A 55,023-nucleotide genomic window follows, 5' to 3' on the forward strand; every position below is an offset into this window, starting at 1 on the left:
CACCGGCAGCAGCGCCGGCAGCAGCCCGGTGAGCCGTTCCCGGTCGAGCCGCCCGGACGGGAGGCCCGCCTGCTGCTCCTCCCGGGAGAGCACGGTCACCAGCTGAAGCCGCTCCGGGTAGCGGTCCTTCAGGTCGGCGACCTCCTCCAGGAACATCATCGAGGCGGCCGTACGGTCACTGCGTATCAGGCAGAACCGGGCCTCGGGCTCGCGCGCCAGCAGCGTCGAGACGATGGACAGCACGGGCGTGATGCCGCTGCCGCCGACGATGGCCGCGTACAGACCCGGCGCCGGTTCCAGGGTGAAGCGCCCGGCCGGCGTCATCACGTCCAGCACGTCGCCGAGGTTGATCTCCTTCAGCGCGTAGGTCGAGAACGCGCCCCCCTCCAGCAGGCGTACGCCCACCCGCAGGGTGCTCGGGCCCGCGCCGTCCGGGTCGGGGGCGGGGGAGCAGATCGAGTAGGTCCGCCGGATCTCGGTGTCGTCGACGATGCGGCGCAGGGCGAGGTGCTGGCCGGGTGCGTGCCGGTACTCCGCGCGCAGCTCCGGCGGGACGGCGAGGGTGAGGGCGACGGAGTCGTCGGTGAGCCGGTCGACCGCGGCCACCTGGAGCGGGTGGAAGCGCGCCATCACAACTCCTTGAAGTGGTCGAACGGTTCATGGCAGGCGAGGCAGCGGCGCAGCGCCTTGCACGCGGTGGAGGAGAACCGGCTCAGCAGCTCGGTGTCGGCGGATCCGCAGTGCGGGCAACGGACGGGGTCCGGTTCCGCCGCGAGGGTGCGGGTCGGGCCGAGGGTGAGCGTCACCGGGCCGGTGTCGTGGCCCTCGCGCGGGGGAGCGATGCCGAACTCCCGGAGTTTGCGGCGGCCTTCGGGGCTGATGTCGTCGGTGGACCAGGCGGGCGTGAGCACCGTGCGGACGGTGACCTCGCGCATGCCGTGCGCGCGCAGGACTCGTTCGATGTCCAGGGCCATCGCCTCGATGGCCGGGCAGCCGGTGTAGGTCGGGGTGAGGTCGACCTCGACCCTGTCGGGACCGCTGACGTGGACCGCGCGCAGCACGCCCAGCTCCTGGAGGGTGAGCACGGGCAGCTCGGGGTCGGGCACCGAGCCGGCCAGCTCCAGCAGTTCCGTCTCCAGGGCGGTGGCGGTCACCATGTCGCCCCCGGGTGGCTGCGGTGCAGGTGCTGCATCTCGGCGAGCATCCGCCCGAACGGTTCGGTGTGCAGGCCCTGCCGTCCGGCGCCCGCCGACCAGGCGCCGGTGCGCGGACCCTCGGGCACGGTCAGGGTGGCCCGGCCGAGGACGTCCGTGACGGACTCCAGCCAAGCGGCCTCCATGCGCGCCCAGTCGACGTCCAGGGACTCCACCGGCTGGAACATCTCCCCGGTGAAACGCCACAGCGCCTCGCAGGCGCGCTGCATCCGGTCGTGGCTGAGCTCGGTGCCGTCGCCGAGCCGCAGGGTCCACTGTTCGGCGTGGTCGCGGTGGTAGACGACCTCCTTGACCGCCTTGGCGGCCAGCGGCGCGAACGGGCCGTCTCCGGCCGCGAGTTCGGCGTAGAGCAGCTGCTGGTAGGTGGAGAAGTACAGCTGGCGGGCGATGGTGTGGGCGAAGTCGCCGCCTGGCTGTTCGACCAGCTGGAGGTTGCGGAAGGCGCGCTCCTCGCGCAGGTACGCCAGCTCGTCCTCGTCGCCGGCCATGGACAGCAGGATCCGGGCCTGGCCGAGGAGGTCGAGGGCGATGTTGGCGAGGGCGACCTCTTCTTCGAGGACGGGGGCGTGGCCGGCCCACTCCCCCAGGCGGTGGGAGAGCACCAGGGCGTCGTCGCCGAGGGCGAGTGCGGCGGTCGCGGGGACGGTGGCGGTCACAGGTGCTTCACCCCTTCCGGGATCTCGTAGAAGGTCGGGTGCCGGTAGGGCTTGTCGGCGGAGGGTTCGAAGAAGGGGTCCTTCTCGTCGGGCGAGGACGCGGTGATCATGGTGGCAGGGACCACCCAGATGGAGACGCCTTCGCCGCGCCGGGTGTACAGGTCGCGGGCGTTGCGCAGGGCGAGTTCCGCGTCGGGGGCGTGCAGGCTGCCGGCGTGGGTGTGGGAGAGGCCGCGCCTGGAGCGCACGAAGACCTCCCACAGGGGCCAGTCGGTGGTGCTCATGCTCGGTTCGCTCCCGTCTCCGCGGTGTTCCCGGTGTTTCCGGGGGTGCCGGTGTCGGCGGTGTGTCCGGTGTGCTTGGCCGCGTAGGCGGCGGCTGCGTCACGCACCCACGCGCCCTGGTCGTGTGCGCGCCTGCGCTGGGTGATCCGCTGTTCGTTGCAGGGGCCGTTGCCCTTGAGGACGTCCCAGAACTCCGCCCAGTCGATCGCGCCGAAGTCGTGGTGGCCGCGCTCCTCGTTCCAGGTCAGGTCCGGGTCGGGGAGGGTGAGGCCCAGGGATTCGGCCTGCGGGACGGCGATGTCGACGAAGCGCTGGCGCAGCTCGTCGTTGGAGTGGCGCTTGATCTTCCATTCCATCGACTGCGTGGAGTGCTGGGACTCGTCGTCGGGCGGGCCGAACATCATCAGCGAGGGCCACCACCAGCGGTTCACCGCGTCCTGGGCCATCGCGTGCTGCTCGGGGGTGCCGTTGCTGAGGGCCAGCAGCAGCTCGTAGCCCTGGCGCTGGTGGAAGGACTCCTCCTTGCAGATCCGCACCATGGCGCGCGCGTAGGGGCCGTAGGAGCAGCGGCACAGGGGGACCTGGTTGGTGATGGCGGCGCCGTCCACGAGCCAGCCGATCGCGCCGACGTCGGCCCAGGTCAGCGTGGGGTAGTTGAAGATCGAGGAGTACTTCTGGCGCCCGCTGTGCAGCTTGTCTAGGAGCTCGTCGCGGCTGGTGCCGAGGGTTTCGGCCGCGCTGTACAGGTACAGGCCGTGGCCGGCCTCGTCCTGGACCTTGGCCATCAGGATCGCCTTGCGGCGCAGGCTGGGCGCGCGGGTGATCCAGTTGGCCTCCGGCTGCATGCCGATGATCTCGGAGTGCGCGTGCTGGGCGATCTGCCGGACCAGCGTGGCGCGGTAGGCGTCGGGCATCCAGTCGCGTGGTTCGACGCGCTCGTCGGCGGCCACGGCCGCGTCGAAAGCGTGCTGGTAGGCCGTCGTGTCGACGGTGTCCGGTGCGCCGTCCGCCGGTGTGCCGGCCGTGCGGTGCGCGGCTGCTGTGGCCATGCGGTCCCCCTCACCTCGGGCTCTGCTTGAACGCCTTCCCGACCGATCGTTCGGTCCGTGCGTGTCAATGGTGGGCCGGGCCGCCGTGAGGTGTCAACTGCTGTGGACAACCGCGTCGGCTGCCTGTGGAAAACCTCATGGGTTCCCCGGGGCTGCGCCCGGCGGGCGGGGCTGAGTACCGTTCCGTGCGGGTGTCACCGCGTGACGCCCGTGCATCATGCGGCGCCTGTGGCGGGCGGCCGGACCACGGAAACGGAACGGGGATCGGGACGGAATGGACGCGTACGACGAGGACTCGCATGCCCGGCCGGGGCCGGACGGGTCGGAGGGGGCGCGTCACCCGGACCACACCGGAACCCAGGTGCACGCCGATCCGGAAGGGCGCAGCGAGCCGGAGGGGCATGCCGGGCCGGAGGGTCACAGCGAGCCACAACGGCACCCCGCGCCCCAGGCCCGTACCGGTGTCGCCGCCCTCTCCCCCCGCTACCAGGTCGGCGCGGCCCTCGCGCTCGCGGTGGTCGGGGTGGCCGCCTGTGTGCACCTGGGGATGGTGTTCCTGAGCCTCGCCCCGGCGAACACGGTGTCCAAGCAGCACGGCACGGCGATCGCGGACTGGGTGGACCCGGAGTTCGAGCAGAACTGGAAGCTGTTCGCCCCGAACCCGCTGCAGCAGAACATCGCCGTCCAGGTGCGCGCCGAGGTGCGGACGAAGGACGGCACGCTGCGCACCACCGGCTGGAACGACCTCTCCGCCCTGGACGGGGCGGCCATCGACGGCAACCTGATGCCCAGCCACACCGATCAGAACGAGCTGCGCCGCGCCTGGGACTTCTTCGTGGGCTCGCACACCGCCGACAACCGTCCGTTGGCCCTGCGCGGCGCGCTCTCCGAGCAGTACCTGCGCCGGATCGTGGTGATGCGCCTGTACCGGGACGACGCGACCGCCGAGGAGGGTGTCATCCAGCGTGTGCAGGTGCGCTCCAGCACCACCAATGTGGAGCCGCCCCAGTGGAGCGGTGAGCGCGTCTCCGAGACGCCTGTCTACCGCCAGCTGCCCTGGTGGACCGTCACGGCCGACGAGGCCGCGGGAGGTGTGCGGTGAACCGCATCGCCCTGACTCTCTCGCGCGGCATCGCCCGCGTCACCGGATCGGCCCTCGGTCCGTACCAGAGCGCCGTGATCCGGATCGGCTTCGCCGGGACCTGGCTGCTGTTCCTGCTGCGGGAGTTCCCGCACCGCGAGGAGCTGTACGGCCCCAACGGCCCCTGGGCCTGGGACCTCGCCAAGCGGCTGACCGACGACAACCACGCCTTCTCGGCGCTGCTGTGGTCCAGGGGTCAGCTCTGGTTCGAGTGCGTCTACGTGCTGGCGGTCCTCGCCTCCGCGATGCTGCTGCTCGGCTGGCGCACCCGAACCGCGTCCGTGCTGTTCATGCTCGGTGTGGTGTCGCTGCAGAACCGCAGCGTCTTCATGGGCGACGGCGGCGACAACGTGCTGCACCTGATGTCCCTCTATCTGGTGTTCACGCGCTGCGGCCAGGTGTGGTCGCTGGACGCGCTGCGGGCGTCGCAGGCCGAGGCGGCCCGCGCGCGCGGGGAGCGCGTTCCCGGCGACCGGGTGGGACCGGCGCTGTGGGCGGTGCTCGGCCTGGCGCTCGGCACGGTCACCGTGAACGGCCGGCTGTTCGACAACGGCTGGCTGGTGCCGGCGCTGCTGTGGACGGCCTGGGCGGTCCTCGGTCTGTGGTGGGCCGTGGAGGGCTGGGCGAAGTCACCGGAGCCGCGGCTCCTGCTGGACGTCGTCGCCAACGTCGTCCACAACGGAGCCCTGTTCGTGATCATGGCGGAGGCGTGCCTGATCTACGCCACCGCCGGCTGGTACAAGATCCAGGGCTCGCGCTGGCAGGACGGCACCGCCGTCTACTACCCGCTGCACCTGGACTACTTCTCGCCCTGGCCGGGCCTCGCCGACCTGATGTCCTCCAGCGGCACGATCATGCTGCTGGTGGCCTACGGGACGGTCATGGTGCAGGTCGCCTTCCCGTTCACGCTGTTCAACCGGCGGATCAAGAACGTCCTGCTGGTGCTGATGATGGCCGAGCACGCCGTGATCGCGGTCGTCCTCGGCCTGCCGTTCTTCTCCTTGGCGATGATCACCGCGGACGCGGTCTTCCTGCCGACGTCCTTCCTGCGCAGGCTGGGCGCGCTGGCCACGCGCGCGCGTGACCGGCTGCTGCGGCGCGGGGACGACGGTGCCGTGCCGCCGCCGCGCTCCCCCGAGGACAGCACGCCGGGCCGCGTAGGGTTCACCGCATGAGCGACCCCGTGACCCGCTGGCGGGAGATGACCGCGGAGACCGTACTGCTCGACGGCTTCCATGCCCTGAAGCACGCGCTGCGCTTCGGGGCCGAGGTCCCGGTGGCGGTCACCACCGACCGGCGGGCCGCGCTCGCCCTCGCGCAGGAGCTGGCGGGGGACGTACGGGAGCGGCTGGCGGCGCTGCTGACCGAGGTGCCGCAGGAGACGTACGTCTCCCTCGTCCCCCGGCCGCACCCGACCGGAGTTGCCGCCCTGGCCGTACGGCCCTCCCGCGAGGCCAACCTGCGGGCGCTGGCCCACACCCCCCGCACCGCCCCGGTCGTGGTCCTCGACAACCCGCGCAACCTCGGCAACGCCGGAGCCGTGATCCGGCTGGCCGCCGGGTTCGGGGCGACCGGTGTGGTCACCACGGGCACGCTCGACCCCTGGCATCCGACGGTGGTGCGCGGCGGCGCGGGGCTGCACTTCGCGACCGCCGTGGAGCGGCTCGACGTGGCCGAGCTGCCCGCCGGGCCGCTGTTCGCGCTCGACCCGGAGGGCGAGGACATCCGCGGCACGAAGCTGCCCGACGACGCGGTGCTGGCCTTCGGCTCGGAGCGCAGCGGCCTGTCGGCCGAGCTGCGCGCGCGAGCCGACCACCTGCTGCGGCTGCCGATGCGCCCCCAGGTCTCCAGCTACAACCTCGCCACCAGTGTGGCGATGACGCTGTACCACTGGAGCGCCACCGGGGGCGCACCCGGCGCCGACTGAGGACGGCTCAGGCGTCCCGGCGTACCTCCACCACCCGGAAGCGGTTGGAGACGAACGCGCCGTCCGTCAGGGCGGCGTTCGTCGCCGGGTTGCCGCCCGAGCCGTGGAAGTCGGAGAACGCGGCCGTCTGGTTCACGTACACCCCGCCGGTCAGGTTGAGCGACAGCTGGGCGGCCTCCTCCAGGCACACCTCCTCGACGGCCTGCTCGGCCTCCGGGTCGGTGGTGTACGCGCCGACCGTCATCGCGCCCTTCTCGCGCACCGTGCGGCGCAGCAGCCCGACCGCGTCGGCCAGCGAGTCGACCGCGACGGCGAAGGAGACCGGGCCGAAGCACTCGCTCATGTAGGCGGCCTCGTCGTCCGGCTTGGCGCCGTCCAGCTTGACGATCACCGGGGTGCGGACGACGGCGTCCGGGAACTCCGGGTTGGCGATCTCGCGGGAGGCGAGGGCGACCTCGCCGAGCCCGGCGGCGGCCTCCAGACGGGCCTTGACGTCCGGGTTGACGATCGCGCCGAGCAGGGCGTTCGCGCGCGCGTCGTCGCCGAGCAGGCCGTCGACCGCGCGGGCGAGGTCGGCGGTGACCTCGTCGAAGGTCTTGTGGCCCTCGTCGGTGCTGATGCCGTCGCGCGGGATCAGCAGGTTCTGGGGGGTGGTGCACATCTGGCCGCTGTACAGGGACAGCGAGAACGCCAGGTTGGACAGCATGCCCTTGTACTTGTCCGTCGAGTGCACGACGACCGTGTTGACGCCGGCCTTCTCCGTGTAGACCTGCGCCTGGCGGGCGTTCTCCTCCAGCCAGTCACCGAAGGACGTCGACCCCGTGTAGTCGATGATCTTGATCTCGGGGCGGGTGGCGAGCGTCTTGGCGATGCCCTCGCCGGGGCGCTCGGCGGTCATCGCCACCAGGTTCGCGTCGAAGCCCGCCTCGGCAAGCACGTCCCGGGCGATCCGCACGGTGAGCGCGAGCGGCAGCACCGCGCGCGGGTGCGGCTTGACCAGGACCGCGTTGCCGGTGGCCAGGGAGGCGAACAGGCCCGGGTAGCCGTTCCAGGTCGGGAAGGTGTTGCAGCCGATGACCAGGCCGATGCCGCGCGGGACCGGCGTGAACTGCTTGGTCAGGGTCAGCGGGTCGCGCTTGCCCTGCGGCTTGCTCCACTCCGCGGTGTCGGGCGTGCGGACCTGCTCCGCGTACGCGTACGCCACCGCCTCCAGGCCGCGGTCCTGGGCGTGCGGGCCGCCCGCCTGGAACGCCATCATGAACGCCTGTCCGCTGGTGTGCATGACCGCGTGGGCGAACTGGTGCGTGCGGTCGCTGATCCGCTTCAGGATCTCCAGGCACACCGCGGCACGCAGCTCCGGGCCCGCCTCGCGCCAGGCGCGCTGCCCGGCCGTCATCGCGGGCAGCAGCACGTCGATGTCCGCGTGCGGGTAGGTCACACCCAGCTCGATGCCGTACGGGGAGACCTCGCCGCCCACCCAGTCGTCGGTACCGGGCTGGTCGGTGAGGTCGAGGCGGTTGCCCAGCAGGGCGTCGAAGGCGGCCTTGCCCGCCGCCGCGTCCAGGCTGCCGCTCTCGCCGTAGGCCTTCGGGTGCTCGGGGTGCGGGGACCAGTACGCGCGCGTGCGGATCGCTTCCAGCGCCTGGTCGAGCGTGGGCCGGTGCTTCGCGATCAGCTCGTGCGCGGTCGGTTCGGCGGCCATGCGGGACCAACTCCTCGTCTGGAGAACTCGTCATCGAGTTCATGCCTGGCAGAAACATGGGCAGAGACAGCCGGTGAGAGCTAGAGTAACCGAACGATCGGTCGGGACAAGGGGGCCTGCCGCATCTGTGGAAAACCCCGTGCGGGAGGATCGCGCACATGACAGCACTCGACCTCAGCAGCCCCGTGGCCGTCGTCGGCACCGGCACCATGGGCCAGGGCATCGCCCAGGTCGCGCTGGTCGCCGGACACCCCGTGCGGCTCTACGACACCGTGCCCGGACGCGCCCGGGAAGCGGCCGACGCGATCGGCGCCCGCCTCGACCGGCTCGTGGCCAAGGACCGGCTCTCCGCCGCCGACCGGGACGCGGCCCGCGCCCGCCTGAAGCCCGTCGACGCCCTGAGCGAGCTGGCCGACTGCGGACTGGTCGTCGAGGCGATCCTGGAGCGGCTGGATGTCAAGCAGCAGCTCTTCGCCGAGCTGGAGGAGCTCGTCGCCGAGGACTGCCTGCTCGCCACCAACACCTCGTCCCTGTCGGTGACGGCCATCGGCGGCGCCCTGCGCCACCCCGGCCGCTTCCTGGGCCTGCACTTCTTCAACCCGGCGCCGCTGCTGCCCCTGGTCGAGGTCGTCTCCGGGTTCGCCACCGACGTCACGTCGGCCACGCGCGCGTACGAGACCGCCCGCGCCTGGGGCAAGACCCCCGTGGCCTGCGCGGACACCCCCGGCTTCATCGTCAACCGGATCGCCCGGCCCTTCTACGCCGAGGCGTTCGCGGTCTACGAGGCGCAGGGCGCCGAGCCGGCCACCATCGACGCCGTCCTGCGCGAGTGCGGCGGCTTCAAGATGGGCGCGTTCGAACTGACCGACCTGATCGGGCAGGACGTCAACGAGTCCGTCACGCACTCCGTGTGGCAGTCCTTCTTCCAGGACGTGCGCTTCACGCCGTCCCTGGCCCAGCGCCGCCTGGTCGAGTCCGGCCGGCTCGGCCGCAAGAGCGGGCACGGCTGGTACGACTACGCCGACGGCGCCGAGCCCGCCGAGCCGCACACCGCCGAGAAGGAGCAGCCGCCCGCCTACGTCGTCGCCGAGGGCGGCCTCGGGCCCGCGGCCGAGCTGCTCGCGCTGATCCGCGAGGCCGGCATCCAGGTCCGCGAGGAGGACGAGGACAACGGCACCCGCCTGGTGCTGCCGAGCGGCGGCCAGCTGGTCCTCGCCGACGGCCAGACCTCGGTGGAGTTCCGGGACGTCGTCTACTTCGACCTCGCCCTCGACTACCGCACCGCCACCCGCGTCGCCCTGTCCGCCTCGCAGGACACCTCGCCGCAGACCCTCGCCGAGGCCACCGGCCTCTTCCAGGCGCTCGGCAAGGACGTCAGCGTCATCGGCGACGTCCCCGGCATGATCGTCGCCCGCGCGGTCGCCCGGATCGTCGATCTTGCCTACGACGCCGTCGCCAAGGGCGTGGCCACCGAGGAGGACATCGACACCGCGATGCGGCTCGGCGTCAACTACCCGCTCGGCCCCTTCGAGTGGAACCGCAGGCTCGGCCGCGACTTCGCCTTCGACCTCCTGGACGAGATGCACGAGCGCGACCCCTCCGGACGCTACGCGCCCTCCCTCGCGCTCTACCGCCACGCGTATGCCACCGACAAGCGGGAGGGCACCTCATGACCACCGCCCGGCGCGACACGTACACCCCCGAGACGCTGCTCTCCGTGGCCGTCCAGGTCTTCAACGAGCGCGGCTACGACGGCACCTCCATGGAGCACCTGTCCAAGGCGGCCGGCATCTCCAAGTCGTCCATCTACCACCACGTCAGCGGCAAGGAGGAGCTGCTGCGCCGGGCCGTCAGCCGCGCGCTGAACGGCCTGTTCGCCATCCTGGACGAGGAGCAGGCGCGCGTGGGGCGGCCCGTGGAGCGCCTGGAGCACGTCGTGCGGCGCATGGTCGAGGTGCTCATAACCGAACTGCCGTACGTGACGCTGCTGCTGCGCGTGCGCGGCAACACCGCCACCGAGCGGTGGGCGCTGGAGCGGCGCCGCGACTTCGACCACCGCGTGGCCGACCTGCTGAAGGCCGCGGCGGCCGAGGGCGACATACGCGGTGACATGGAGGTGCGCCTGGCCACCCGGCTCGTCTTCGGAATGATCAACTCCATCGTGGAGTGGTACCGGCCCGACGCGCGCGGCGCGACCGGCCGCGAGGTGGCCGACGCGGTCGTACGGCTGGTCTTCTCCGGCCTGCGCCAGGCCTGACCCCGGCCTGCGCCAGGTCTGACCCCGGCCTGCGCCAGGCCTGACCCCGGCCTGCCCCGGGCTGACCTCGGCGCGGCGTCACCCGTCCGGCTCCAGGTCCTCCTCCTCGAACACCAGCAGCGTGCGCGTGCTCAGCACCTCGGGGATCGCCTGGAGCCGGGTGAGCACCAGCTCGCGCAGCGCCCTGTTGTCGGGCGTGTGCACCAGCAGCAGCACGTCGAAGTCCCCGCCCACCAGCGCGATGTGGGAGGCGCCCGGAAGCCGGCGCAGATGCTCGCGGACCGTGCGCCAGGTGTTCTGGACGATCTTCAGCGTGACGTACGCCGACGTGCCGTGCCCCGCTCGTTCGTGGTCCACGCGGGCGCTGAAGCCCCTGATCACGCCGTCCTCGACGAGCCGGTTGATACGCGCGTAGGCGTTGGCACGCGAGACGTGGACCCGTTCGGCGACCGACCGTATGGAGGCGCGCCCGTCCGCCTGGAGGATCTTCAGGATGTCCTGATCGATGGCGTCGAGCGGACGCGGCGGCGCGAGCGGGGCGCTCCCCTTCGGCCCGTCGGCCATTTGTTCAGCTGCCATGTCCCCCCGCTTTGCCGCCGTGGACGTCCTGCATTCATTCCAGGCTGTGCAGAACCGATTGTCCACAGCCTGAAGGGGCCTGTAGCCAAAATGTGCCGACGACCGAACAATCGGTAGGTGAGGCGGGTCACAGCCGACACGCCTCCCGTAGCCACTCCCACGAGGAGGTGCCGTCATGACGGTCATGGAGCAGCGGGGCGCGTACCGGCCATCGCCGCCGCCCGCCTGGCAGCCCCGTATGGACCCCGCGCCGCTGCTGCCCGACGCCGAGCCCTATCGCGTCCTCGGCACCGAGGCGGCCGGCAAGGCCGACCCGGACCTGCTGCGCCGGCTCTACGCCCAGCTGGTGCGCGGTCGCCGCTACAACGCGCAGGCCACCGCGCTCACCAAGCAGGGCCGCCTCGCCGTCTACCCCTCCAGCACCGGCCAGGAGGCCTGCGAGGTCGCCGCCGCGCTCGCCCTTGAGGAGCGCGACTGGCTCTTCCCGAGCTACCGCGACACCCTCGCCGCGGTCGCCCGGGGCGTCGACCCCGTCGAGGCCCTGACCCTGCTGCGCGGCGACTGGCACACCGGCTACGACCCCTACGCCCACCGGGTCGCCCCCCTGAGCACCCCGCTGGCGACCCAGCTCCCGCACGCCGTCGGCCTCGCCCACGCCGCCCGCCTCAAGGGCGACGACGTGGTCGCGCTCGCCCTGGTCGGCGACGGCGGCACCAGCGAGGGCGACTTCCACGAGGCGCTGAACTTCGCCGCCGTCTGGAAGGCGCCGGTCGTCTTCCTCGTGCAGAACAACGGCTTCGCCATCTCCGTCCCGCTCGACAAGCAGACCGCCGCGCCCTCCCTGGCCTACAAGGCCGTCGGGTACGGCATGCCGGGCCGGCTGGTCGACGGCAACGACGCCGTCGCCGTCCATGAGGTGCTCGGCGACGCCGTACGGCGCGCCCGCGCGGGCGGCGGCCCGACCCTGATCGAGGCGGTGACCTACCGCATCGACGCCCACACCAACGCCGACGACGCCACCCGCTACCGGGGCGACGCCGAGATCGAGGCCTGGCGCGCCCACGACCCGATCGAGCTGCTGGAGCGGGAGATGACCACGCGCGGACTGCTCGACCAGGCCGGTATCGAGGCCGCCCGGCAGGACGCCGAGACGATGGCCGCGGACCTGCGCGAACGCATGAACCGCGACCCCGAGCTGAACCCCATGGACCTGTTCGACCACGTGTACGCCGAGACCACGGCGCAACTGCGCGAACAGCGTGCGCTGTTGCAGGCCGAGCTGGCGGCCGAGCAGGACGACGAGCACCACCAGGAAGGCGGTCACCGATGACCACCGTGGCCGTCAAGCCCGCCACCATGGCGCAAGCCCTCACGCGCGCGATGCGCGACGCGATGGCCGACGACCCCACCGTGCACGTCATGGGCGAGGACGTCGGCACGCTCGGCGGTGTCTTCCGGATCACCGACGGACTCGCCAAGGAGTTCGGCGAGGACCGCTGCACCGACACCCCGCTCGCGGAGGCGGGCATCCTCGGCACCGCCGTCGGCATGGCCATGTACGGGCTGCGCCCGGTCGTGGAGATGCAGTTCGACGCCTTCGCCTACCCGGCGTTCGAGCAACTGATCAGCCACGTCTCCCGGATGCGCAACCGCACGCGCGGCAGGATGCCCCTGCCCATCACCGTCCGCGTCCCCTACGGCGGCGGCATCGGCGGCGTCGAGCACCACAGCGACTCCTCCGAGGCCTACTACATGGCCACCCCCGGCCTGCACGTCGTCACGCCCGCGACCGTCGCCGACGCCTACGGGCTGCTGCGCCAGGCCATCGCCTCCGACGACCCGGTCGTCTTCATGGAGCCCAAGCGCCTGTACTGGTCGAAGGACTCCTGGAACCCCGAGCACCCCACCGATGTCGAACCCATCGGACGGGCGGTCGTCCGGCGCCCCGGCAGCAGCGCCACGCTCATCACCTACGGCCCCTCCCTGCCGGTCTGCATGGAGGCCGCCGAGGCCGCACAGGCCGAGGGCTGGGACCTGGAGGTCGTCGACCTGCGCTCCCTGGTGCCGTTCGACGACGAGACGGTCTGCGCGGCCGTACGGCGCACCGGACGCGCGGTCGTCGTGCACGAGGCGACCGGGTTCGGCGGACCGGGCGGGGAGATCGCGGCCCGGATCAGCGAGCGCTGCTTCCACCACCTGGAGGCGCCGGTGCTGCGCGTGGCCGGCTTCGACATCCCCTACCCGCCGCCCATGCTGGAGCGGCACCACCTGCCCGGTGTCGACCGCATCCTGGACGCCGTCGCGCGTCTGCAGTGGGAGGCCGAGGGCTGATGGCACAGGTGCTGGAGTTCAAACTTCCCGACCTCGGCGAAGGACTCACCGAGGCGGAGATCGTCCGCTGGCTGGTGCAGGTCGGTGACGTCGTCGCCATCGACCAGCCGGTCGTGGAGGTCGAGACGGCCAAGGCGATGGTCGAGGTCCCCTGCCCGTACGGCGGCGTGGTCACCGCCCGCTTCGGCGAGGAGGGCACGGAACTGCCCGTCGGTGCCCCGCTGTTGACGGTCGCCGTGGGCCCGTCGGCTCCCGAGGGGGAGAGCGAGGGCTCGGGCAACGTGCTGGTCGGCTACGGCACCTCGGAAGCCCCGACCCGACGGCGCAGGGTGCGGCCGGCATCGCCGGTGGTTTCCACCAGGGCCGCGCGTGCGCACGAGGGCGCAGCCCCGGCGGCTCAGGCAGCCGCGGTCACCCCGGCCACCCCGGTGGTCCATGCCGAAGGCCCCGTTCCCGTGATCTCGCCCCTGGTGCGCCGGCTCGCCCGTGAGGGCGGTGTGGATCTGCGCTGCCTGGCGGGTTCGGGACCGGAGGGACTGATCCTGCGCGCGGACGTCGAGAACGCGCTCCGGGCGCAGGCGGCGCAGGCCCCGGCGGGACAGGTCCAGGCGGCACCCGCCCGTACGGCCGAGGCGCTCACCGCCTCCGTGCCCGCGGCGGCCACGCCCTCCCCCCTCCGCAACGGCATCCGCACCCCCCTCAAGGGCATTCGCGGGGCTGTCGCCGACAAGCTGTCGCGCAGCCGCCGGGAGATCCCCGACGCCACCTGCTGGGTGGACGCGGACGCCACCGAACTCATGCGCGCGCGGGCCGCGATGAACGCGGGCGGCGGAGCGAAGATCTCCCTCATCGCCCTGCTCGCGCGCATCTGCACCGCCGCCCTCGCCCGGTTCCCCGAGCTGAACTCCTACGTCGACGCCGATGCCCGCGAGGTCGTCCAGCTCGACCACGTGCACCTCGGGTTCGCCGCGCAGACCGAGCGCGGACTGGTCGTACCGGTCGTCCGGGACGCCCACACGCGCGACGCCGAGTCGCTGGCCGCCGAGTTCGCCCGGCTCACCGAGGCCGCGCGGACCGGGACGCTCACCCCCGGGGACCTCACCGGCGGCACCTTCACGTTGAACAACTACGGAGTCTTCGGCGTCGACGGCTCCACCCCGATCATCAACCACCCCGAAGCAGCCATGCTCGGCGTCGGCCGCATCATCCCCAAGCCCTGGGTGCACGAGGGCGAGCTGGCGGTGCGCCAGGTCGTCCAGCTCTCGCTCACCTTCGACCACCGGGTGTGCGACGGCGGCACGGCAGGCGGCTTCCTGCGGTACGTGGCGGACTGCGTGGAACAGCCGACGGTGCTCCTGCGCACACTGTGACCCCGGGAGGAACAAAGACAGACATACTCGGGGGGTGACCGAGAACGCTCCCGCCGCCCCCGGGACCCCCGCGCCGTACGACGCCGTCGTGCTCGCCGGCGGCGCCGCCCGGCGGCTCGGCGGGGCCGACAAGCCCGGGGTGCGGGTCGGCGGGCGCGCGCTGCTCGACCGGGTGCTCGCGGCGTGCGCGGGCGCCCGCACCACCGTGGTCGTGGCCGGCCCCCGGTCCACCGTGCGCCCCGTGCGCTGGGCGCGCGAGGAGCCGCCCGGTGCCGGGCCGGTCGCCGCGCTGGAGGCCGGCCTGCGCCACACCACCGCCGAGCACGCGGTCGTTCTCTCCGCCGACCTGCCGTTCCTCGAAGCGGCGACGGTGGAGCGGCTGCTGACCGCCCTGGCCGCCGCCGGCGCCGACGGCGCGCTGCTCACCGACGCAGACGGCCGCGACCAGCCGCTCGTGGCCGCCTACCGCACGGCTGCCCTGCGCCGCGAACTCGCCACCCTCGCCGAGGCGCACCACGGCCTCACCGGCCTGCCCCTGCGCCGGCTCACCGGCGCCCTCCAGCTCACCCGCGTCCCGGACCCGCTCGCGTCCTTCGACTGCGACACCTGGGACGACATCGCCGACGCCAGGGCACGCATCAGGGAGCATGGGCACGTGTTGCATGAATGGATCTCCGCAGTCAAGGACGAACTGGGCATCGAACTGGACGTCGACACCGGCGTCCTGCTCGACCTGGCCCGCGATGCCGCGCACAACGTGGCCCGGCCCGCCGCCCCGCTGACCACCTTCCTCGTCGGCTACGCCGCCGCCCAGGGCAAGGGCGGACCCGAAGCCGTCGCCGAGGCCGCCCGCAAGGCCGCCGCGCTGGCGCTGCGCTGGGAGACGGAGAACGCAGGGAACGCAGGGAGCGATGCGAACCCCACCGGACCGGGCGGGGGCGCCTCCGCCCCGGACGCCGGATGACCGCCCCCCACCGGGCCGCGGCGGCGCCCGAGGACATCGACGAACTCGACGTCGAGGAGGCCCTGGCCCTCGTGAGGGACCCCAAGCACGACAGCGCCCGTCATGTGCCCGCCCCCGCCCCGCAGGGCGAGCCCCGGCCGGCCGAACCGGGGTGGACCGAGCGGCACAAGGCCACCCCCTGGCCGCAGGCCCGCGAGATCGCCGCGCGCGCCGCACGCCCCAGCCGCGGCGGCACGGGTGCCGGGCCCAGCGCCGCCCGCCGGGCCCCCGTCTCCGTATCCCTCGCCGACGCGCTCGGCCTGGTCCTGGCCGCCCCCCTCGACGCGCTGACCGACCTGCCCTCCTTCGACACCTCCGCGATGGACGGCTGGGCGGTCGCGGGCCCCGGCCCCTGGGACGTGCGGGACGACGGCGTACTCGCCGGGCACGCGCTGCCCGAGCCGCTCACCGACGGCGAGGCGGTCCGCATCGCCACGGGGGCCCGCATTCCCGCCGACACCACCGCCGTCCTGCGCAGCGAACACGGCCGGCTCGACGCCAAGGGCCGCCTGCACCCCCTGCACGAACTGAGCCACGGCCACGACATCCGCCCGCGCGGCCAGGAGTGCCGCAGCGGCGACCAGTTGCTGCCCGTCGGCACGCTGGTCACCCCGGCCGTCCTGGGCCTGGCGGCAGCCGCCGGATACGACACCGTCACCGCCGTCCCCCGGCCGCGCGCCGAAGTTTTCGTCCTCGGCGACGAGTTGCTCACCGAAGGGCTCCCGCACGACGGGCTGATCCGTGACGCGCTCGGCCCCATGCTGCCGTCCTGGCTGCGTGCCCTCGGCGCCGAAGTGACCGCCGTGCGCAGGGTCGGCGACGACGCCGAGGCCCTGTACCGGGCGGTCACCGCCTCCACCGCCGACCTGGTCGTCACCACCGGCGGCACCGCCGGCGGACCCGTCGACCACGTCCACCCCACCCTGGAACGCATCGGCGCCGAACTCCTCGTAGACGGGGTCAAGGTGCGCCCCGGCCACCCCATGCTGCTGGCCCGCCTCAACGAGACCCAGCACCTCGTCGGCCTGCCCGGCAACCCCCTCGCGGCCGTCTCCGGCCTGCTCACGCTCGCCGAGCCCCTGCTGCGCACCCTGGCCGCCCGCCCCGCCCCGGAGGCGTACACGCTGCCGCTCGGGGAGGCGGTGCACGGGCATCCGTACGACACCCGGCTCATCCCCGTGGTGCTGCGCGGCGACCGTGCGATGCCGCTGCACTACAACGGCCCGGCCATGCTGCGCGGCGTCGCCGCCGCCGACGCCGTGGCGGTCGTACCGCCGGGCGGGGCACGCCAGGGGGAGGAAGCGGAACTGCTGGACCTGCCGTGGGCTGCCGCCGGGATCGAGGTCTGTTTCACGTGAAACGTCCGGGCTGTGAGGCCCGGTGTAGCGTCGCCCGCATGCATGCGATCACGATTCCCGAACCCGGTGGTCCCGAGGCGCTCGTGTGGGACGAGGTCCCCGATCCCGTGCCCGGCGAGGGCGAGGTGCTGGTCGAGGTGGTGGCCAGCGCCGTCAACCGCGCCGACATCCTCCAGCGGCAGGGCTTCTACAACCCGCCCCCCGGTGCGTCCCCCTACCCCGGCCTGGAGTGCTCCGGCCGGATCGCCGCGCTCGGCCCCGGGGTGTCCGGCTGGGCCGTCGGCGAGGAGGTGTGCGCGCTGCTCGCGGGCGGCGGCTACGCCCAGAAGGTCGTCGTTCCTGCCGGACAGCTGCTGCCCGTGCCCGCCGGCGTCGACGTCAAGCAGGCCGCGGCACTGCCCGAGGTGGTCTGCACGGTCTGGTCCAACGTCTTCATGATCGCCCACCTGCGCCCCGGCGAGACGCTGCTCGTGCACGGCGGCTCCAGCGGCATCGGCACCATGGCGATTCAGCTCGCCAAGGCGGTCGGCGCCAAGGTCGCGGTGACGGCCGGCACGAAGGAGAAGCTGGAGCGCTGCGCCGAGCTGGGCGCGGACATCCTGATCAACTATCGCGAGCAGGACTTCGTCGCCGAGATCCAGCAGGCCACCGACGGCGCGGGCGCCGACGTCATCCTCGACAACATGGGCGCCAAGTACCTGGACCGCAACATCCAGGCGCTCGCCGTCAACGGGCGGCTCGCGATCATCGGCATGCAGGGTGGAGCCAAGGGCGAGCTGAACATCGGTGCCCTGCTGAGCAAGCGGGCCGCCATCAGCGCGACCTCGCTGCGCGCCCGCCCGCTGAGCGAGAAGACGTCCATCGTGGCCGCCGTACGCGAACACGTGTGGCCACTGGTCGCCGCGGGCCGTGTCCGCCCGGTCGTGGACCGCGAACTGCCCATGCCGGAGGCGGCCGAGGCCCACCGCGTGGTGGAGGAGAGCGGTCACATCGGGAAGGTGCTGCTGGTCACGCCCTAGCGGCGTACAGGCGCACCGGCGTACCGGCGTCGTAGGTCAGCTCCTGCGGATCCGCAGCCCCAGGAACGCGAGGCCCAGGCCCAGGCCGATGAGGACCAGGCCGCTGCCCAGCGGCAGGATCTGCAGGACCGGCTCGCTCGCCCCGGCCCGGGTCTGGCCCTCGCCCTGGTGGACGGTGGCCGGGGGCAGTTGGGCCTTGTCGGGCGGGGTGGTCGTGGGCGTCTCGGCGGTCCCGGCCGGGGGGTCCGCCGTCTCCGGTTCCTCCGGCCGGGCGGCGTCGGTGTCGGGGACCCTTTGCGGCACGGAGTTGTCGTCGCCCTCCACCTCGGCCGCGGGGCCGTCGGGCCGGCCAGGCCGCATCCGCCCCTCGCCGGGCCGGCTCCCCGCACGCGACGGCTGGACGGCGTGCCCGTGGGTGGATGGCGAGGCCGAGGGTGAGGCGGAACGGTGCGCATGGGCGGCGGGCGACGGTACGGCGGCCGTGGGGCCGGGGGAGCGCGAGGGGACGGGCTCGGTGCGGTACGCGTGGGCCGTGCCGTACGCCGTGACGGTGCCGTATGCGTGGGCCGCGCCGTACGCGGTGGCTATGTCGTACGCGGGCAGGGCCACCGCCAGGGCGAGCAGCAGTCGCACGAGGCGGAGCGTGAGTCGCAGCCATGGAGTCACGTCGGTGACCTCCTGGAGCAAAAATCGACGGACCCCTAGCCTCACATTCAATGGCAAACCGGGCATTCCGGATTGGGCCGACGGGTCTAAGCCCGTCCGTAGCCCTTCTGAGCCCGGCCTTTACGGTGGATCACCCGCGCCAGGGGGCACCACGGTGGTGAGGTATACGGGTGCGAGAGAATGGCGGCATGGAGATGCCGAGGAACGAAAGGTCGCCGGAGAACCCGCAGATCCTGGTCGTGGGCCAGGACGGGCTGGCGCTCAGCGGTGGCAACGGGGACGAGGACTCCCGCGAGACTCCGTTGACGGATCAGGTCGAGCAGCCTGCCAAGGTCATGCGGATCGGCAGCATGATCAAGCAGCTCCTGGAGGAGGTGCGCGCGGCTCCTCTGGACGAGGCCAGCCGGGTCCGGCTCAAGGAGATCCACCGCAGCTCGGTCAAGGAGCTGGAGGACGGCCTGGCGCCGGAGCTGGTCGAGGAACTGGAGCGGCTCTCCCTGCCGTTCACTGACGAGGCGACCCCGAGCGACGCCGAACTGCGCATCGCGCAGGCGCAGCTCGTGGGCTGGCTGGAGGGCCTCTTCCACGGGATCCAGACGACGCTGTTCGCCCAGCAGATGGCCGCGCGGGCCCAGCTGGAGCAGATGCGGCGGGCGCTTCCGCCGGGCGTGGGCCACGACGGCCACGAGGACCAGCACACCGGCGGCCGTGCGGGCGGACCGTACCTGTAGACCCGATCACCACCAGCGCGTCACCACCAGCGCGAAGGGCCCGGCGAAAAACCGCCGGGCCCTTTCGATGTCTGTGCCGATGCCTGCCGTGCCGCCTGCTCCGGCATCCGTGCCGTGATCAGCTCGGCGGGTTGCCCGTGGACACGTTGAGCTGGATCTCGACGTTCTTCGGATCCACGTCCGTGTCCTCCTTGGGGAACTGGTCGATGACCGTGCCGTCGCCCCAGGTGTTGTCGTCGACCTTGACGACCTTCACGGTCCAACCCGCGGCCTGCGCGCAGTCCTTGACGGACTTGATGTTCTTGAACCGGAAGTCCGGCAGCATCACCTTGTCCGGGTCCTCGTACGACTCCGTCGGCTCGGTGCACTCGGTCTTTTCGATCACCTTGGTGGTGTCGGGACCGCGGTAGCCGGGCTTGTGGGCGGGGGAGGCCGACGCGCTCGCGTGGGTGTTCCCGCCCTTGTCGTCGCTGCCGCCGCCGCTCATCGCCAGCGCGACGATCAGGCCGACGACCGCGATCAGGGACACCGCGACCGAGCCGATGATCACCGGCTTGTTGCCCTTGCCGCCGCCCGAGGCGGGGGACTGCGTGCCCGTCTGCGGCGAGATCGTGTACGGCGGCGGGGTCGCGGGCGTCTGCTGGCCGTAGCCCATCGGCGCAGGCGTGTGGTAGCCGCCCTGCTGCGGGTAGCCGTACGCGGGGGCGGGAGGGGGCGTCGGGGCGCCGTACGGGCCCGGGGCCGGGGTCGGCTGGTACGGCGACTGGACCGGGCCGGTGGGCCCTGGGGCCGCCTGGCCGACCGGCGGGAACACCGCGGAGCCGACGCCCGCGCCGCTCTGCCCGGTGGCGCCGGGCACGATGCTCGGCGGGGCCGCCTGGAAGGAGGCGGCGACGCGCAGGCACTCGTCGCGCATCGCCTCGGCGGTCGGGAAACGCTCGTTCGGGTTCTTCTTCAGCGCGCGGGCGACCAGCGCGTCCACCGCGGGCGGCAGGGACCGGTTGATCGAGGAGGGCGCCACCGGCTCCTCCTGCACATGCGCGTACGCGATCGCCAGCGGCGAGTCCGCGTCGAACGGCAGCCGCCCGGTGACCAGCTGGAACAGCATGATGCCGACCGAGTACAGGTCGGAGCGGGCGTCCACGCCCCGGCCGAGGGCCTGCTCGGGCGAGAGGTACTGCGGGGTGCCGACGACCATGCCGGTCTGGGTCATCGAGGTGACGCCGGACTGCATGGCGCGGGCGATGCCGAAGTCCATGACCTTGACCACGCCGCGCTTGGTCATCATCACGTTGCCCGGCTTGATGTCGCGGTGGACCAGCCCCATCTCGTGGCTGATCTCCAGCGCCGCCAGCACATCGGCGGTGATCTTCAGCGCCTTGTCGGCGGGCATCGCGCCGTACTGGCGGATGTCGTCCTCCAGGACCGAGCCCAGCGGGCGGCCCTCGACGTACTCCATGACGATGTACGGAGTCGTCATGCCGCCGAGCTCGTCCTCGCCGGTGTCGAAGACGGAGACGATGTTGGTGTGCGTGAGCTTGGCCACGGCCTGGGCCTCGCGGCGGAAGCGCTCACGGAAGGCCTGTTCCCGGCCGAGTTCGGTGTGCAGGGTCTTGATCGCGACCTGGCGGTCGAGCACGGCGTCGTACGCCAGATGCACCGAGGCCATACCGCCCTCGCCGAGCAGGTCGCGCAGCTGATAGCGGCCTCCGGCCACTGCCTGCCCCGCGTGCCGGCCTTGTGCGCCGTCCTGGCTCATCTCTCCGCATCCCCCACTGGCCGTCCGGCGCCGTCGCTGATCGAGTTGATCGGATAGGCCTTGATCGAATGTGTCATTCCCGGCCAAGTCTGCCCCAGGGCACTGACACGTCAAGCTCGGTGCCCGTTCCGTGACCGTACGCGAAAGAAGCGTCGCGCAAGCGTTACAGCGGGCGTACGCCCGGCACACAGAATTTGCACGACAGCGCGTGCTACGGGTTTCATGGCCGGTCCGGCTCCGGGCGGTTCCGGTTCCGGGCCGGCGGTATCCACGGAGGCTGTAGCGTGGCCGACGGAGACCCGTGACAACACCGCGCGCACCGCGGGCAGAGACGACGGCGAGGACCCATGGCACAGACGCACAGCGCCCAGGGCCCGTCCGACCCCGAGGCGACTGGCGGTGGCATGTCAGACACGCCGGAGATGTGGGGCAACGGAGGGCTCGTCGGCGACGGCCGGTACCGGCTGACCCACCGGCTGGGCCGGGGCGGCATGGCCGAGGTCTTCGCGGCCGAGGACGTGCGCCTGGGCCGTACGGTCGCGGTCAAGCTGCTCCGTGCCGACCTCGCCGAGGACCCGGTCTCCAAGGCCCGCTTCACGCGTGAGGCACAGTCGGTCGCCGGGCTCAACCACCACGCGATCGTCGCCGTGTACGACTCCGGCGAGGACGCGGTCGGCGGCCAGTCCGTGCCGTACATCGTGATGGAGCTGGTCGAGGGCCGCACCATCCGCGACCTGCTGATCAACGCCGAGGCGCCGGGCCCCGAGCAGGCCCTGATCATCGTCTCCGGGGTGCTGGAGGCGCTCGCCTACTCGCACCAGCACGGCATCGTGCACCGCGACATCAAGCCCGCCAACGTGATCATCACCGACAGCGGCGCCGTCAAGGTCATGGACTTCGGCATCGCCCGCGCCCTGCACGGCGCCTCGACAACGATGACGCAGACCGGCATGGTCATGGGCACTCCGCAGTACCTCTCCCCGGAGCAGGCGCTCGGCAAGGCCGTCGACCACCGCTCCGACCTGTACGCGACCGGCTGCCTGATGTACGAACTGCTCGCGCTCAGGCCCCCGTTCACCGGCGAGACCCCGCTGTCGGTGGTCTACCAGCACGTCCAGGACATGCCCGTGCCGCCGTCGCAGATCTCCGAGGCCGGCTGCCCGCCGGAGCTGGACGGCCTGGTCATGCGCTCGCTCGCCAAGGACCCCGACGACCGCTTCCAGACGGCCGAGGAGATGCGCGGCCTGGTCCAGTACGGGCTGCAGATGCTCTACGAGCAGGGCGCCCACACCGGCACCTGGAACACCGGTCCGGTGGCCGCGCACGACGGCCGGCAGACCCCGCCGGGCGGCTTCGCGCCGACGACCGCCATGCAGCACCCGATGAATGGCTCGGGCACCACGCAGATCCCGCAGCCGATGCTGCCCCACGGGTACGGGGGCGGCGACGACGGCGGCTTCGAGGGGCACGGCAACAAGGGCAGCGGGCGCGGCAAGCTGTGGATCCTCGCCGTCCTCGCGGTGATCGCGATCGCGGTGGGCGTGGCCGTGGCGCTGAAGCACGGGAACGACAGCGGGGGCAGCGGCGGCGGCAGCACGCCGACGGCGACCCACTCCAAGAGCACCAAGCACGAAACGCCCACGACGAGCCCGACCGACGACAGCACCGACCAGCCCAGCGACACGTCCACGGACGACGGCGGCTCGGACACGGGCACCGGCCCCGGCTGGACGCAGTCGTCCACGCCGTCGACCACCCCGTCCGACACGGCCACCACCGACCCGACCGACCAGCCGACGGATCCGCAGACCACGCCGACGGACCCGACGGATCCGCCGACCGATCCGACGGACCCGACGACGGACCCGACGACGGATCCGGAGACCGGCGGCACGGACGTGGGCGGCCTCACCGACGGCGGCACGGACGCGGGCACCGGGCCGTGAAGCGGTCCCGCGCCCACTGGGACGGCGCCGGGCGGCGTCCCCTGGTCCGGCGTCACCCTGAGGTAGCGCCGGCACCCTGAGGCGCCGTCACTCCGCGAACGCGTCGCACACCGCGTCGTACTCCCGGGTCCACCACACCGCGAGCGCGGAGGCGGCGGGGAACTGGCAGTCCGCGCGGGTGTCGCCGCGCTCGTAGTGCCAGCGCAGCATCCAGAAGTCGTTCAGGCGTTCCCACCACACGCGGTGCACGGCCGCCGCCAGCTCCGAGGGCGTGGCCTTGGCCGCGCGGCGGTACGTGCGCGCGTAGGACCGCACTTTCGGCAGGTCGAGCGTCCCCGCGGGCCGTACGAAGAAGATCGCGGCGGCGCGTACGGCCTCCTCCGCGCGGGGCTGCACGCCCAGCCGGTCCCAGTCCACGATGGCGGCCGGGGCGTCGTCCTTGTAGAGCAGGTTGAAGGGGTGGAAGTCCCCGTGCACCCAGCCCACCGAGCCGCCGCGCGGCGGGCGCCGGTGCGCGTGCTGTTCCAGCAGGTCCCGCCGCTCCAGGAGTCGGTGCCGGGCCAGTTCGTCGAAGGCGTCCGCGGGGCGGTGGCGGCGGACGTGGCCGAGCAGGTCGTCGATGAGGGCGAAGGTGTCGGCCGGATCGGCGCTCTCCACGGGGTGGGGGCTCGTGGCCGGGCGGGTGCGCCCCTTGGGCGGCATCACGCGCTCCAGGCAGGCGTGTACGGCGCCCAGGAGCGCCCCCAGGCGTGCGCTCTCGGCGCGGGTGAGCTGGCCGCCGTGCCGGTGTCCGCCGTCGATCCAGGGGTGCAGGGCGTAGGCGTGGCCGCCGACGACGGCGACCGTGCGGCCCTCGCGGTGCGCTAGCGGCGGGGCGACCGGGACGCCGAGGTCTGCCAGCCGCTGGGTGGCCCGGTGCCGGCGTTCGATGGCGGCCGGGTCGGCGGTGTCCGGGTCGAAGTGGTGCTTGAGGAAGTATCGGCCGCTGGTCGTGCGCAGCCGGTAGCCGCGGTTGAGCAGACCTTGGTCGACGGGCTCGCAGGCGAGGGCGGTACCGGCGGCGTACAGGCGCAGCAGGGCGCCCAGAGGGGGCGCGTGGGGGACAGGGGGTAGTACACAAGAGCGCGGCACGCGGCAGATGCTAGGGCACGGAAAGAGGGCCGTGAGCTGGGGCTTGTCACAGATAGTCGCCGACGGTCGCTTTCGGTCACGCGGCGTCAAACTCGGGTGATCACGTAGGTGATCCCGCATGTGATCCCGCATGTGATCCCGTAAAGAAACTCAAGCGTTTCCCCGCTTTTCCGCTGCATTCGCGCGGCCTGAGTACGGCATAACCGGCGGCGCGGGAACGGGGTGACCGGAATCCGTTACTGGCGAGTAGGTCACCGTGTCGGCCTCACCGACGGCCCCGGCCTGGTGACCATCACCCAGAAATACGGTGATTTGTCGGCCTTCGCGTGAGCGATCAGTCTCACAAATTGGCTCTTCCCGAGGCCGGGGTCGCCGGGATACGGTGCCGTAGCTCCGGCCTCCTGCAAGGCTGTGACCAGCGACCTTTCGGTTTTCGCGCTTTTACTTGGAAATCCAAGCAAAAACGCAGGTCAGAAGGGGTTTCACAGAAATGTGGAGCACTGGGTAACGTGAATGTTGCAGGGCGCTCGCCGGGGCACCTGTCACGCCTGTTCCCGGCCGAGTGGCACCCACCCCGTGCCCCTGGGACGACAACAGGTGAGCCGCACTGGCCTACCGGCAACCCCGGCGGCCGGAACGACGGAGGAGCACACGTGACCGTGGAGAGCAGTGCCGCGCGCCAGCCGCGACGCACCGCCGCAGGCAAGGCCGGCACGACCGGCGGCAAGCGCACCACCCGCACCACCGCGAAGAAGAGCCACGAACCCGAACTCGTGCAGCTTCTGACGCCGGAGGGCAAGCGGGTCAAGAACGCCGAGTACGACTCCTACGTCGCCGGCATCACCCCCGAAGAGCTCCGCGGCCTGTACCGCGACATGGTGCTCACCCGCCGCTTCGACGCCGAGGCCACCGCGCTGCAGCGCCAGGGCGAGCTGGGCCTGTGGGCCTCGCTGCTCGGCCAGGAGGCCGCCCAGATCGGCTCCGGCCGGGCCACCCGCGAGGACGACTACGTCTTCCCGACCTACCGCGAGCACGGCGTCGCCTGGTGCCGCGGGGTCGACCCGGCCAACCTGCTCGGCATGTTCCGGGGTGTGAACAACGGCGGCTGGGACCCGAACAGCAACAACTTCCACCTCTACACGATCGTCATCGGCTCGCAGACGCTGCACGCCACCGGCTACGCGATGGGCGTCGCCAAGGACGGTGCGGACTCGGCGGTCATCGCCTACTTCGGCGACGGCGCCTCCAGCCAGGGCGACGTGGCGGAATCGTTCACGTTCTCCGCGGTCTACAACGCCCCCGTGGTGTTCTTCTGCCAGAACAATCAGTGGGCGATCTCCGAGCCCACCGAGAAGCAGAGCCGCGTGCCGCTCTACCAGCGCGCGCAGGGCTTCGGCTTCCCGGGCGTGCGGGTGGACGGCAACGACGTGCTGGCCTGCCTCGCGGTCACCAAGTGGGCGCTGGAGCGCGCCCGCAGCGGCGAGGGCCCCACCCTGGTCGAGGCGTTCACCTACCGCATGGGCGCCCACACCACCTCCGACGACCCCACCCGCTACCGAGGTGACGAGGAGCGGCTGGCCTGGGAGGCGAAGGACCCGATCCTGCGCCTTCGCCGGTACCTGGAGGCCTCAAACCACGCGGACGAGGGATTCTTCGCGGAACTCGAAGTCGAGTCCGAGGCGTTGGGCAAACGAGTGCGCGAGGCGGTCCGTGCCATGCCGGATCCGGATCACTTCGCCATCTTCGAGAACGTGTACGCGGACGGGCACGCGCTCGTCGACGAGGAGCGCGCCCAGTTCGCCGCCTACCAGGCGTCGTTCGCGGATGCAGAGGCCGAGGGGGTCTGATCATGGCAGCGGAGACCAAGACCATGGCGATGGCCAAGGCGATCAACGAGTCGCTGCGCCGCGCCCTGGAAGCGGACCCCAAGGTCGTCATCATGGGCGAGGACGTCGGCAAGCTCGGCGGCGTCTTCCGGGTGACGGACGGCCTGCAGAAGGACTTCGGCGAGAGCCGCGTCATCGACACCCCGCTCGCCGAGTCGGGCATCGTCGGCACCGCGATCGGCCTGGCCCTGCGCGGCTACCGCCCGGTGGTGGAGATCCAGTTCGACGGCTTCGTCTTCCCGGCGTACGACCAGATCGTCACGCAGCTCGCGAAGATGCACGCCCGCGCCCTGGGCAAGGTCAAGATGCCGGTCGTCATCCGTATCCCCTACGGCGGCGGCATCGGCGCGGTCGAGCACCACTCGGAGTCCCCCGAGGCGCTGTTCGCGCACGTCGCCGGCCTGAAGGTCGTCAGCCCCTCCAACGCCTCCGACGCGTACTGGATGATGCAGCAGGCCATCCAGAGCGACGACCCGGTGATCTACTTCGAGCCCAAGCGGCGCTACTGGGACAAGGCCGAGGTCAGCACCGAAGCCATCCCCGGCCCGCTGCACAAGGCGAGCGTGGTCCGCGAGGGCACCGACCTCACCCTGGCCGCCTACGGCCCGATGGTGAAGCTGTGCCAGGAGGTCGCCGACGCGGCGGCCGAGGAGGGCAAGTCCCTCGAGGTCGTCGACCTGCGCTCGATCTCGCCGATCGACTTCGACACCGTCCAGGCGTCGGTCGAGAAGACCCGCCGCCTCGTCGTGGTCCACGAGGCGCCGGTGTTCTTCGGCTCCGGTGCGGAGATCGCCGCGCGGATCACCGAGCGCTGCTTCTACCACCTGGAGGCCCCGGTGCTCCGGGTCGGCGGCTACCACGCCCCGTACCCGCCGGCGCGCCTGGAGGAGGAGTACCTGCCGGGCCTGGACCGGGTGCTCGACGCCGTCGACCGCTCGCTGGCGTACTGAGGGAGAGGGTCGTGACGACGATGACGGAAGCATCCGTACGCGAGTTCAAGATGCCCGACGTGGGCGAGGGACTCACCGAGGCCGAGATCCTCAAGTGGTACGTGCAGCCCGGTGACACGGTCACCGACGGCCAGGTGGTGTGCGAGGTCGAGACCGCCAAGGCGGCCGTGGAGCTGCCCATCCCCTACGACGGCGTGGTGCACGCACTGCACTTCCCCGAGGGCACCACCGTCGACGTGGGCATGGCCATCATCGCGGTGGACGTGTCCGGCGGCGCCGCTCCGGCTCCCGCCGCCGCGCCCGCCGAGCAGCCGAAGGCGGAGGCTGCGCCTGCGGCCGAGGCGCCCAAGGAGGAGGAACCCAAGCCGCCGGCCCGCCAGCCGGTCCTGGTCGGCTACGGCGTGGCCACCTCCTCCACCAAGCGCCGCCCCCGCAAGGCCGCCCCCGGGACCACCGTCCCGGCGCCGTCGGCGACGCAGGCGATCCAGGGCGAGCTGAACGGCCACCCCGGCCAGGTCGCGGAGAAGCCCCGCCCGCTGGCCAAGCCGCCGGTGCGCAAGCTGGCCAAGGACCTCGGCGTCGACCTCACGGCCGTCATCCCGTCCGGCCCGGACGGCATCATCACGCGCGAGGACGTCCATGCGGCAGCGGCCCCGGCCGCCCCCGCCGAGCTGGTGGCCCCGGCGGTCCCCGCCCCGGTTTCGGCTCCTGCTCCGGTTTCCGCTCCCGCTCCGGTCGTCGCCTACGACGGCGCGCGCGAGACCCGCATCCCGGTCAAGGGCGTCCGCAAGATGACGGCCCAGGCGATGGTCTCCTCCGCGTTCACCGCCCCGCACGTCACGGAGTTCGTGACGGTGGACGTGACGCGCACGATGAAGCTGATCGAGGAGCTGAAGCAGGACAAGGAGATGCAGGGCCGGCGGGTGAACCCGCTCCTGCTGATCGCCAAGGCCCTGCTGGTCGCCATCAAGCGCAACCCGGAGATCAACGCCGCCTGGGACGAGGCGAACCAGGAGATCGTGCTCAAGCACTACGTGAACCTGGGCATCGCCGCGGCCACCCCGCGTGGCCTGATCGTCCCGAACATCAAGGACGCGCACGACAAGACGCTCCCGCAGCTGGCGGACGCGCTCGGCGAGCTGGTGTCCACGGCCAGGGAGGGCAAGACGTCCCCGGCCGCGATGCAGGGCGGCACGGTGACCATCACCAACGTCGGCGTCTTCGGCGTCGACACCGGCACGCCGATCCTCAACCCCGGCGAGTCCGCGATCCTCGCGGTCGGCGCGATCAAGCTCCAGCCTTGGGTCCACAAGGGCAAGGTGAAGCCGCGCCAGGTCACCACCCTGGCCCTGAGCTTCGACCACCGCCTCGTCGACGGCGAACTGGGCTCCAAGGTCCTCGCCGACGTGGCGGCGATCCTGGAACAGCCGAAGAGGCTCATCACCTGGGCGTAGGGCAGCTAGTCTGCGGGATGGGGCGGTCGCAACCACTTCTTGCGACCGCCCCCCTCTCTTCCAGGGCTGTCAGGGCCGGTTGAGCACGTACACCGGCGCCCCGTCCTCCGCCCCGCCCCGTGAGCGGATGCAGGCGTGCCTGCGGAGCAGACGGAGGCAGTCGTTGACGCGGCTTGCCGAAAGGCCCGTACGGGCGGCGATCGATTCGAGCGGCTCGCGCAGCTCACCCTTCTCGACGAGAACGGGGGCGATCACGACGGCCACCGTCCACACGTCCTCCGTCACCGACAGACGCTGCCGCCAGTCGGCCAGTACGGACTCGGTTGTGGGCACCAGCGTGAGATGGCGGCCGGGCATTTGATGTTCGAGGACGAGGGCGTCGAGCCGGTCCGCGATGCGTTCCATCGCCCGGACCATGGCCTGCTGCACGGCGAGTGTGGCCTTCTGCGTGGCCAGTGTCTCCCTTTGCAATGCGATCGATTCGCGCTGCCCGTTCGCAAGCTCTTCGTCCAACTGAAGGTTGTGCGCCTCAAGCCGGACGATGGCCTCCGCGACCTGCTCCGGCATGGCGTAGGCGATGGGGGCGCCTGGGTCGGCGGGCTGCACCTCGGCCTCTTCGAGCGTGTAAGTCCCCTCCCGCTGAACAGTCTCGATCACCTCGGCGGCCCACTGTTTGAAGGGGGCGCAGGCGGGCTTCGTGCAGGCGTTGACGAGGAGGATCAAGCCTTGGAGAGAGATGACGTTCAGGTCTCGGCGCCACTCTCTACCTGCGGGAATGCTGAGACCGTAAGCTCCAGTTACGGTCTCAAGAATCTCTCGGTGCGCATCGGGGACATGATCGGCTAGTGCCTGCCGCGAGTTGGTGTGACCCAACTGCTTGCACACATCCACCGCCGGGAACCAATGGGCCCCGTCCGGCATGGTCAGCCGTCGCACCCGTGCTCCGGTCGCCGCGTACACGAAGTCGCTGACGTCGATCGCCTCATGCCGCTCGCCCGCGTCGGGCCGCTTGCTGGGTTCGTTCATGTGAACCACCTCCGCCGCGGAACCTAGGGCGGCGAAATTCGAATATGCCAGCCGCAAGCGCGGAGGTTCACGATTGCGAGGGACAATCGCCAATTCTGCTGTCACGGGCCGGAGGTGTGTGCGCGAGGGGTCAACGTGTGAGCTGCTCGGCGACGAGTGCCAGCCAGCCACTGGGTGAGTACGGTGCTGGTGCATCGACCTCCATGCCAAGCTCGGCGACGGCGAGGGCGTAGTCGGACTCGTCGAGGTCGAGGGCGAGTAGTTCGTGCAGTTCGCCGGCGAGTCGGGCTACGAGCTGGGGGTCGGCGGAGTTCCGGTAGTCATCGACGGCTGCGTCGTGGTCGTCGAACTCGTCCGGCATGTCCTGGGAGAACCAGCCGCCGAGGAATTGGCCGAGTTCGGGGAAGCGGGCGTGCCATTCCCAGTGGGTGGCCGGAGCGGCTGGGGGCGGGACCTCGCCCTCCTCGATGCTGTGCTTGATGTGGTCGGCGAGGCAGTAGAGCCACTGCTGGATGTCGTCCTCGGACAGGCCGACGTCGGGGATGGCGTAGTACTCGCCGAGGCGCAGCCGGAGCCGTCCGGGAGGGTTGTCGGCGTACTCCCGTAGCTGTCGCTCGGCTACCGCAAGGGCCCACGGACGGCTGTGCCAGGTCTGCCGGAGGTAGGCGACCAGGGCCTGACCGGGCCGGTCGGGGGTGTCGTCCGCCGGCTGTCCGAGGTAGGCGCGCATGACCTGGTCGAGTTCGCCGTAGCGGCGGTCGTGTTCGAGGGGGCTCAGGGGCACGGTGGTCAGCCTCTACGGGTCTCTACAGGTAGATCGGGAAGGTGGCGTGGACGGTGAAGCCGTGCGGGCGGGACGCGTCCCGCTTGAGGGTCACCCTGGCCGCGCGGACGTCGACCGGCTCGCGGCCCGCCAGCATCATCGGCTGCGACAGGACCCGGCCGACCGGCTCGGACCGGGACGGCCAGGAGGCCTCGATGGTCAGGCGGGGGCGCGTGGACTGGGCGAGCCAGCGGTGGATGGCCTGCTCGTTGGCGGTGACGACCTGTTGGGTGGCCCATTGGGCGGTTTCCCGGTCGGGGTAGGAGGCGGAGTGGGTCGGATGCGCGGTCATGAGTGCTCTTGCTGCATGTGATCGTTGACGGTGGCGAGGAGTTCTTGCAGTCGGGTGCGCGTGGCCCATGACAGTCGCTCTGCGAGCGCGTCCGGACCCGGGAAGAGGGCCAGCGCTCGCTGTGCCTCCGTGGTGTAGGCGGCGGCGCGTTCGTGGCAGTACGGGTGCTCATCCGTCACGACGGAGCGCACCACTGACGCGAAATCCTTGTCGCCCTCGTCCATGAGAATCGCGTCGAGCCCGAACAGATAGGGAAAAGTCTGTAGGAACTCCCAGCGTTCCATGGGTAGTTCCCAATACTCGGGCGGCGGCTGGCGGTCATGGCTGCGAACAATTTCGGCGAGTGTGCGCAAGTAGTCCGCCGGCGCCATGTCGCCGCACGCTCGTTTCATCCTGTCCTGGAAATGCGACGGCAGTGATTCGAAGTCGGAGGTGGCGTCGATATGGTCGGCGATGACGTCCAGAATTCCTGTGGCCGCATACACGGAACAGTTCCACTGTGCGATCTTGTCGCCGCTGACGACTCGAATGTATCGCCGTATTTCGTCGTCCAGTGACAGCTTTCCCTTGGATTCCTGGGCCGCAATGGCGATGTCCAGGATCCGTGGTGCGGGCCCTTCGGAGAGCAGTGAAGGCGGGATCTGCTGCACAGTGAACTACCTCTCTCAAGGACCCTTGTGAGGCATGGCGGTAAGGACGATGAACGGCGGGTTCAGGTCCTTCTTGTAGATCAGACGGACCTGGACCCAGTGCATATCGTTCGCCTGGGCGTTCATGCCGTCTTTATCGTAGTCGTCGCGCGAGACGTTACGGCCTGTGTTCTGTCCGGGGAATTCCTTGTAGAGCGGAGGCTGTAGCTCTGATTTGTTCGGATCGTAATTAGGGTTGTTCTGGATCTTTTTCTGGACGCTTTGGATCCATTTATCGATCCGGTCCGCGTTGTCGATGTCCTCGATCGTTGCGGTGGTGTATTTCTGAGCGGACGCGAGATCTGTGAACGTGGAGGCCGCCGGGGCGCTGCTCTGATCGCGCAGCCGCACTCTCAGCTGGTCGTCGGTGAGGCCGACATGCTTGTCGATGACGTGACTGTCGTAGATGCCTTCCTGATTGGCCAGGTCCAACGGGAAGTACATGTTATCCGGGTCCTGCCCGGGAACGGTGAAGTGGTGCTCGTTCTTGTAGTCGTTGAGCGCCCGCGCGCCGAAGGCCTCGGCACGTGCTTCCTCCGCGTTGTAGGTGGGGGCGGCGAGCTTCGCCTCCTCCAAGTTTGGTTTCAATGCCGCGAATTGTGGTGTCAGCGCATTGACCCGAGTGTTGTAGTGCTCCACCGCGGCGTTCAGTGCGGCGGTGTCAAGGTTGAGCGTGATTTCGGCGCCGACTTCTGCTCCTGCCTTGGCGAGGCCCTTGATGAAGCGACCGACCGCCTTCGCTCCCTCCTTCACGTCCTCCAGGTCGACGCCGTCGCTGAGGTCGATGTTCCCAACCGCCTGTTTCACGGCGGCGAAATAGATGTCCCAGACCTTGCCGTTGAGCTCGACCGCGGCTTCGGCGAACTCGTAGAGCAGGTCGCTGATCTTCTTCGCGCTGTCGAAGAGAACCGACATGACCGGGTGTGTGGCGGTGGGGCTGGACGCCGAGTCGTGCTTCCACTGGTAGGGGGCGCCGGGGTCGTTCTTGCCCCAGGCCGTCGTGCCCCAGAGCGCGCTGCAGAACTGGCGCATGGCGTCGTACCACTCGCTGTTGCTCTGCTGCGTGATGCCGCTGACATAGCCGGTCAGCATGCTCTCCGTCGTGGAGAGCGTGATGGTCATGTTCCCCCACGACTGGGAGAGGGAGTCGAGATAGTGCTGCTGCGGAAAGGGGTAGACGTCGGCCACCTTGCCCCAGCGGAAGACGTGCTTCAGCAGAGGGCGGATGATGTGCCACACGACCTCGGGAATGCACTCGAGCAGCGAGCGGATGAAATCGTCGCCGCCGTCGTCGTCACCCCATTTGAGGTCGGGTACGGCTCCGTAGTCCGGCGCCTTGTCGATGACGTGAGGCGGTGGCTGGGTCTGGGGCTGTGTCTTTCCGGAGGCGTCGTTGGCCGCCTCGGCCTTCGAGTAGTTGTTCGCGGTGGTGGCGAAGCCGACGGCGGCACCGCCGATACTCTCCACGGACCTGGCCCACACGGCGAGGAAGAGGTTGCCGACCTCGACGTATGCCTTGGCGAAGTTCTCCGCGGCCGTTCCCTTGCCGCCGGCGTCCGGGTACTTGTGCAGCGCGGTGAGCAGGTCCTTGGCAGCCTTGTCGAAGGGGGTCTGCTGCCCGGCGAAACTGCCGGCGACGAAGTGCAGGTTGGACGGCTTGACGTCGATGGTGCCGTTCTGTGCCGGGACCGGCGTTCCCATCAGGCGGCTCCCCAGCCGCGCAGCACGGCCCGGTGTGCTGCCGCGTAGTTGGCGTGGCCGGTGGTGACGTACTCGTGCAGCCACTTCTGGGCCGCCTGGAGATCCTGGGCGGAGTGGTCCCATTCGTCGAGCTTCTGCACGAAGGTCTCGCGGGCCTCGCCCTTCCAGGACAGCACGACCGGTTCGACGCGGTCGTAGAGGTCGTCCAGTTTTCCGTTGAGCTGCTTGAGGATGTCCTCCAGCTCGGCAGCGAGTTCGTGAAGTGTGGAGAAGGAGACGGTTATGTGGTCGCCGTCGGCACCGGTCGACATGAATCCCCCTTGGTGTCGGTAACGATGGCTGCAAGGCAGGTGCGTTGCGGCTCGCGGCGTCAGAAGCCGTCCAGGCTGCTGCGCGGACGGGACGGTGTGCCGTCGGCTCCCGTGTTCGGCGTGGAGAGCTTGTCGACCTCGCTGTCGAGGTCCACGTGGACCCGTCGCATCTGTTCGAGCACGTGGAGATCGTCTGCGCTGAAACCGTCACGACTCAGCCGTACGGCTGTCTCCAGCTGCTTCATCACTTCCCGGATGCGTACGGCGTCCTCGGCCGCCGCCCGGTGGAACTCCCGGTACGCCGTGGCTGCCGGGCCGCGCCAGCCGGCCTCGATACGGTCGACGAGTTCGTCCATGCGCCGGACCTGCTTGTCGAGGTGGTCCTGCATGCCGTCGAGGTCTTCCGCGAGCTTGGTGAGGTCCTTGGACGACACCCGGAGGTCGGCCGCTCCGTTGTGCCCCGACGCATTCCCTCGTACGCCCATGTCGTATGCCTCCCCCCTTTACATCAGCATAGATCTCGACGCGTAAGCACCGATGGCTGGTTCCGCCCTCTGGGACGGCCGAACAGGCCAGGCCCGTAGGGGAGTTTCACCGCTGGTCTGCTCGGTGGGGCTGGGCCGACCGCAGCGCGTTGAGCAGGGCCGCCCCGCGCTCCGCGTCCTCCGCGCTCACCGCGAACTCTCTGCGTCGGCCGCGCGGATGGACGACCAGGCAGTCGCCGGCGCGGACCATCACCGTTGTGCCGGGGCCGGTGAGGCGGTAGCCCCAGCCGCCGACATGGGCCGGGGTGCGGTGTTCGGCGCGGGCCGAGTCGATGGCGGACGGGGTCCAGCGGCGGACCGGCCAGCCGAGCGGGCCGAAGGCCACCTCCAGGCCGCGTGCCGAGACCTGGGCCCGGACCGAGGCGGAGGCGGCCAGGGCGAGGGAGGCCGGTGCCGTTGCGGCGCACAGGGAGGAGAGGGCGGCTGGGGAGGCCAGGCCCGCGGCGAGGGCCGTGCCGGAGGCCAGCGCGATGAGGCCGGTCAGCAGGGCCATGCCCTGAAGCCAGGGGTTCGTGATGCGGGAGAACCAGGCCAGCTGCTGCCCCTCGGGTATCACCAGGGCGGGGGCCGGCGGTGCGGAGGCCGTCGGAGTCGGCAGGCGGTGGCGGGTCAGGAGCCACGCGGTCACGCCGGCCGCGACGGTGGTCACCAGGAGCGCCACGAGCCACATCGTCGGCTGGCTCGCCCGACGCCAGTCCGCGCGGTCGAGGTTCGCCCGGACCACGCAGGCCTGGGCGCCCATCAGGAGGACGCCGCCCGTCAGCAGCGTGATGGCGGCCACCGGGGCGGCGGACGGCCCGGAGCGGTGGCGTACCACCGTCGTCACCAGGGCCAGTGCCAGCCAGAGCAGCGCCGGGAACACGGCGGCGGCCCACAGCGGCATCGAGCCGTCGGGCCTGCCGCTCGTGCCGCTCCAATGGGTGGCCAGACGGTGGGGGAGGCGATCGCTCGCCGCCCAGGGCAGTACGGCGATCACCCCCGTGACGCCGGCGATCCCGGTCGCCGTCCCCCAGTTCCCCCAGTGCGTTCCCGACTTCACGACATCCCCCTGATCATCTCGATGAGATCCTGTCTGCTGTAGCCCAGGCGGGCCGCCTCGGCCACCAGCTCGTGCACGCGCGTGCGCAGCTCCGAGCGTTGGTCGGCGCCCTCGGCCACGGTCACCCCCCGCCCCCTGCGGAACTCCAGCAGGCCCTCGTCCCGGAGGGAACGCAGGCCGCGCAGAACGGTGTTGACGTTGATGTCCAGCGCCTGGGAGAGGTCGCGGGCCGACGGCAGGCGCTCGCCCGGACGGCACTCTCCCTCGGCGATGGCCCGCCGGAGGGCACCGGCCACCTGTTCGTGCAGGGGGCGCGTGTCCGTCTTGTCCAAACGCAGCAACATGGTGCTAGTGACGATAGCACCATACATTTCATTCGTCAGGGTCCGGGCACGTGCGGGCATGAGAAACGGGCCCGCCGTGAAGCCGAGGCTTCGCGGCGGGCCCGTTGTCGGAGGCTGGGCAGGTCAGTCCTGCGGTGCCCCCGCCGGGAGCTTGCGCAGGTGCATCGTGGTCGCCGAGGTGCTGCCGAACGCGTAGTCCATCAGCTTGGCGCCGTCCGTGAAGCGGTTCGCGTCGTTGAGGACCACGCCGATGACCGTCTTGCCGTTACGGGTCCCGGCGAAGACCAGGCAGGGACCGGCCGGCGTGTTGGTGCCCGTCTTCACGCCGATCGTGCCGCTGTAGGAGCCCAGCAGCTTGTTGCTGTTGTACCAGGTGTAGGTGCGGGTGCCGCCGGTGCTCGTCGGGGCGTACTGCACCGTGCTCGGCTTCTTCACGACGTCGCGGAACGCCGAGTACTTCATCGCGCTCGCGGCGAGCTTGGCGAGGTCGCGCGGCGACGTGTAGTTCGTGTTCTGCGTCGAGTTGCCGTCGAACGAGTCGAAGTGCGTGTTCGTCAGGTGGAGTTCGGTGGCCTTGGCGTTCATCTTGGAGATGAAGGACTTGGTGCGGGCCGTGACCGTCGTACCCGTGCCGAAGGTGTCGGCGAGCGCCATCGCGGCGTCACAGCCGGACGGCAGCAGCATCGCGTGCAGCAGCTGGCGGACGGTGAGCTTGTCGCCGGTCTTCAGGTCCGCCGAGCTCGCGCCCACCTTGGCGACGTAGTCCCGGTAGGCCTGCTTGATGGTGACCTGCTTGTCCAGGTTCAGGTTGGGGGTGCTCAGCACGACGCGGGCCGTCATGATCTTGGTGGTGCTCGCCATGGGCCGGTGGGTGTCGGCGGCCTTGCTGTACAGGGTGGAGCCCGTCGCGCTGTTGAGCATGAACGCGCCCTTGGCGGTGACCGTGGGCGCGGTCGCCGCCTGAGCGGGCACCGCGAGGGCGCCGCCGGCCAGCAGTGCGCCGGTGGTGACGACGACGGCTGCGGCTCTGCGGATACGAATGCTCTTGTTGACGGTTATCACTGTGATCGCTCCGAGTCTGAGAAATGCCTGTGAGGCGCCTCGAATGGAAAGGGGTGACTCCGAGGGGACACGCGAGGAGCGTGAAGGGTTGTGCGAGAAAGGGAAGTTGAGGGTGAATCAGGTAGCAGGAAGGGGGCGGCTGAACTGCTCGCAGCCGCCCCCGGTGAGTGCGGAGACTCAGCCCAGCTTCGCGAAGCCGTAGTCCATCAGCTTCTTCGCGTCCGCCTCGCGGTTCGGGATGGAGGTGGAGGCGAGGACCGTGCCGATGACCGTCTTGCCGTTGCGGGTCGCGGCGAAGACCAGGCAGTAGCCGGCCTCGGGGCCGGAACCGGTCTTCACGCCGATCGTGCCGCTGTAGCTGCTGAGCAGACCGTTGGTGTTGGTCCACGGGGCCATCGTGCGGATGCTGCCCGTCGAGGTGACCGTCTTCGCCGTGTACGACTTCGTCTTGACGACCGAGGCGAACGTGGCGTTCTTCATCGCGCTGCTCGCGAGCTTCGTCAGGTCGCGCGGCGTCGAGTAGTTGGCGCCGTTGCCGATGCCGTCGAACGAGTCGAAGTGCGTGTTCGTCAGGCCGAGGCTCTTCGCGGTGGCGTTCATCTTGCCGATGAAGGACTTCACGCGCGCGTCCCGGGTCGTGCCGGTGCCGAACTTGTCGGCGAGCGCGTAGGCGGCGTCGCAGCCGGACGGCAGCATCAGGCCGTACAGCAGCTGGCGGACGGTGACCTTGTCGCCGACGATCAGGTGCGCCTGGGAGGCGTTGTGGGAGACGACGTAGTCGCTGTACGCCTTCTGGATCGTGACCTTGGCGTCGAGGTTGAGGTTCGACTGCGCGAGCACGACCTTGGCGGTCATGATCTTGGTGGTGGAGCCGGTGGAGCGCTGGGTGTCGGCCGCCTTGCCGTACAGCGTCGAGCCGTTCGCGTTGTTCATCACGTAGCCGCCCTTGGCGATGATCGAGGGCGTGGTGACGGCCTGCGCGGGCGCTGCGGTGAGTGCTCCGGCGGCGAGCAGTGCGCCGGACGTGACGGCGACGGCGGCGGCCTTGCGGATACGGCCGCCCTTGATACCGGTAATCAAAGTGATGTACCCCGAATGTCTGAATACCACTGAAATGCGGCCTGGTTGGGACCGGTGGAGGGACCGGAGCCGCAGGTGTGTGACAGGTAAGTAGCACAGAAGGTTGTCCGGCTGCCGGAGAGATCTTCGTCACGTCCGGATGATGGATGCCTCTGCCGCATGCGTACGTGTTGTATCTATCCTGTGGTCATGCCTACGGCCGTCCACCCATCCGAAAAGCAGTCCGCGAAGCTAGCCGAGATGCACGCCGAGATGCACGCCGAGAAGCAGACCGTGAAACAGCCGCCCGCCGCCGACCGCGTCTACGACCACGTCAAGAGCGGCGTCCTCGACCGCCGCTACGAGGGCGGGACGCTGCTGACCGAGGGCGAACTGGCCGAGGCCGTGGGGGTCTCCCGCACGCCCGTCCGGGAGGCGCTGCTGCGCCTGGAGGCCGAGGGGCTGATCCGGCTCTACCCGAAGAAGGGCGCCCTGGTGCTGCCCGTCTCCGCGCAGGAGATCGCCGATGTGGTGGAGACCCGGCTGCTGGTGGAGGAACACGCCGCCCGCAAGGCCGTACCCGCCCCGCCGGGGCTGCTGGAGCGGCTCGCGGAGCTGCTGGAGCAGCAGAAGGCGCAGGCCGCCGCCGGTGACCTGGCCGGTGCCGCGACGACCGACCGCTGCTTCCACGCCGAGATCGTGCGCAGCGGCGGCAACGAGATCCTGTCGCGCCTGTACGACCAGCTGCGCGACCGTCAGCTGCGGATGGGCGTCGCCGTCATGCACTCCCACCCCGACCGGATCGCCAAGACGCTCGCCGAGCACGAGGAGATCCTCCAGGCGCTGCGCGCCGGGGACGCGGAGGCGGCCGTCGGGGTCGTGCATCGGCATGTGAGCTGGTTCTCGCACCTCGCGCGGGGTGAGGTGCGATGAACAACCCGGTGCGCCACACCACCCTTCCGGGTGATCCGCCGGGCGGCCGACGTGCCGTCGCCATGTGGTCCATAGGCGTCGCCGTCTACTTCGTCGCCGTCATCTTCCGTACGTCCCTGGGCGTGGCCGGGCTCGACGCCGCCGACCGCTTCCATGTGAACGCCTCCGCGCTGTCGACGTTCTCCATCCTCCAGCTGCTCGTCTACGCCGGCATGCAGATACCCGTCGGCCTGCTGGTGGACCGGCTCGGCACGAAGCGGGTGCTGAGCATCGGGGCCGTGCTGTTCACGGCCGGGCAGCTGGGCTTCGCGTTCTCCCCGTCGTACGGCACGGCGCTCGCCTCCCGGGCGCTGCTCGGCTGCGGGGACGCGATGACCTTCATCAGCGTGCTGCGGCTGGGGACACGGTGGTTCCCGGCCCGGCGCGGGCCGCTGGTCGCTCAGCTCGCCGGCCTGGTCGGGATGGCGGGCAACCTGGTCTCCACCCTGGTCCTGGCCCGGCTGCTGCACGGGATCGGCTGGACCCCGGCGTTCGCGGGCAGCGCGCTGGCGGGGGTGGTCGTGCTGGTGCTGACGCTGCTGTTCCTGAAGGACCACCCCGAGGGGCACGAGCCGGAGCCGTCGCCGCATCAGGGGGCCGCGTACGTGCGCCGGCAGATCGCCGCGTCCTGGCAGGAGCCGGGGACCCGGCTCGGGCTGTGGGTGCACTTCACCACCCAGTTCCCGGCGATGGTCTTCCTGCTGCTGTGGGGGCTGCCGTTCCTGGTGCAGGCGCAGGGGCTCAGCCGGGCGACGGCGGGCGAACTGCTCACGCTCGTCGTCCTGAGCAACATGGTGATCGGGCTCGTCTACGGCCAGATCGTCGCCCGGCACCACGCGGCGCGGCTGCCGCTGGCGCTGGGCACGGTGGGGGCGACGGCGACGGTGTGGGCGGTCACGCTGGCCTGGCCGGGCGACCATGCGCCGATGTGGCTGCTGGTGGCCCTGTGCGCCGTGCTCGGCGCGTGCGGCCCGGCCTCCATGCTCGGCTTCGACTTCGCCCGCCCGGCCAACCCGCCCGAGCGGCAGGGCACCGCGTCCGGGATCACCAACATGGGTGGTTTCACCGCCTCGATGGCGACGCTGCTGGCGATCGGCGTGCTGCTGGACGCGACCGGCGAAAACTACACCGTGGCCTTTTCCGCCGTGTTCGTCCTGCAGGCGCTCGGGGTCAGCCAGATCCTGCGCTTGCGCGGGCGGGCGGCCCGGCGGGAGCGGGAGCGGCTGGTGGCGAGCCGGGTGGAGACGGTGCACGTGCCTGCGTGAACCCGTCTCTCTCCCACCCCCGCACCACCCATCGCCTCACACCCATCGTTTACGGCGTCACCGCCTGCCTTACGGCGTCACCGCGAAGTTCTTCAGGATCGCCGCCGCCAGGGCCTGGTCGCCCTCCGTCTTCACCCGGTCCGACGCCGCCTCCGGCGTCACCCGGCCGCAGGCCAGGCGGACGTAGGTCTCCCAGTCGAGGGTGAGGGTGGCGGCGGGGCCCAGGGCGGGGGCGGTCTCCAGGCTGCCGCGGCCCTGGATGTCCACGCGGATCGTGCGCAGGAACTCCACGGGCCCGTGCACGTCGAAGACGATCGCCGAGCTGCGCGGGGCGTCCGCGTCCTTGGCCACGACCTTGGGCAGGGCGGCCAGCAGGAAGTCACGGGCCACGTACGCGCCCGGCGAGTCCAGGTTGCCGGGGCGGCCGAGGGCCGTGCGCAGGTCCTGTTCGTGGACCCAGAGGTCGAACGCGCGGGTGCGCATGGCCTGTTCCAGGGTGACCTCGGAGCCCATCGCGCCCCGCACCATGGTGCCGGGCTCACGGGACTCGTTGCGCAGCTGGCGGTTGCGGCGGATGACCGTGTACTCCAGCTCGGCCGTCATCTCGGGCCCCGTGTGGTGGCGGCGGACGTCGACCTGCATCTCCATGTAGCGCTGGTGCTCGTTGGTGACGTGGAAGAGGTCGCGCGGCAGCGAGTGGATGGGGCGCGGGTCGCCGAGCATCTCGCAGTCCAGGCCGATCACATGCGACACGACGTCCCGCACCGACCAGCCGGGACAGGGGGTCCGCCGGTTCCAGTCGGATTCCGCGAGCGACTGCACCAGCTCGGATATCGCTTCGATGGAGTCGGTCCAGGCGTCGGCGTAGGGCTGGAGGGTGGGATGCAGACTCACGGAAACGGGACCCCTCGGCGGTCGGTACACGGGCAGTTGTGGGCGGCGTTGCCAGCGGGAGGCGGCGGCACTCGGCGGGTGTCTCAAACCGCTAAGTTACGCTGCCCCAGGGCACCCCGGCAGTGCTTTCGTGTGACGATCGTAGGCCCGTGTGGACGACTCGAATGCCAGGACGGTGGTAGTGTGCGCGCCTCGCTGATCCAGATGGCCGTGGACGAGGGCGAATCGGCAGCCGACAGGAGGCAGCGGGCAGCCGCGCTCGTGCGTGCGCAGGCCGGTGCCGATCTCGTGGTTCTGCCCGAGCTGTGGACCACCGGTGCCTTCGCCTACGAGGAGTTCGGCCGGGAGGCCGAGCCGCTCGAAGGCCCGACGTACGAGGCGATGGCCAAGGCGGCGAGCGACGCGGGCGTGTGGCTGCACGCCGGGTCCATCCCCGAACGAGACCCCGAGGGTCCCCTCTACAACACCTCTCTCATCTTCTCCCCCTCCGGAGATCTGGCCGCGGCCTACCGCAAGATCCACCGCTTCGGTTTCGACCAGGGTGAGGCCGTGCTCATGGGCGCCGGGCGGGACCTGGTGACGGTCCGGCTGCCCGGGACCACCCTGGGCGTGGCCACCTGCTACGACCTCCGTTTCCCCGAACTCTTCCGCTCCCTCGTGGATGCCGGCGCCGAGACCCTGGTGATCCCGGCGGGCTGGCCCGAGCGCCGGCGCGCGCACTGGACGCTGCTGGCTCAGGCGCGGGCGGTGGAGAACCAGGCGTTCGTGCTTGCGTGTGGAACGGCCGGGACGCACGCCGGAGTTCCGCAGGCGGGTCACTCGATCGTGGTCGATCCGTGGGGCGAGGTGCTGGCCGAGGCGGGGGCCGGCGAGGAGATCCTGACCGTCGACTTCGACCCCGGCAAGGTGGCCACGACCCGCGAACAGTTCCCGGCCCTGAAGGACCGCATGCTGGGCCTGGAGCCACCCCGCCGCCACGGCTAGCCCCCGCTCATTCCTCTTCCCGCTCTTCCCGCTCCTCCCGCTGCTTCTCGCGCTCCTTCTCCGCGAGGTGGATCACGCACACCGCCACCGCGATCAGCAGCGCGGGATCCGCGTCCTCGCGGACGACGTCGACGCCGTAGGTCTCCCGGAGGTGCAGCCACCTCCGGGAGATCACCGCGAGAAGTTCACCGTCGTACTCGATGGCGAACTCGCGGTCCAGGATCTTGCCGCTGACGTCCAGTTCGGTGCCGTCGACGAGGGACACCCGGTAGTGGTTGCGCAGCAGGGACAGGCGTTTGCGCCTGATGGTGGCGAGCCCCGCGCCGTCCCGCTCGATCACCATCGTGTCCCGCAGCGCGAACATCTTCTGGTGGATGTCGATCAGGACGCGCCCCTGGGTGTCCTTCAGCTCGAAGGTGTCCCGCAGCCGCATGGCCTTGCCGTCGACGAGGAACACCTTCCGGCCGTGCTCGTCCTCGATCCAGTAGTCGTCACCGATGCCGAGGAGCCGGTCGCGTACGAGGAATCTCATGCCACTACCCCTTCCCGAGGTGCCGGTCCGAAACGCCGTCGGTACGACGACGGGCTCAGGCCGGTCTCGTGGCGCAGCCGCGCCCGCAGGTTGGCCGCCGTGCCCAGGCCGCTGCGGGCCGCCGCGACGTCCAGCCGCTCCTCGCCCCGCTCGATCAGCCGGCAGGCGAGCGCCACCCGCTCCCGGGTGAGCCAGGCCAGCGGGGTGGTGCCCAGTTGGCTGCGGAACCGGCGGTGCAGCGTGGCGGGGGAGACGGCCGCGCGGGCCGCCAGCTCCGCCACCGTCAGCGGCTCCCCCAGCCGCTCCTGTGCCCAGGCGAGCAGCGGGCCGAGGGAGTCGTCGGGGATCTCGGGCAGCGGACGTTCCACGAACTGGCGCTGGCCGCCGTCCCGGTGGGCGGCGAAGACCAGCCGCCGGGAGACGTGGTTGGCGATCTCGGCGCCGTGGTCCCGGCGCACGAGGTACAGCCCCAGGTCGAGCGCGGAGGCGCTGCCGGAGGCGGTGAGGATGTCGCCGTCGTCCACGAAGAGGACGTCGGGCTCCAGGTGTACCCGGGGGAAGCGGGCCCGGAAGGCCTGCGCCCACATCCAGTGGCAGGCCGCCCGGCGTCCGTCCAGCAGTCCCGCCTCCGCGAGGGTGAACGCGCCCGAGCAGAAGCCGACCAGCCGGGCGCCACGCGCGTGTGCCCGGCGTACGACGTCCAGGACGCGCTCCGCGCGCGGGACCTCGGTGTCGGGCCGGTTCGGCACGATCAGCGTGTCCGCCTCCTCGGCGGCCTCCAGCCCGGCGACCCCGGTGAGCGTGAAGAAACCGTCCCGCATCCGGGTCCGCGGCCCTGCCGCGCACAGCCGGAAGTCGTACAGGTCCCGCCCCAGTTCGGGCCTGGGCAGCCCGAAGATCTCGATGGCGCAGCTCATCTCGAAGGGGTTGGAGTTGTCGTCGACCACGAGAACGACACGATGGCGCCGTTGAGAGGATCCTTGCGGCATGTGCGATTTCTAGAACTCGTGCGGCTGCCGGGCACCCCCGACGATGACAGGCATGAGCAGCGAACCGATCTCCCTGTCCACCGCCCTCTCCTCCTTCACCGAGCAGTGGAGCCCCCGCATCGTGACGGCCGTCAACGACTACGACGTGCGCATCGCGAAGGTCGAGGGCGAGCACCTGTGGCACGTCCACGACGACACCGACGAGTTCTTCCTGGTCCTGGACGGCGAACTGCACATCGCCCTGCGCGAGCCGGCCGGCGAACGGACGGTCGTGCTGCCCAAGGGCTCGGTCTTCACCGTCCCGCGCGGCACCGAGCACAAGCCGTACGCGCCCGTGCCCGCCCAGCTCCTCCTCTTCGAGCCCACCGGCACCCTCACGGTCGGCGACCGCCACGACGACGTACCCGACCACGTGGACGCCACCACGGGCCACGCGCTGACGTGACTGTCGCTGCCGGGGGCCCCGGCTACCCCTCCAGGAACGCCACCAGCGAGTTCGCCAGCAGGTACGGGTCCTGCGCGCCGCACAGTTCGCGGGCGCTGTGCATCGACAGGATGGCCGCACCGATGTCGACGGTCCTGATGCCGTGGCGGGCCGCGGTGATCGGGCCGATCGTGGTGCCGCAGGGCATGGAGTTGTTGGAGACGAAGGTCTGGAAGGGAACGTTCGCCTTCTCGCAGGCCGCGGCGAAGACGGCGCGGCCCGAACCGTCCGTGGCGTAGCGGTTGTTGACGTTGACCTTGAGGATCGGGCCGCCGTTGATGCGCGGGTGGTGCGTCGGGTCGTGCCGTTCCGCGTAGTTGGGGTGCACGGCGTGGCCCGTGTCGGAGGAGAGGCAGACCGTGCCGGCGAAGGCGCGGGCCCGGTCCTCGAAGGAGCCCCCGCGGGCGAACACCGAGCGTTCCAGGACGGAGCCCAGCAGCGGTCCGTCCGCGCCGGTGTCCGACTGGGAGCCGTTCTCCTCGTGGTCGAAGGCGGCCAGAACGGGGATCCGGGTGAGGGCGGCGCCGGAGGTCGCGACGGCGGCGAGGGCGGCGGCGCCCGCGTGCACCGACAGCAGGTTGTCCATGCGGGGGCCGGCCACCAGCTCGCGGTCCCGGCCGAGGTAGGCCGGCGGTTCCACCGGGTGCGTCATCAGGTCCCAGCCGGCCACCGAGCCCGCCGGCAGCCCGGCCTCCTGCTCCAGGAAGGCGATGAGGTCGCCGTCGGTCACGTCGTTGCCGAGGCCCCAGATCGGCTGCGAGTGGCGCTGTTTGTCGAGCTTGAGGCCCTCGGTGGCGACCGAACGGTCCAGGTGGATGGCGAGCTGGGGTACGCGCAGCAGCGGGCGGTCCACGTTCACCAGGTGGGCCGAGCCGTCGCGCAGGGTCAGCCGGCCGGCCAGGCCCAGGTCCCGGTCGAGCCAGGAGTTCAGCAGCGGGCCGCCGTAGATCTCCACCGCGACCTGGCGCCAGCCGTGTGCGCCGCTGTCGGGCTGCGGCTTGACCCGCAGGTTCGGGGAGTCCGTGTGGGCGCCGACGATGTGGAACGGCGTGTGCGCATCGGCGCCCTCGGGGACGTACCAGGCCACGATCGCGCCGCCGCGCAGCACGTACTTGCCGCCGCTCGTCCCGTCCCAGGCGTCCGTCTCCGCGAGCTGCCTGAAGCCTGCCTTCTCCAGCCGTTCGGCGACATTCGCCACGGCGTGGTACGGCGTCGGGCCGGCCGCCAGGAAGGACATCAGGTCGTCGGTGTGGCCGCGGTCGAAGCGGGCAGCGGGTGCGCTCATGGGGTTCACCTTAACGACGGGTGAGGGCCCGCTCCCCTTCGAAGGGGAGCGGGCCCTCACGGACGAGCGGGAGTTCCGGACTAGAACGCGGCCTCGTCCAGCTCCATCAGGTCCAGGTCGACCGTCTCCGAGACCTTGCGGGCCAGGGTGACGCCGGGCAGGACGTTGGCCGCGAAGAACTTCGCCGCGGCGATCTTGCCGGTGTAGAACGCCTTGTCCTTGGCGGAGGCGGTCTCCAGCTTCTCGGCGGCGACTGCGGCGCCCTTGAGGAGCAGGTAGCCGACGACCACGTCGCCGGAGGCGAGCAGCAGGCGGGTGGTGTTCAGGCCGACCTTGTAGATGTTCTTGACGTCCTGCTCGGTGGCCGCGAGGTCGGTCAGCATCAGGCCGACGATCGCCTCCAGCTCGACGGCCGCCTTGGCGAGGTACTCGCGGGCGCCGGCCAGCTCCTCGCCGCCGGTGCCGAGCGCCAGGAACTTCTTGATGTCCTCGGCGAGGGAGTTCAGCGCGGCGCCCTGGTTGCGGACGATCTTCCGGAAGAAGTAGTCCTGGCCCTGGATGGCCGTGGTGCCCTCGTAGAGGGTGTCGATCTTGGCGTCGCGGATGTACTGCTCGATCGGGTACTCCTGCAGGAAGCCGGAGCCGCCGAAGGTCTGCAGCGACTGGGCGAGCTGCTCGTAGCCCTTCTCGGAGCCGTAGCCCTTCACGATCGGCAGGAGCAGGTCGTTGAGCGCGTGCTCGGCCGAAGCGTCCTCGCCGGTCGCCTCCTTGACCGCGATCGCGTCCTGGATCGAGGCGGTGTAGAGGACGAGGGCGCGCATGCCCTCCGCGTACGCCTTCTGCGTCATCAGCGAGCGGCGCACGTCGGGGTGGTGGGTGATGGTGACCTTCGGCGCGGCCTTGTCCATGAACTGCGCGAGGTCCGGACCCTGGACGCGCTCCTTGGCGTACTCGAGGGCGTTGAGGTAGCCGGTGGACAGCGTGGAGATCGCCTTCGTGCCGACCATCATGCGGGCGAACTCGATGATGCGGAACATCTGGCGGATGCCCTCGTGCTTGTCACCGATCAGCCAGCCCTTGGCCGGGTGGCGGTCGCCGAAGGTCATCTCGCAGGTGTTGGAGGCCTTCAGGCCCATCTTGTGCTCGACGTTGGTGGCGTAGACGCCGTTGCGCTCGCCCAGCTCACCGGTCTCGAAGTCGAACAGGTACTTCGGGACGAGGAAGAGGGACAGGCCCTTGGTGCCGGGGCCGGCGCCCTCGGGACGCGCCAGCACGTAGTGGAGGATGTTCTCCTCCATGTCGTGCTCACCGGAGGTGATGAAGCGCTTCACGCCCTCGATGTGCCAGGAGCCGTCCTCCTGCTGGATCGCCTTGGTGCGGCCGGCGCCGACGTCGGAGCCCGCGTCGGGCTCGGTGAGCACCATGGTCGAACCCCAGGTCCGTTCCACGGCGATCTGCGCGATCTTCTTCTGGACGTCGTTGCCCTCGTCGTAGAGGATGCCGGCGAACGCCGGGCCGGAGGAGTACATCCACACGGCCGGGTTCGAGCCGAGGATCAGCTCCGCGTAGGCCCAGATCAGGGACGGGGGAGCCGTCGTGCCGCCGATCCCCTCGGGCACGCCCAGGCGCCAGTACTCGGAGTCCATGAAGGCCTTGTAGCTCTTCTTGAAGGACGCCGGGACGGGCGCGGTGTTCGTCTCGGGGTCGAAGACCGGCGGGTTGCGGTCGGCGTCGGCGAAGGACTCGGCCAGCTCGTTCTCGGCGAGGCGGGTCAGCTCCTCGAGAACGCTCTTGGCGGTGTCGGTGTCCATCTCCTCGAACGGGCCGGTGCCGTACAGCTTGTCGCGGCCGAGTACTTCGAAGAGGTTGAACTCGATGTCGCGAAGGTTGGACTTGTAGTGCCCCATGGTCACGGCTCCGTAGAGGGATCGGCGAGGCACTGACTCCTCGCGCCTAAGTTCACGTACCAACAAGTAGCTCCGATGATGCTACCCGTCGGTAATAAGACGCAACCCCGAACCGGTATCTGTGACGCGGCTCAAGCGTCGGACCCGTGCGCGAGGTTACGGCGCCGTAGGCCGTTCGGGCGGTGGGGTGGCTCGGTACGCTTGCGCCCATGTACGGATACGGCATGGACGGGGGCGCCGCGCAGCAGCAGTACGCCCCGCCGCAGCAGCAGATGCCGGGCGGTGTCGGCGGGTACGGCCAGCAGCCGCCGCTGTACCCCGAGCCGTCCCCGCCCTCGCTCGCGGACGCGGTGCGGGCCTTCACCACCGGGCAGATGTCCCCCGAGGACTTCCAGCAGATCTTCGCGACGTCCAAGGTGTACTGCCCGCGCGGTGACACCCCCGGTTTCCTCGCCCTGCACAACACCCAGCAGCCGGTGATCCCGATGTTCACCTCGCTGAAGGAGCTGCGCCGGTACGCGGGCAAGGAGTCCAAGTACTTCGTGATCACCGGCGCCGAGGTGATCGACCTGCTGCCGACCGGCTACGGCTTCGTCCTGGACATGGAGGGCGAGCACCGGATGGTCTTCGACGCGAAGGCGGTCGAGCAGATGGTCGACTTCGCGATGCGGCGGATGTACGGCGGCGGCTGAGCCCGGCAGGCAGTCACGGCGATCGAGGCCCGGAGGGAATTACCTCCGGGCCTTTGCTGTTCCCAGTGGCAGAAAGTTCAATGCTCAACTAAACTAGGTGCACAAGGAGGTACCGACCATGCCTGCAGTGACCGTCGAGAACCCGCTGACGCTTCCCCGTGTGACCGCGCCGGCCGACGCCGTGGCACGCCCCGTGCTGACCGTGGCGACCGCTCCGACCGGCTTCGAGGGCGAGGGCTTCCCGGTGCGCCGGGCGTTCGCCGGGATCCACTACCGCCACCTCGACCCGTTCATCATGATGGACCAGATGGGCGAGGTGGAGTACGCGCCCGGTGAGCCCAAGGGCACCCCCTGGCACCCGCACCGGGGCTTCGAGACCGTGACCTACATCATCGACGGCATCTTCGACCACCAGGACTCCAACGGCGGTGGCGGCACCATCACCAACGGCGACACCCAGTGGATGACGGCCGGCTCCGGCCTGCTGCACATCGAGGCGCCGCCGGAGCATCTCGTCGTGTCCGGCGGTCTCTTCCACGGCCTCCAGCTGTGGGTGAACCTGCCCGCCAAGGACAAGATGATGGCCCCGCGCTACCAGGACATCCGCGGCGGCAACGTCCAGCTGCTCACCTCGCCCGACGGCGGCGCGCTGCTGCGCGTCATCGCCGGTGAGCTGGACGGCCACCAGGGTCCCGGCATCACGCACACGCCGATCACCATGATCCACGCGACGCTCGCCCCGGGCGCGGAGATCACCCTGCCCTGGCGGGAGGACTTCAACGGCCTCGCCTACGTCCTCGCGGGCCGCGGCTCGGTCGGCGCCGAGCGGCGCCCGGTCCACATGGGCCAGACGGCCGTCTTCGGCGCCGGTTCCTCGCTGACCGTCCGTGCGGACGAGAAGCAGGACTCGCACACGCCGGACCTGGAGGTCGTCCTCCTCGGCGGGCAGCCCATCCGCGAGCCGATGGCGCACTACGGCCCGTTCGTCATGAACACCAAGGAAGAGCTGATGCAGGCCTTCGAGGACTTCCAGAAGGGCCGGCTGGGGACCATCCCGGCCGTGCACGGGATGTCCGAGGGCGGGATCTGACCGTCAGCCCCAGGTGCGCGAGCACAGCACCAGGCGGTAGCCGTCCGGGTCGGCGACCGTGACCCCGTGCACGTCCCAGTACGGATTGTGCGCGGGGACGCGGGTGCCCCCGGCGGAGAGCAGGCGGTCGACCAGGGCCTCGTCCACGGGGCCTCCCAGGTAGACCACGAACAGGTCGTCCACCGTCGGGGTGGGCTCCAGCGGGGCCTCGGGGTCCTGGGTCAGCTCGAAATGCCAGGACCCGCCGGGCGGGCCGACCATCAGCAGATCGTGCTTGCCGGGCACCCGCTCGGTGGTCCGCCACAGCACGTCGAGCCCGAGGCCGGTCACGTAGAAGTGCTCGGCGGCGGCGAGATCGCGCGAAGGCCGGGCCACGCGCACATGCGTCGTTGCGTCGATCTTGGTCATGTCCGCGACCCTACGACCGGACATGACGGCGTGTCACCTGCCTGGGCCCTACGACGGGCGGGCCCGGGGCGGCCGTGGTGGCATGGGCGCATGTCCACGCCGCCGGCCCTGCTCCCCGAGCCCGTCCGCCGCCTTGCCGCCTGGTGTGTCGTGCTGCTGCTCGTCGCCGGGGTCGGCTGGGTCGGGGTGCGGCTGTGCTCCGAGTTCCGTACGGCGATCACCCCGGTGCTGCTCGCGCTGCTCGGCACCGCGCTGCTCGGGCCGCTGTACCGGCAGCTGGTGCGGGCCAGAGTCGGTCCGTCGGTGGCGGCGGGGCTGACGTGTGTCGCCGTCCTGGCCGTCGTCGGCGGGGCCGTGTACATCGTCGTCGCCGCGCTCATCGACACCGGCGACCAGATCATCTCCTCCCTCCGCGACGCCGCCAAGGGCGTCTCCCAGCACTTCGGGGCCGCCGGGACCGGTCTGGACGACCTCGCCGCCAACTCCCGCAAGCTGCTGAGCAGGTTCGGCGGTACGGCCGCCTCCAACGTCATCAGCGGGGTCAGTGTCGCCGCCGAGTCCATCGCCATGGCGGTCCTCGCGCTGCTGCTCGTCTTCTTCTTCCTGCGTGACTCCGAGCGCGCCGTTCAGACCCTCAGATCCGTCGCCCCCGGCGACACCGCCGACACGCTGGAGGCCATTGCGCGGCGCGCCTTCTACGCCGTCGAGGGGTTCATGCGCGGGACGACCCTCATCGCGCTCATCGACGCCCTGTGCATCACGGTCGGCCTGCTGATCCTCCAGGTGCCCGGCGCGATCGGGCTCGGCGCGCTCGTGTTCGTCGGCGCCTACATCCCCTACCTCGGCGCCTTCATCTCCGGCACGGTGGCCGTGCTGGTCGCGCTCGCCGACCGGGGGTTCGTCATCGCCCTGTGGGCGCTCGGTGTCGTCGTCGCCGTGCAGGTGCTGGAAGGGCATGTGCTCCAGCCCGTGATCCAGAGCCGGACCGTGCAGATGCACCCGGCCGTGGTGATGCTGGCGATCACCGCGGGTGCCTCCGTCGCGGGCATCCTCGGCATGCTGCTCGCCGTACCGCTGACCGCCGCCGCCTTCGGGGTCGCACACGAGCTGCGGGTGCGGTACGCCCCGAGCAAGTCGGCCGGGTCGGCCGAATGAGTCAGGGATGACGGCGGGGAACGGGGCACCGGAAATGGTGGGGAGCCGATCTTGGCGTGCCCGGTACCCTTGATGGGTCCGGGCCCCGTGCCCGTTCCCGCCTGGTCCTGAGACCCGGCAGGAGAAAACCCCACCACGAAGGACGATGAACGACGATGCATCGGTACAGGTCCCACACCTGCGGCCAGCTCCGCGCCTCTGACGTCGGCACCGACGTCCGGCTGAGTGGCTGGCTGCACAATCGGCGCGACCTGGGCGGCATCCTCTTCATCGATCTGCGCGACCACTACGGCATCACGCAGCTGGTCGCCCGCCCCGGCACGCCCGCGTACGAGGCCCTGGACAAGATCTCCAAGGAGTCCTCGGTCCGCGTCGACGGCCGCGTTGTTTCACGTGGAACCGAGAACATCAACCCCGAGCTGCCCACCGGCGAGATCGAGGTCGAGGTCGGCGAGGTCGAGCTGCTGGGCGCCGCCGCCCCGCTGCCGTTCACGATCAACGCCGAGGACGGGGTCAACGAGGAGCGGCGCCTGGAGTACCGCTTCCTGGACCTGCGCCGCGAGCGCATGCACCGCAACATCATGCTGCGTACGGCGGTCATCTCCGCCATGCGCCACAAGATGTCCGCGATGGGCTTCAACGAGATGGCGACGCCGATCCTGTCCGCCACCTCCCCCGAGGGCGCCCGTGACTACGTGGTCCCCTCCCGTGTGCACCCGGGCAAGTTCTACGCCCTGCCGCAGGCCCCGCAGCAGTTCAAGCAGCTGCTGATGATCTCCGGCTTCGACCGCTACTTCCAGATCGCGCCCTGCTTCCGCGACGAGGACGCCCGCGCCGACCGTTCGCCGGGCGAGTTCTACCAGCTCGACATCGAGATGTCCTTCGTCGAGCAGGAGGACATCTTCCAGCCGGTCGAGAAGCTCATGACCGAGCTGTTCGAGGAGTTCGGCGGCGGCCGTCACGTCACCTCGCCCTTCCCGCGCATCCCGTTCCGCGAGGCGATGCTCAAGTACGGCTCCGACAAGCCGGACCTGCGCGCCAAGCTGGAGCTCGTCGACATCACCGACATCTTCGAGGGCTCGGAGTTCAAGGCCTTCGCCGGCAAGCACGTGCGCGCGCTGCCGGTCCCGGCGGTCCAGGACCAGCCGCGCAAGTTCTTCGACCAGCTCGGCGAGTTCGCGATCTCGCTCGGCGCCAAGGGCCTGGCCTGGGTCCGCGTCGGCGAGGACGGCGCGCTGTCCGGCCCGATCGCGAAGTTCCTCACCGAGGAGAACGTCGCCGAGCTGACCAAGCGCCTCTCCCTGGCCCCCGGCCACGCGGTGTTCTTCGGCGCGGGCGAGTTCGAAGAGGTCTCGAAGATCATGGGCGCCGTGCGCGTCGAGGCCGCCAAGCGCGCCGGCCACTTCGAGGAGGGCGTCTTCCGCTTCTGCTGGATCGTCGACTTCCCGATGTACGAGCGGGACGAGGAGACGGGCGCGATCGACTTCTCGCACAACCCGTTCTCCATGCCGCAGGGCGGCCTGGAGGCCCTGGAGACCCAGGACCCGCTGGACATCCTGGGCTGGCAGTACGACATCGTCTGCAACGGTGTCGAGCTGTCCTCCGGCGCGATCCGGAACCACGAGCCGGAGATCATGCTCAAGGCCTTCGAGATCGCGGGCTACGACCGCGAGACCGTCGAGGAGAAGTTCGCGGGCATGCTCCGCGCGTTCCGCTTCGGCGCCCCGCCGCACGGCGGCATCGCCCCCGGCGTGGACCGCATCGTCATGCTCCTCGCGGACGAGCCCAACATCCGGGAGACGATCGCCTTCCCGCTCAACGGCAACGCCCAGGACCTGATGATGGGCGCGCCGACGGAGCTGGACGAGGCGCGTCTGCGCGAGCTGCACCTCACCATCCGCAAGCCGCAGCCGAAGTAAGTAAATAAGTAACTGACGAAGGGGCCCGGAACCGTGATCGGTTCCGGGCCCCTTCGCGTGAGCCAGGACTGGCTGGGACCAGCCGGTATCAGGACAGGGACTTGTAGCCGCCCCATCCGGTGGCGATCTGCGTGCGCGCCCCGAACGAGCCCTTCCCGTCACCGTAGTTGCGGTACAGCTTGCCCGCGGTGTCCCGCACGACGAGGTCCGCCCTGCCGTCGCGGTTGAGGTCGCCGACGCCGACGACGGCGTTGTACGAGGCACCCCAGTTGCTGAACACCTTGGCGCGGGCCGCGAAGGTGCCCTTGCCGGTGCCGTTGTAGCGGTAGAGGGTGTTCGAGGCGTCCTGGGCGAGGAGGTCGCCGATGCCGTCGCCGTTGAGGTCGCCGGTGCCGACGAGCTTCTTGTAGCCCTTCCAGCTGTCGTACAGCTTCACGCGGGCGGACAGCGTGCCGGTGCTGGTGCCCTTGTACAGGTAGACCGCGCCGGTCGAGGCGTTGCGGGCGATCAGGTCGGCCCGGCCGTCGCCGCTGATGTCGCCGGGCGAGGTCAGCAGGTCGTACTGGGTCCAGCCGCTGGTCGCCAGCGTGGTGTACGGCGTCGACGGCGTGAGCGCGGCGCCGCAGCCCGGCTTGTACAGCCTGAGGGCGCCGCTGCTCAGCCGTACCAGCACGTCGTTGCAGCGGTCCCCGCTCAGGTCCCCGAACGGGACGGCCTTGATGCTCGTCGCCCAGCCGCTGCCGCTGACCTTGTCCCCGAACTTCCCGGTGCCCGTGCCGATCTGGAAGGTGAGACCGCCCGAGGAGTTGAGGGTCAGCAGGTCTCCGAGGCCGTCCATGCCGTCGGGGCTGCCGAAGTCGTGCCGTACCGGCGCCCCGTTCTGGAGGAAGCCGGTGCCGGTCTTCACGGTGGTGGCCGTCGACGTGCCGAGGCCCGTCGCCTTCAGGGTCCACGTGAACCGGCCGTTGGGGAAGCGGCCTCCGCTCGCGGTCTTGCCGTTCCAGTCCGCCCGGACCCAGGCGTCGGTCGCGCCGCCGGTGATCGTGCGGGTGGCCCTGCCGGTGTCCCCGCTCTCCACCGAGGTGAAGGTCAGCGACCAGGAGGTGGCCGGGCGGGACAGCAGCCACGCGCCGTTCCAGGAGGCGGTCGAGGACGGCATGGCGTAGTCGCCGGCGGTCGACCTGAACGCGGTCGGGGCGGACGGGGTCACGCCGGTGGTGGCGACGTGCGTCTGCTCGTAGCCGTCGAACCAGGCGACCAGGCCCGTGTACTCGTCCACGGTCCAGCGGTAGCGGCGGTCGGCCGGCAGACCGGTGTCCGGGACCCGGGAGGCGACCACGCGGGTGGCGCCGGTGGCCGCCTCGGTGAGGACCAGCTCGTCGGAGGCGTGGTCGTGGCGGACGGTGAAGCCGTCGCCGAGCAGCACATCACCGGGGGTGACGGCGAGGGCCGTACCGGCCTTGGTGTCGTAGACACCCGCCGAGGCCGTGCCGCAGGACCAGTACAGCCAGCGGCCCGCCGCCTGCAGCTCGGTCGGGACGCAGCCGGCGCCCGGGATCGTCACCGTGGAGAGGGTCTTGTCCTCGGTGAGGCTGTACGAGGTGACCTGGCCCGCGGTCGAGCCGGCGCTCCAGAGGGTGGAGCCGTTCAGGGCGGCGGCGCGGACCGAGCGCTTCAGCTTCTGGGCGTAGCCGAACTCGCCGACGTACTGCATGGGCGTGGTGCCGCCGGAGTTGTAGACGGCGTAGCCGTCGGACACGTCGACGATCGCGCCCTTCTCGGTGCCGAACTCCAGGCCGGGGACGCCGGCCCCGTCGCCGATGCGGGCCAGCCGGTCCGCGTGCGTGAGGCCGCTTCCGCCTTCGTCGTCGTCATAGAACGTCTCGAGGTAGACGTCCCAGGGGTAGGTGCCCTTGTTGCCCCACATCACCGAGCAGGTGGTGCCCGCGTACGGGCACACCGGGGCGACCTTGGAACCGGCCGTGGCGGCGGACGCGGTGAGCGTGGTGCTGCCGTTCGTGGTCAGGGTGCGCACCGAGGTGGTGTCCATGTAGCTGCTGGGGTTCACCTGCGCCACGCGCAGGCTGCCCCGGCTGAGCGCGAGACCCGTCTTGCGGTTCTCGAACGGCGCGACCTTGTACACCTTCTCCAGCTGCGGGGTGCCGTCCGCGCCCTGGCGGACGCGCTGCACCCACCAGTCGGCGGCGACCGTGCCGCCGGTGACGAGGGCGGAGCCGTCGGGGGTGGCCACGGGGTCGCCGTAGGACTGGCTGAGCAGGGTCTTCGTGGAGCCGTCGGTCAGGGAGACGGCCGTGACGGTGCTTCTGTTCGCCACCAGGACGAGCCAGTTCCCGACGAGCACCGGGTAGCCGCCGGTGCCGTTGCCCGGCACCGGGACCGTCTCCTCGGCGGCGAGGTCGGTGCGGGACTTCAGATGCAGACCGGAGGCGGCCGAGAACCAGCCGATCCGGTCGCCGCTGACGACGAGCGACAGCCCGTCGTCGGCGCCGGTGAAGACCTGGGTGAGCTCGGCGGTGGCGAAGTCGAGGTAGTCGATGTCGTAGGACGCGTGGCCGGCCGAGTCGTAGACGGTGTACGCGAGCAGCGCGCCCTTGGCGTCTCCGGTGCGCATGGAGGTGCTGCCCGTCCGCCGCGGCTTGTCGGCCGGGATTCCGGCCACCTCACGGGTGCGCTGCACGCCGTCGACGTAGTCGAGCAGCTTCACCCCGGTGCCGGGCAGGGGCGTGCCGTCGGCGGCGGTGCCGCTCTCGTCCCTCGCGACGACCGTGGTGCCGTACGTGCCGACGTAGTCGAGCCGGGGCATGTCCAGAGTCCGCAGGGTGCCGGCGCCGTCCGGTCCGTCCGGGGTCCACAGCGACACGGGTTCGGTGTACGTCCGGTGCGGCAGCGCCACGGTGTCGGCGCCCTGCCCGAAGGTGCCTGAGGGGCAGGAGAGGTTGATGTCCCAGCAACTGGTGGTGGTCGGCTGGTACGGCTGGCCGGCGCCGGCGTTGCCGGGCGGGGTGTTGACGGTGACGGTGCTGCCGTCCTCGTAGCTCGTCCAGAGCAGTCCGGCGACGCCGCTCTGCCGGTGCAGGAAGCCGGTCTCGCCGGCCGCGAGCACCCGCTCCGTGCGAGGGTTC

At 70.8% G+C, this 55,023-nt stretch carries 52 protein-coding genes (2 of these 52 cut by a window edge); 24 read left to right on the forward strand and 28 right to left on the reverse strand.

Annotated features, from left to right (window positions below; genetic code table 11):
- The 5 genes in view from ACWD3E_RS11115 to paaA are tightly spaced (each overlapping or abutting the next) and all read right to left on the reverse strand, a layout consistent with a single transcriptional unit that may run on beyond the window.
- A protein-coding gene (locus ACWD3E_RS11115) for a 2Fe-2S iron-sulfur cluster-binding protein (protein ID WP_451387259.1) crosses the window boundary here: on the reverse strand, positions 1-630 show its 5' portion. The gene continues 435 nt to the left of window position 1, outside the view; the window shows 630 of its 1,065 coding nt (coding positions 1-630); its start codon is at positions 628-630; the stop codon falls past the left edge of the window.
- The gene (gene paaD / locus ACWD3E_RS11120; RefSeq protein ID WP_451387260.1) at positions 630-1,157 is read right to left on the reverse strand and encodes a 1,2-phenylacetyl-CoA epoxidase subunit PaaD; all 528 of its coding nucleotides are present in this window, start codon (positions 1,155-1,157) and stop codon (positions 630-632) included. The genes ACWD3E_RS11115 and paaD overlap by 1 nt, the downstream gene beginning before the upstream one ends.
- Positions 1,151-1,870, reverse strand: coding sequence for a 1,2-phenylacetyl-CoA epoxidase subunit PaaC (gene paaC / locus ACWD3E_RS11125; protein WP_451387261.1), 720 nt, complete (start codon positions 1,868-1,870; stop codon positions 1,151-1,153). Before paaC ends, paaD begins: the two co-directional genes overlap by 7 nt.
- Complete coding sequence (gene paaB, locus ACWD3E_RS11130) at positions 1,867-2,154, reverse strand: 1,2-phenylacetyl-CoA epoxidase subunit PaaB (protein ID WP_451387262.1); 288 nt, start codon at positions 2,152-2,154, stop codon at positions 1,867-1,869. The genes paaC and paaB overlap by 4 nt, the downstream gene beginning before the upstream one ends.
- On the reverse strand, positions 2,151-3,203 hold the full coding sequence (gene paaA, locus ACWD3E_RS11135) for a 1,2-phenylacetyl-CoA epoxidase subunit PaaA (RefSeq protein WP_451387263.1): 1,053 nt from the start codon (positions 3,201-3,203) through the stop codon (positions 2,151-2,153). The genes paaB and paaA overlap by 4 nt, the downstream gene beginning before the upstream one ends.
- Positions 3,204-3,477: 274 nt before the next feature.
- Here paaA and ACWD3E_RS11140 point away from each other — a divergent pair, with 274 nt between their 5' ends.
- Genes ACWD3E_RS11140 through ACWD3E_RS11150 form a run of 3 tightly spaced genes read left to right on the forward strand, consistent with a single transcriptional unit; the run spans position 3,478 to position 6,271 of the window.
- The gene (locus ACWD3E_RS11140) at positions 3,478-4,305 is read left to right on the forward strand and encodes a DUF5819 family protein (RefSeq protein WP_451387264.1); all 828 of its coding nucleotides are present in this window, start codon (positions 3,478-3,480) and stop codon (positions 4,303-4,305) included.
- The gene (locus ACWD3E_RS11145) at positions 4,302-5,519 is read left to right on the forward strand and encodes an HTTM domain-containing protein (protein WP_451387265.1); all 1,218 of its coding nucleotides are present in this window, start codon (positions 4,302-4,304) and stop codon (positions 5,517-5,519) included. The genes ACWD3E_RS11140 and ACWD3E_RS11145 overlap by 4 nt, the downstream gene beginning before the upstream one ends.
- Entirely contained in the window at positions 5,516-6,271 is a 756-nt protein-coding gene (locus tag ACWD3E_RS11150; RefSeq protein ID WP_451387266.1) for a TrmH family RNA methyltransferase, read from the forward strand. The genes ACWD3E_RS11145 and ACWD3E_RS11150 overlap by 4 nt, the downstream gene beginning before the upstream one ends.
- A 7-nt stretch (positions 6,272-6,278) precedes the next feature.
- Here the strand turns inward: ACWD3E_RS11150 and paaN are convergent, their stop codons facing one another.
- Positions 6,279-7,973, reverse strand: coding sequence for a phenylacetic acid degradation protein PaaN (gene paaN, locus ACWD3E_RS11155; protein ID WP_451387267.1), 1,695 nt, complete (start codon positions 7,971-7,973; stop codon positions 6,279-6,281).
- A gap of 158 nt (positions 7,974-8,131) precedes the next feature.
- Between paaN and ACWD3E_RS11160 the strand changes: the two genes are divergently transcribed.
- Positions 8,132-9,646 (forward strand): 3-hydroxyacyl-CoA dehydrogenase, encoded by a 1,515-nt coding sequence (locus tag ACWD3E_RS11160; RefSeq protein ID WP_451387268.1) that lies wholly within the window; start codon positions 8,132-8,134, stop codon positions 9,644-9,646.
- The gene (locus ACWD3E_RS11165; protein ID WP_451387269.1) at positions 9,643-10,230 is read left to right on the forward strand and encodes a TetR/AcrR family transcriptional regulator; all 588 of its coding nucleotides are present in this window, start codon (positions 9,643-9,645) and stop codon (positions 10,228-10,230) included. Before ACWD3E_RS11160 ends, ACWD3E_RS11165 begins: the two co-directional genes overlap by 4 nt.
- A 78-nt stretch (positions 10,231-10,308) precedes the next feature.
- Here the strand turns inward: ACWD3E_RS11165 and ACWD3E_RS11170 are convergent, their stop codons facing one another.
- Positions 10,309-10,794 carry an Lrp/AsnC family transcriptional regulator gene (locus ACWD3E_RS11170; protein ID WP_451387651.1) on the reverse strand — a complete coding sequence of 162 codons (486 nt, stop codon included), beginning with the start codon at positions 10,792-10,794 and terminating at the stop codon, positions 10,309-10,311.
- A gap of 190 nt (positions 10,795-10,984) precedes the next feature.
- Here ACWD3E_RS11170 and pdhA (ACWD3E_RS11175) point away from each other — a divergent pair, with 190 nt between their 5' ends.
- The 6 genes from pdhA (ACWD3E_RS11175) to ACWD3E_RS11200 are packed head-to-tail and all read left to right on the forward strand — an operon-like array spanning position 10,985 to position 17,890.
- The gene (pdhA, locus tag ACWD3E_RS11175; RefSeq protein ID WP_451387270.1) at positions 10,985-12,139 is read left to right on the forward strand and encodes a pyruvate dehydrogenase (acetyl-transferring) E1 component subunit alpha; all 1,155 of its coding nucleotides are present in this window, start codon (positions 10,985-10,987) and stop codon (positions 12,137-12,139) included.
- Complete coding sequence (locus tag ACWD3E_RS11180) at positions 12,136-13,140, forward strand: alpha-ketoacid dehydrogenase subunit beta (protein WP_451387271.1); 1,005 nt, start codon at positions 12,136-12,138, stop codon at positions 13,138-13,140. Before pdhA (ACWD3E_RS11175) ends, ACWD3E_RS11180 begins: the two co-directional genes overlap by 4 nt.
- The gene (locus ACWD3E_RS11185) at positions 13,140-14,510 is read left to right on the forward strand and encodes a dihydrolipoamide acetyltransferase family protein (protein ID WP_451387272.1); all 1,371 of its coding nucleotides are present in this window, start codon (positions 13,140-13,142) and stop codon (positions 14,508-14,510) included. The genes ACWD3E_RS11180 and ACWD3E_RS11185 overlap by 1 nt, the downstream gene beginning before the upstream one ends.
- Positions 14,511-14,544: 34 nt before the next feature.
- Entirely contained in the window at positions 14,545-15,474 is a 930-nt protein-coding gene (locus ACWD3E_RS11190) for an NTP transferase domain-containing protein (RefSeq protein WP_451387273.1), read from the forward strand.
- Positions 15,471-16,871: a molybdopterin molybdotransferase MoeA gene (locus tag ACWD3E_RS11195; protein ID WP_451387274.1), complete on the forward strand. Its 1,401-nt coding sequence runs from the start codon at positions 15,471-15,473 to the stop codon at positions 16,869-16,871. The genes ACWD3E_RS11190 and ACWD3E_RS11195 overlap by 4 nt, the downstream gene beginning before the upstream one ends.
- A 38-nt stretch (positions 16,872-16,909) precedes the next feature.
- The gene (locus ACWD3E_RS11200) at positions 16,910-17,890 is read left to right on the forward strand and encodes an NAD(P)H-quinone oxidoreductase (protein WP_451387275.1); all 981 of its coding nucleotides are present in this window, start codon (positions 16,910-16,912) and stop codon (positions 17,888-17,890) included.
- A 36-nt stretch (positions 17,891-17,926) separates the two neighbouring features.
- On the opposite strand, the gene ACWD3E_RS11205 is transcribed toward ACWD3E_RS11200, so the two are convergent.
- Positions 17,927-18,556 carry a hypothetical protein gene (locus tag ACWD3E_RS11205; protein WP_451387276.1) on the reverse strand — a complete coding sequence of 210 codons (630 nt, stop codon included), beginning with the start codon at positions 18,554-18,556 and terminating at the stop codon, positions 17,927-17,929.
- Between the two features lie 188 nt (positions 18,557-18,744).
- Here ACWD3E_RS11205 and ACWD3E_RS11210 point away from each other — a divergent pair, with 188 nt between their 5' ends.
- On the forward strand, positions 18,745-19,287 hold the full coding sequence (locus ACWD3E_RS11210; protein WP_451387277.1) for a bacterial proteasome activator family protein: 543 nt from the start codon (positions 18,745-18,747) through the stop codon (positions 19,285-19,287).
- Between the two features lie 118 nt (positions 19,288-19,405).
- On the opposite strand, the gene ACWD3E_RS11215 is transcribed toward ACWD3E_RS11210, so the two are convergent.
- Complete coding sequence (locus ACWD3E_RS11215) at positions 19,406-21,046, reverse strand: protein kinase domain-containing protein (RefSeq protein ID WP_451387278.1); 1,641 nt, start codon at positions 21,044-21,046, stop codon at positions 19,406-19,408.
- 347 nt (positions 21,047-21,393) lie between these two features.
- Here ACWD3E_RS11215 and ACWD3E_RS11220 point away from each other — a divergent pair, with 347 nt between their 5' ends.
- Complete coding sequence (locus ACWD3E_RS11220) at positions 21,394-22,992, forward strand: protein kinase domain-containing protein (protein WP_451387279.1); 1,599 nt, start codon at positions 21,394-21,396, stop codon at positions 22,990-22,992.
- 87 nt (positions 22,993-23,079) lie between these two features.
- Here ACWD3E_RS11220 and ACWD3E_RS11225 read toward each other — a convergent pair whose 3' ends face one another.
- On the reverse strand, positions 23,080-24,123 hold the full coding sequence (locus ACWD3E_RS11225) for a phosphotransferase (protein ID WP_451387280.1): 1,044 nt from the start codon (positions 24,121-24,123) through the stop codon (positions 23,080-23,082).
- A gap of 653 nt (positions 24,124-24,776) precedes the next feature.
- Between ACWD3E_RS11225 and pdhA (ACWD3E_RS11230) the strand changes: the two genes are divergently transcribed.
- Genes pdhA (ACWD3E_RS11230) through ACWD3E_RS11240 form a run of 3 tightly spaced genes read left to right on the forward strand, consistent with a single transcriptional unit; the run spans position 24,777 to position 28,413 of the window.
- The gene (pdhA, locus tag ACWD3E_RS11230) at positions 24,777-25,970 is read left to right on the forward strand and encodes a pyruvate dehydrogenase (acetyl-transferring) E1 component subunit alpha (protein ID WP_451387281.1); all 1,194 of its coding nucleotides are present in this window, start codon (positions 24,777-24,779) and stop codon (positions 25,968-25,970) included.
- A gap of 23 nt (positions 25,971-25,993) precedes the next feature.
- The gene (locus ACWD3E_RS11235; protein ID WP_451387652.1) at positions 25,994-26,959 is read left to right on the forward strand and encodes an alpha-ketoacid dehydrogenase subunit beta; all 966 of its coding nucleotides are present in this window, start codon (positions 25,994-25,996) and stop codon (positions 26,957-26,959) included.
- An 11-nt stretch (positions 26,960-26,970) separates the two neighbouring features.
- On the forward strand, positions 26,971-28,413 hold the full coding sequence (locus ACWD3E_RS11240; RefSeq protein WP_451387282.1) for a dihydrolipoamide acetyltransferase family protein: 1,443 nt from the start codon (positions 26,971-26,973) through the stop codon (positions 28,411-28,413).
- Between the two features lie 69 nt (positions 28,414-28,482).
- On the opposite strand, the gene ACWD3E_RS11245 is transcribed toward ACWD3E_RS11240, so the two are convergent.
- The 11 genes from ACWD3E_RS11245 to ACWD3E_RS11295 all read right to left on the reverse strand — a co-directional run bounded on the left by ACWD3E_RS11245 (position 28,483) and on the right by ACWD3E_RS11295 (position 37,325).
- The gene (locus tag ACWD3E_RS11245; protein WP_451387283.1) at positions 28,483-29,439 is read right to left on the reverse strand and encodes a BRO-N domain-containing protein; all 957 of its coding nucleotides are present in this window, start codon (positions 29,437-29,439) and stop codon (positions 28,483-28,485) included.
- Between the two features lie 130 nt (positions 29,440-29,569).
- Positions 29,570-30,223 (reverse strand): contact-dependent growth inhibition system immunity protein, encoded by a 654-nt coding sequence (locus ACWD3E_RS11250; RefSeq protein WP_451387284.1) that lies wholly within the window; start codon positions 30,221-30,223, stop codon positions 29,570-29,572.
- Positions 30,224-30,245: 22 nt separating this feature from the next.
- A complete protein-coding gene (locus ACWD3E_RS11255) occupies positions 30,246-30,554 on the reverse strand; it encodes an RNase A-like domain-containing protein (RefSeq protein WP_451387285.1) in 309 nt (102 codons plus the stop codon).
- The gene (locus ACWD3E_RS11260) at positions 30,551-31,204 is read right to left on the reverse strand and encodes a hypothetical protein (protein ID WP_451387286.1); all 654 of its coding nucleotides are present in this window, start codon (positions 31,202-31,204) and stop codon (positions 30,551-30,553) included. The genes ACWD3E_RS11255 and ACWD3E_RS11260 overlap by 4 nt, the downstream gene beginning before the upstream one ends.
- 15 nt (positions 31,205-31,219) lie before the next feature.
- Positions 31,220-32,944 (reverse strand): RNase A-like domain-containing protein, encoded by a 1,725-nt coding sequence (locus ACWD3E_RS11265; protein ID WP_451387287.1) that lies wholly within the window; start codon positions 32,942-32,944, stop codon positions 31,220-31,222.
- Positions 32,944-33,255, reverse strand: a complete 312-nt coding sequence (locus ACWD3E_RS11270; RefSeq protein ID WP_451387288.1) for a WXG100 family type VII secretion target — start codon at positions 33,253-33,255, stop codon at positions 32,944-32,946. Before ACWD3E_RS11270 ends, ACWD3E_RS11265 begins: the two co-directional genes overlap by 1 nt.
- Positions 33,256-33,314: 59 nt before the next feature.
- Entirely contained in the window at positions 33,315-33,740 is a 426-nt protein-coding gene (locus ACWD3E_RS11275; RefSeq protein ID WP_451387289.1) for a WXG100 family type VII secretion target, read from the reverse strand.
- Between the two features lie 106 nt (positions 33,741-33,846).
- Complete coding sequence (locus ACWD3E_RS11280) at positions 33,847-34,839, reverse strand: DUF1648 domain-containing protein (RefSeq protein ID WP_451387290.1); 993 nt, start codon at positions 34,837-34,839, stop codon at positions 33,847-33,849.
- Positions 34,836-35,183, reverse strand: a complete 348-nt coding sequence (locus ACWD3E_RS11285) for a GntR family transcriptional regulator (RefSeq protein WP_451387291.1) — start codon at positions 35,181-35,183, stop codon at positions 34,836-34,838. Before ACWD3E_RS11285 ends, ACWD3E_RS11280 begins: the two co-directional genes overlap by 4 nt.
- 123 nt (positions 35,184-35,306) lie before the next feature.
- On the reverse strand, positions 35,307-36,245 hold the full coding sequence (locus ACWD3E_RS11290; protein WP_451387292.1) for a D-alanyl-D-alanine carboxypeptidase family protein: 939 nt from the start codon (positions 36,243-36,245) through the stop codon (positions 35,307-35,309).
- Between the two features lie 177 nt (positions 36,246-36,422).
- Positions 36,423-37,325: a D-alanyl-D-alanine carboxypeptidase family protein gene (locus tag ACWD3E_RS11295; RefSeq protein ID WP_451387293.1), complete on the reverse strand. Its 903-nt coding sequence runs from the start codon at positions 37,323-37,325 to the stop codon at positions 36,423-36,425.
- Positions 37,326-37,565: 240 nt separating this feature from the next.
- Between ACWD3E_RS11295 and ACWD3E_RS11300 the strand changes: the two genes are divergently transcribed.
- Together ACWD3E_RS11300 and ACWD3E_RS11305 are read left to right on the forward strand one after the other, a co-directional pair.
- Positions 37,566-38,237: a GntR family transcriptional regulator gene (locus tag ACWD3E_RS11300; protein WP_451387653.1), complete on the forward strand. Its 672-nt coding sequence runs from the start codon at positions 37,566-37,568 to the stop codon at positions 38,235-38,237.
- Positions 38,234-39,541, forward strand: a complete 1,308-nt coding sequence (locus tag ACWD3E_RS11305; protein WP_451387294.1) for an MFS transporter — start codon at positions 38,234-38,236, stop codon at positions 39,539-39,541. Before ACWD3E_RS11300 ends, ACWD3E_RS11305 begins: the two co-directional genes overlap by 4 nt.
- 69 nt (positions 39,542-39,610) lie before the next feature.
- Here ACWD3E_RS11305 and ACWD3E_RS11310 read toward each other — a convergent pair whose 3' ends face one another.
- On the reverse strand, positions 39,611-40,435 hold the full coding sequence (locus ACWD3E_RS11310) for a maleylpyruvate isomerase family mycothiol-dependent enzyme (RefSeq protein ID WP_451387295.1): 825 nt from the start codon (positions 40,433-40,435) through the stop codon (positions 39,611-39,613).
- A 183-nt stretch (positions 40,436-40,618) separates the two neighbouring features.
- Here ACWD3E_RS11310 and ACWD3E_RS11315 point away from each other — a divergent pair, with 183 nt between their 5' ends.
- Positions 40,619-41,419, forward strand: a complete 801-nt coding sequence (locus ACWD3E_RS11315) for a carbon-nitrogen family hydrolase (protein WP_451387296.1) — start codon at positions 40,619-40,621, stop codon at positions 41,417-41,419.
- A gap of 7 nt (positions 41,420-41,426) precedes the next feature.
- Here the strand turns inward: ACWD3E_RS11315 and ACWD3E_RS11320 are convergent, their stop codons facing one another.
- A complete protein-coding gene (locus ACWD3E_RS11320) occupies positions 41,427-41,951 on the reverse strand; it encodes an LURP-one-related/scramblase family protein (RefSeq protein WP_451387297.1) in 525 nt (174 codons plus the stop codon).
- Positions 41,948-42,940, reverse strand: coding sequence for a GlxA family transcriptional regulator (locus ACWD3E_RS11325; RefSeq protein WP_451387298.1), 993 nt, complete (start codon positions 42,938-42,940; stop codon positions 41,948-41,950). The genes ACWD3E_RS11320 and ACWD3E_RS11325 overlap by 4 nt, the downstream gene beginning before the upstream one ends.
- 52 nt (positions 42,941-42,992) lie before the next feature.
- Between ACWD3E_RS11325 and ACWD3E_RS11330 the strand changes: the two genes are divergently transcribed.
- Positions 42,993-43,385, forward strand: coding sequence for a cupin domain-containing protein (locus ACWD3E_RS11330; RefSeq protein ID WP_451387299.1), 393 nt, complete (start codon positions 42,993-42,995; stop codon positions 43,383-43,385).
- A gap of 22 nt (positions 43,386-43,407) precedes the next feature.
- Here ACWD3E_RS11330 and ACWD3E_RS11335 read toward each other — a convergent pair whose 3' ends face one another.
- Both ACWD3E_RS11335 and ACWD3E_RS11340 read right to left on the reverse strand, forming a co-directional pair.
- Positions 43,408-44,709: a M18 family aminopeptidase gene (locus tag ACWD3E_RS11335; protein ID WP_451387300.1), complete on the reverse strand. Its 1,302-nt coding sequence runs from the start codon at positions 44,707-44,709 to the stop codon at positions 43,408-43,410.
- An 80-nt stretch (positions 44,710-44,789) separates the two neighbouring features.
- Positions 44,790-46,616, reverse strand: a complete 1,827-nt coding sequence (locus ACWD3E_RS11340; RefSeq protein WP_451387301.1) for an acyl-CoA dehydrogenase — start codon at positions 46,614-46,616, stop codon at positions 44,790-44,792.
- A 209-nt stretch (positions 46,617-46,825) separates the two neighbouring features.
- Between ACWD3E_RS11340 and ACWD3E_RS11345 the strand changes: the two genes are divergently transcribed.
- A complete protein-coding gene (locus ACWD3E_RS11345; RefSeq protein WP_451350000.1) occupies positions 46,826-47,308 on the forward strand; it encodes an SseB family protein in 483 nt (160 codons plus the stop codon).
- Between the two features lie 118 nt (positions 47,309-47,426).
- Positions 47,427-48,398: a pirin family protein gene (locus tag ACWD3E_RS11350; RefSeq protein ID WP_451387302.1), complete on the forward strand. Its 972-nt coding sequence runs from the start codon at positions 47,427-47,429 to the stop codon at positions 48,396-48,398.
- Between the two features lie 3 nt (positions 48,399-48,401).
- On the opposite strand, the gene ACWD3E_RS11355 is transcribed toward ACWD3E_RS11350, so the two are convergent.
- Positions 48,402-48,806, reverse strand: a complete 405-nt coding sequence (locus tag ACWD3E_RS11355; RefSeq protein WP_451387303.1) for a VOC family protein — start codon at positions 48,804-48,806, stop codon at positions 48,402-48,404.
- Between the two features lie 90 nt (positions 48,807-48,896).
- On the opposite strand from ACWD3E_RS11355, the gene ACWD3E_RS11360 reads away from it, so the two are divergent.
- Positions 48,897-49,961, forward strand: coding sequence for an AI-2E family transporter (locus ACWD3E_RS11360; protein WP_451387304.1), 1,065 nt, complete (start codon positions 48,897-48,899; stop codon positions 49,959-49,961).
- A gap of 155 nt (positions 49,962-50,116) precedes the next feature.
- Complete coding sequence (gene aspS, locus ACWD3E_RS11365; protein WP_451387305.1) at positions 50,117-51,880, forward strand: aspartate--tRNA ligase; 1,764 nt, start codon at positions 50,117-50,119, stop codon at positions 51,878-51,880.
- An 88-nt stretch (positions 51,881-51,968) separates the two neighbouring features.
- On the opposite strand, the gene ACWD3E_RS11370 is transcribed toward aspS, so the two are convergent.
- A protein-coding gene (locus tag ACWD3E_RS11370) for an FG-GAP repeat domain-containing protein (protein WP_451387306.1) crosses the window boundary here: on the reverse strand, positions 51,969-55,023 show its 3' portion. The gene runs 167 nt beyond the window's last position; 3,055 of the gene's 3,222 nt are visible here — the last part of the coding sequence; the start codon falls outside the window, past its right edge — the gene reads right to left on this strand; its stop codon occupies positions 51,969-51,971.

This window comes from Streptomyces sp. NPDC002676 (genome assembly GCF_053592455.1).

Bases quoted from the DNA above. Each gene is read 5' to 3' on its own strand.
- ACWD3E_RS11265 (WP_451387287.1), bottom strand. From the start codon at position 32,944: ATGGGAACGCCGGTCCCGGCACAGAACGGCACCATCGACGTCAAGCCG.
- ACWD3E_RS11270 (WP_451387288.1), bottom strand. From the start codon at position 33,255: ATGTCGACCGGTGCCGACGGCGACCACATAACCGTCTCCTTCTCCACA.
- paaN (WP_451387267.1), bottom strand. From the start codon at position 7,973: ATGGCCGCCGAACCGACCGCGCACGAGCTGATCGCGAAGCACCGGCCC.
- ACWD3E_RS11220 (WP_451387279.1), top strand. From the start codon at position 21,394: ATGGCACAGACGCACAGCGCCCAGGGCCCGTCCGACCCCGAGGCGACT.
- ACWD3E_RS11320 (WP_451387297.1), bottom strand. From the start codon at position 41,951: ATGAGATTCCTCGTACGCGACCGGCTCCTCGGCATCGGTGACGACTAC.
- ACWD3E_RS11140 (WP_451387264.1), top strand. From the start codon at position 3,478: ATGGACGCGTACGACGAGGACTCGCATGCCCGGCCGGGGCCGGACGGG.
- ACWD3E_RS11170 (WP_451387651.1), bottom strand. From the start codon at position 10,794: ATGGCCGACGGGCCGAAGGGGAGCGCCCCGCTCGCGCCGCCGCGTCCG.
- ACWD3E_RS11285 (WP_451387291.1), bottom strand. From the start codon at position 35,183: ATGTTGCTGCGTTTGGACAAGACGGACACGCGCCCCCTGCACGAACAG.
- ACWD3E_RS11275 (WP_451387289.1), bottom strand. From the start codon at position 33,740: ATGGGCGTACGAGGGAATGCGTCGGGGCACAACGGAGCGGCCGACCTC.
- ACWD3E_RS11150 (WP_451387266.1), top strand. From the start codon at position 5,516: ATGAGCGACCCCGTGACCCGCTGGCGGGAGATGACCGCGGAGACCGTA.
- ACWD3E_RS11335 (WP_451387300.1), bottom strand. From the start codon at position 44,709: ATGAGCGCACCCGCTGCCCGCTTCGACCGCGGCCACACCGACGACCTG.
- ACWD3E_RS11300 (WP_451387653.1), top strand. From the start codon at position 37,566: ATGCACGCCGAGATGCACGCCGAGAAGCAGACCGTGAAACAGCCGCCC.
- ACWD3E_RS11325 (WP_451387298.1), bottom strand. From the start codon at position 42,940: ATGCCGCAAGGATCCTCTCAACGGCGCCATCGTGTCGTTCTCGTGGTC.
- ACWD3E_RS11185 (WP_451387272.1), top strand. From the start codon at position 13,140: ATGGCACAGGTGCTGGAGTTCAAACTTCCCGACCTCGGCGAAGGACTC.
- paaA (WP_451387263.1), bottom strand. From the start codon at position 3,203: ATGGCCACAGCAGCCGCGCACCGCACGGCCGGCACACCGGCGGACGGC.
- paaB (WP_451387262.1), bottom strand. From the start codon at position 2,154: ATGAGCACCACCGACTGGCCCCTGTGGGAGGTCTTCGTGCGCTCCAGG.
- paaD (WP_451387260.1), bottom strand. From the start codon at position 1,157: ATGGTGACCGCCACCGCCCTGGAGACGGAACTGCTGGAGCTGGCCGGC.
- ACWD3E_RS11355 (WP_451387303.1), bottom strand. From the start codon at position 48,806: ATGACCAAGATCGACGCAACGACGCATGTGCGCGTGGCCCGGCCTTCG.
- ACWD3E_RS11340 (WP_451387301.1), bottom strand. From the start codon at position 46,616: ATGGGGCACTACAAGTCCAACCTTCGCGACATCGAGTTCAACCTCTTC.
- ACWD3E_RS11210 (WP_451387277.1), top strand. From the start codon at position 18,745: ATGGAGATGCCGAGGAACGAAAGGTCGCCGGAGAACCCGCAGATCCTG.
- pdhA (WP_451387270.1), top strand. From the start codon at position 10,985: ATGACGGTCATGGAGCAGCGGGGCGCGTACCGGCCATCGCCGCCGCCC.
- ACWD3E_RS11180 (WP_451387271.1), top strand. From the start codon at position 12,136: ATGACCACCGTGGCCGTCAAGCCCGCCACCATGGCGCAAGCCCTCACG.
- ACWD3E_RS11160 (WP_451387268.1), top strand. From the start codon at position 8,132: ATGACAGCACTCGACCTCAGCAGCCCCGTGGCCGTCGTCGGCACCGGC.
- ACWD3E_RS11215 (WP_451387278.1), bottom strand. From the start codon at position 21,046: ATGAGCCAGGACGGCGCACAAGGCCGGCACGCGGGGCAGGCAGTGGCC.
- ACWD3E_RS11345 (WP_451350000.1), top strand. From the start codon at position 46,826: ATGTACGGATACGGCATGGACGGGGGCGCCGCGCAGCAGCAGTACGCC.
- ACWD3E_RS11330 (WP_451387299.1), top strand. From the start codon at position 42,993: ATGAGCAGCGAACCGATCTCCCTGTCCACCGCCCTCTCCTCCTTCACC.
- ACWD3E_RS11200 (WP_451387275.1), top strand. From the start codon at position 16,910: ATGCATGCGATCACGATTCCCGAACCCGGTGGTCCCGAGGCGCTCGTG.
- ACWD3E_RS11305 (WP_451387294.1), top strand. From the start codon at position 38,234: ATGAACAACCCGGTGCGCCACACCACCCTTCCGGGTGATCCGCCGGGC.
- ACWD3E_RS11255 (WP_451387285.1), bottom strand. From the start codon at position 30,554: ATGACCGCGCATCCGACCCACTCCGCCTCCTACCCCGACCGGGAAACC.
- ACWD3E_RS11245 (WP_451387283.1), bottom strand. From the start codon at position 29,439: ATGAACGAACCCAGCAAGCGGCCCGACGCGGGCGAGCGGCATGAGGCG.
- ACWD3E_RS11360 (WP_451387304.1), top strand. From the start codon at position 48,897: ATGTCCACGCCGCCGGCCCTGCTCCCCGAGCCCGTCCGCCGCCTTGCC.
- aspS (WP_451387305.1), top strand. From the start codon at position 50,117: ATGCATCGGTACAGGTCCCACACCTGCGGCCAGCTCCGCGCCTCTGAC.
- ACWD3E_RS11235 (WP_451387652.1), top strand. From the start codon at position 25,994: ATGGCGATGGCCAAGGCGATCAACGAGTCGCTGCGCCGCGCCCTGGAA.
- ACWD3E_RS11165 (WP_451387269.1), top strand. From the start codon at position 9,643: ATGACCACCGCCCGGCGCGACACGTACACCCCCGAGACGCTGCTCTCC.
- ACWD3E_RS11195 (WP_451387274.1), top strand. From the start codon at position 15,471: ATGACCGCCCCCCACCGGGCCGCGGCGGCGCCCGAGGACATCGACGAA.
- ACWD3E_RS11350 (WP_451387302.1), top strand. From the start codon at position 47,427: ATGCCTGCAGTGACCGTCGAGAACCCGCTGACGCTTCCCCGTGTGACC.